This window comes from Paenibacillus sp. CH40, assembly GCF_024213605.1.
GTDB lineage: Bacteria > Bacillota > Bacilli > Paenibacillales > Paenibacillaceae > Paenibacillus > Paenibacillus polymyxa_B.
In genome coordinates, this window is record NZ_JANAVQ010000011.1 from 57,672 (window position 1) to 115,342 (window position 57,671).

The following is a 57,671-nucleotide window of genomic DNA, read 5'->3' on the forward strand; positions in this document are numbered from 1 at the left end:
TAGGAAACTCCAGACTGAATCAAATTTTTTCTCATATCGTTCTGAATTAGCTGCTACAAAATCCTGACCAAGCTCCGTTAAGCTATCCGCCGATTTCTGGAGCGCATTTCGTGTATCTGCAACAGGAACTGCGCAAGTATTCGGTGGAGGCGGCAAGCAACCTGGGTCTAGATTCCCGTCCTCCACCATATCTGCTAATCTAAACTTATTTGCATGCTGCCGTAGTTCTCTAGCAATCGAATCTGTTAGTGTAACAAAGTCAGCCATATTCTTCTGAGATGTTTGGAATCTATAATAGAATTGCTCCTTTGTTATCCCCTCCCAAAATCGTTCCATAAACGAAATTTGCTGCGATAACTGACTATTCATTTGCATCGCCGTTTGCTGCGCAAGCTCAAATTTCTTAGAGACAGTTATAAGTTGTTCAGGTGTCACTTTAATTGTTGTCATAATTTACCTCGGTTGAGTTCATTAAGACATGATAACATTATTCAAATTTATGGAAAACCATCTTTATTACTAATTGTTATATGAATTAGAAGACTTAATCCCTACGACCTATGACTTATATATTATTAGACGTTGATGCCCCTTAATCATATTATAAAGCCTTTTAACTATACATTTTTTTAACTTTAAAGTAGTAGGATCTATCTTAATTTAAATAATTTTTCTATCAAATATTTCAACCATCGTCAAAGCACCAGCTTTGTATCCAGAAATATAATCTGAGGCGGATAATATAGAAAACAAAACATCATTTAAATCGGATAGTTCTTCAATTAATTCGTAATCTTGTTCCGACAATCTTGCTTTTAGTGCTTTCATAGAAGCGGATATTTTCTGATGGACTAGTTCAAGCTCAGGGTTTTTAGGTTTGGTTCGTTCGCTTGGGTACCATTTTCCGTAATATAAATCCTCTAAGATACTCATATTCATCTTCTCCTTTTTGATATAGATAAGGTTTTGAGTTCGAACACAGAGTGCATTTTGTTCCTCAAAACAAGGATATCTCAGAAAAAAATCAATACTGATTTTTAGCGAATATTTCACTAAGGTAATTGAGGACTAATGCCGAGTATCTGAAATGTGACCAGAGGATTTACACCCATTCTGAACGCAGTGAAAAAGAATCACGTCCACATCGAGGATAATACTGTATGGATGGCCGGATTCGGTCCGGTTGCCTGAGTAAGTGCTGGACGAAGTCAGGACTTCATATCTTCTACTCATTAACGTTAGAAGTCATAACAAGCTAATTTTTTTCAAAAAGCCTCACTAATTACCAGATTACTGTGGAGGGAACGAATACTTTTTGCCACCCCAAGCCACGAGAAGCGCAAGGAATAAGAGTATGAATAATGCCCATGAAAATGATCCCGCACCAAAGGTTTCAAGCAAAATACCCCCAGTCATCCCGCCGCCAGCGATAGCCAGATTCCATACGGTCGTGTTAATCGGCATCACCATATCCACTTTGCTCTCCCCTGCAGCCTGAGCAAGCGCCGTTTGCAATAGCGTTGCTGCGCCGCCGAAAGTTAAACCCCATACCGTAACAATGATATAGATTATAAGGACATTGGAGTTGCTAAAGCTCATGGCAATAGAAATTAAGACGAAGGAAATAAGACTAATAAGGACAAGCTTACGCAGCCAACGGTCGATGAATACGCCAGTTATCCATATACCTACAAGAGCAGCAATGCCAAAGAAAGCCAGCGCCAGACCCACTCTCTCCCCTATCCCATTGGCCGCAAGAAATGAAGCAATATAAGTGTAAAGAATATTATGTGCTGTCATCCAGGTCAGTACAACCAATAGTATGGGCCGAATCCCCGGTGTAAGGAAGACTGCATAGATCGAAGCTTGCTTATCGGAGGACTGTCCCGGATAGTCAGGCACCTTCCAAAGCACCCACGCGATCAGTATAACAGTCAGTAGCGACATGATTCCAAAAACAGAACGCCAACCCATCAGGTTCCCCAGAAACGTTCCCGCCGGGACACCAATAGCCAAGGCGATGGGCGTTCCAACCATGGCAACCGCCATCCCCCTCCCCTTCAATGTAGCAGAGACCATGCGGAGAGCGTAACCGCCGATCATCCCCCATAGAACTCCAGCCGAAACTCCTGCCAGCAGACGGGCAGCCAGCGTCAGTATGTAGCTGGAGGAAATTGCGGTGACACTGTTAAAAACCAGAAACCCGCAGATAGCCAGAAGTAACAGCGGACGCCTCCGCCATTGGCGGGTAACTATAGCTACAGGGATGGCAGCCACTAAAGAACCGATGGCATAGACAGTGACCAGTTGGCCAGCCATTGCCTCTGAAATATAAAGTCCCTTGCTTATTTGCGGAAGCAAACCAGCCGGAATCGTTTCCGTCATAATACAGATGAATCCTGTCATAGCCAAAGCGAGCAGGCCAAGCCAGGGAAAGCGCTCAGATGAGACGGAAGAAGCAATCTTTACAGTAGTAGAAGAATTATTGCTGGACATTAGCGCAGCTCCTTAATATCGATTTCAAAACAAGTTCAAGCGAAAAATCAAGCACATATACCAATGATTTGCCCTCCTTTTATTTCAATTATGGATCAATCATTCCATATTTTAAAGATGCCTCTCAGTCTTGTCAATTACTTTTGGATCGATTAGTATATAAGTACAAGATAAAAGGAGGCGACTCCATGGTTAGAACCGGAAGACCACGTAAATTCAGTCGCGACGAAGCGATCTCCCAAGCTATGATGTTGTTTTGGGAGCATGGATTTGAATCAACCTCTTTGGCTCAGCTCAAAAAGGCGATGGGCGGCATCTCCTCAGCCAGCTTTTATGCAGCTTTTGAATCAAAAGACGCATTATTCAAAGAAGCGCTGGACCAGTATTTGGCTACATACGGACAAGTATCGACAAGCCTTACAAACTATTCACTTTCATCGCGCACAGCTATTGAATTAGCCTTAAGATGTTCAGCAATCATGCAGACTGAGCAGACCCATCCCTTGGGTTGTTTAGTCATATTCTCTGCAAATACTTGTTCGCCGGAAAACACTCATATTCGAGAACTATTGACCAGGCAAAGAGCAGTGACTAGGAACAAGTTCCATGCTCGTATTGAGCGAGCTACCAAGAACGGAGAACTTCAAGAATCCACAAATGTTAGCATGTTAACCACACTATTCGTTACCTTTCTAGAAGGTATATCTACGGAAGCCAGAGATGGTGTGCCCCTAGACAACATTGATGCAGCCATAACCAAATTGATGGAGCTTTGGGATACTTGTGCCTGAGACTGGCTCAGTTTTCATGAAATAAGGGCATACAAATAGAAAAGGCAATCCTCCTAAAAAAGGAGATTGCCTTTTTATTCAGTAAGATTGCTTCTCTCAAAAACGGCTTTATTCAGCCTATCCTACACATCAGTTTGACTTAATTGGGTATCGAAGTGTGATTTGAAATAGAATCGATTATTAAATCCCAATCGTCGTAGTGAAGTTCATGTCCAGTTCCTTCCAATGTAAGTAAAACCGCACCCGGAATTTCGTTAGCAAGATTTATTCCGTGTTCATAAGGGATAATCGGATCTTCAGTACCGTGTATAACCAGAGCAGGGACGGTTATTTCCCTTGTCCTAGCCAGATAGGATTCTCCACCTGACAGCATTGCGTGATTGTTCATGCTGGCTATATTGTTGCTTCTTTTCCATTCTTCTTTTACTAATTTATAAACTTTTTTCTCATCGAAAGCGTGTTTTGAACCTACTAGAATTCTTGATCTACCTATCACAAAATCGACCACCGATTGTTCGTTCGTCCAATCTATTGCTCCCATATTCGAGAAATAGTCCATAACCTTTTCCTCCATCGGTGGAAGATCGGGAGCAAAATTGGACGTTGATACGAGGGTAACGGTTAGAACTCTGCCTGGATGTCGCAGAGCTATCATTTGAGTCAGCATGCCGCCCATGGACATGCCCACAATATGCGCTTGCTCAATCTTATACGCATCCAATACTCGAATAGCATCATCTGCCATGTCTTCGAAAGTATAGTCCGGTTGCCCAGGTTCATAGGTTGTAGAACGTCCAACATCTCGGTTATCATAGCGAACGACAAAGCGACCTGTCTCTGCTAAACGCTGGCAGAATTCTTCCTCCCACCAGACCAGTGAGGATTGAGCCCCCATAATCAGTAATATTGCCGGGTTAACTTGCTTTCCAAAACTGTCAGTAAAAATTACTATTCCATCGCTTTTTATCAGTTGTTCGTTCATGTAGAATTCCTCCCCTCAATGATATATAAAACAAAAAAACACAGAATATTAGTCTATGTTTACAGTAATCGAAAAATAATTTAGAAATGAATGCGAATTATCTTCATCACTTACCTCCATAAAGTACTTTCAGTTCCTCTTCCTTCATCGTAAATGTATGTTTTTCTTCAGGAAACGTTTATTCTTCACATCAGCAGTATAAGCTTGAATGGACTCTAATATAAACGGATTCAATGCCCTCCTCCTCAATTTAAATGGGACATATATTCAAATGCTGTTGTTCCATATACACTTCTACTAGTCCTGACTAGGCCCAGCTATGGAATTTAGAGTTTTTCGTAGTCAAACGGATGTTTTAAGCACACAATTGGTTTCTTTCACGCTGTTTGCTATATCAAAATTTCCCTTATCCAAGAGTTTCTTGTTGTCCGCAGCTGTCTTTTAAAAATTACTTAGCCCGAATCCTCCACCATTAAGATGTCATTGACCTTACCGACAACAAACGCAATTATGGATTATTGTGGTATTATTTCGGATTATTGTTAATACTACGTATCTGAGGAGGGTGAAAATGAAGTTACATACCAAATTTTCAAGACAATTATGCCGGAATATCGATCTCATTTGTGACTTCATGGGAAACAGTTCGGATTTTATTGTTCGTGAAATCACAGCTGGCCATAAACACGCCGCACTTTTTTATTTGGACGGAATGACTGACATGCAAAAGGTACAGGACAATGTGATCCGTCCGTTGCATGATCGTGTCTCCTCTGACGAGATCACTTTACCATTATTGAAAAACGCAATTTTGGACATTGGTGAAGCAAGCTTTACTCAAAACTTTGAAGATGCTTTGGAACAGATCCTCTCAGGTGGTCTTCTCCTACTCCTGGACGATATGGATGAAGGATTGATCATTTCTTTGCCTGGATGGGAAGAACGCAGCATTACAGATTCGAAGTCACAGCCTGTGGTCAGAGGTCCGCAAGAGTCGTTTACAGAAACTTTACGTACGAATACGACTATGGTTCGTCGAAGGGTGAAGGATACAAGAGTACGTCTAACTACCATAAAAGTTGGCGAAAAAACCAAGACCGATATATCGGTCATGTATTTACATGGGGTCGCTGACCCAAAAAAGGTGCAGGACATGATATCCAAGTTAAAGAACATGCATGTAGAAGGCGTGCTTGAAAGCGAATATTTGGAAGAATGTCTCCATGAAGATAAACAACTCACGATATTTCCTATCTTTTATAATTCTGATCGCCCAGACTCTATTGCAGCAGGAATTATGGAGGGGAAAATTGCGATATTTGTGGATGGATCTCCCTTCGCCATCCTTGCACCTGCGGTGTTTGTAGATTTTCTTCAATCCGCAGAAGATTATTATCAATCCTTTATTTACAGTAGTATCATTCGAATATTAAGGTACATATGCCTGGCAATCTGTATGTTGGCTCCGGCCATTTATGTCGCATTAACGACATTCCATCAGGATATGATTCCAACAGTTTTGTTATTAAGCTTATCCGCGCAACGTGAAGGAGTTCCGTTTCCAGCATTTATTGAGGCGATGATCATGGAAGTGGTTTTTGAAATTCTGAGGGAGGCAGGTCTTCGTATGCCACGGACGGTCGGTCAAGCCGTTTCTATTGTCGGGTCAATAGTGATCGGCCAGGCTGCTGTAGAAGCAAACATCGTTTCGGCTGTTATGGTCATTGTTGTTGCAATAACTGCCATTTCGAGCTTTGTCATTCCCTCGTACACCTTTGCCATTCCAATCCGGATATTACGTTTCGCTTTCATAGGCATAGCCGCTATGTTTGGTGTGTACGGATTGACTGTTGGTATTCTCATGCTCTTTGTGCATCTCAATGGGCTTCATTCATTCGGTGTACCGTATTTAAGCCCCTTTGCCAATTACAAATCGTCTGAGCAGAGGGACGCCATATTGCGTTTTCCATATAGAACTAACAAAAAACATCGCAAAAACTAAAGGAGTAGACCATCATGAACTCGTATCGATCCACCATTTTATTACTGATTATGTCCATCTGGCTAATGGTGTTTCTTACGGGTTGCTGGAACAGTAAGGAATTGAGTGCAATTTCCGTCGTGATGGCTCTGGGCATTGATGCAGTTGATGACCAATATGAAGTCAGTTTACAAGTGGTTGACCCATCGCAAATGTCTCAGAATTCCCCCATGGAACGGACGCCAACGATCGTTTTTTCCAAACGCGCCGATACCATATTTGAAGCTATTCGAAAATTAACAACGGAATCGTCCCGAAAAATGTATATGTCTCACTTAAAGTTTGTCATTTTTGATGAAAAAACGGCAAAAAAAGGAATCAAGGAGCCGCTGGACTTTCTGTTCCGTGATCATGAAGTTCGGCCTGATTTCTATTTGGCCGTTGTCAGAGGAAACACGGCAAAGGAGGCCGTTACTTTTGTAGCTCCAACCGAGGTCTTGCCTGCTATGGATATGTATAAGGCATTAAGGCTTTCTGAAAAAGCATGGGCTCCAACTTCCGCGGTTAATGTGAAAGATATTTTACATAATTTCACAGATGATGGCATTGAACCGGTTCTCACCGGTATTCGACTGACAAACCTAGAAAAAGGTCTAACTATTGATAATGTGACAAAGTCGCCCCAACATGTTAAATATTTTTTTACTGGAATTGGTGTTTTCAAGGGCGACCGACTTATCAATTGGATGGATGATTCACAAAGTAAAGCCTTTACCTATATATCCAATCGTGTTTCCAGCACCGTTGCTTCCATCGATTGTCCGAATTCCAAAGGAAAATTTGTTGTTGAAGTAATCCGTTCCAAAGTAAAGATGCGTCCAAAAATAATAGACCATGAGCCGCACATTTCTCTTATTGTGGATACAGAATCCAATATCGGAACGGTCTCGTGCAATGCCAACCTTAAGAATGAAGAGACATTTAGAGATCTTCAAGAATCAGCTAAAGAGCATCTGGAACAGTCTTTGAAGGAAGGCATTTCGTACGCACAACAAATCGGTTCCGATATATTCGGGTTTGGAGAAGCTTTTCACCGCAAGTTCCCACGTGAATGGCATAAATGGAAAGCGGATTGGCCACAAAAATTTCAAACGCTTAAAGTGGATATTCAGCTCAATTATCGTTTAGTCCGGTTCGGAGACATTACCAGTCCAATCGATATGGGAATACACAATCAGGAGTGAATGCAATGCTTTATGTGATTCTCGTAACTTCCATTTTAACATCTTTGTATGAGTTTAAAAAATTCAAGGAGAAACAATATGTGCGTGAAATTGTATTCAGCTCGATATTGTTGATTATAGGCGTTATATTGATTATCCTACGGATCGCCAACATTAAACTGCCGACTCCACTGACGGTCATTCAAATCCTATTCCAACCAATAAGTCGGTTACTTACAGAAATGTTATCTTAAGGGGGCATTGGAATGAATTCCAATTTGACGGTTCGACAAGCTATTTTGTGGTTTGCATTGTATCAAATAGGAAGCGCATATCTGGTGCTCCCAGCGGTAATTACCGCTGTCGCTAAACAAGATGCCTGGCTCTCCATCCCAGTCTCCTTAGGTTTCCATCTGTTATTGATACCTTTATATGCCTCCATCGCTAGGCAAATGCAGGGGAAATCTTTCGTAGAGCATCTCCGTTGCCTCTTCGGTCCCTTGGGCGGGACGATCAGCATCGTTTTCATTTTTTTCTTTCCCTTTCTTGTGTTCATTATGACACTTCGAAATCTGGGCGACTTTATCACGATAGCTATTATGCCGGAAACTCCCTCCGACGCGATATATTTTATCATGCTTATAGTCACTTATTTTGCCGTTCGATCAGGCCCTGCTGTAATTGGCCGTTGTGCGGAAATCCTATTTTTTTTCCTTCTGGTTCTGTATCTGTTGGTCAGGATTACCCTTCTTTCTGATACCACCATAGATAATGTGCTCCCTATTTTTGAGTATGGTTTGAACCCTATCGTTCTCGCTTCGTTCAATCTGTTTGCCTTTCCCTACCTTGAGGCAATTCTGTATCTTTTTTTTGCACAGTACATCCCCGATCCAAAAAAGTGGAGAAAGACAGTGATAACTTGTGCTTTGATTAGCGGCGGCATGTATTTTTTCATGGTTCTACAAATAATCGCCGTGATGAGTGAAGGTGTTGTATCTAATTTGACATTTCCTACTTTTTTTATTAACCGAACAATCAGTAACGGAGAGTTTCTTCAACGGTTTGAAATTTTCGTTGCAGTGTTCTGGTTTGTCACCATTTTTTTCCGACTCGCACTGCTTTTATATGTTTCAGCGCAAGGGCTTGCAGATGCTTTTCGTCTTCGAAGCGCTAACTCTCTCTTAGTTCCTCTGATCCTAATCGCATTGGCAATGGTTCATTCTATTTGGCCAAATATGCAATTTTTAATCAAGTTTTTTTCAGTATGGCCTTTTTACGCCATGATTTTCGGTATCGTGTTTCCTATTGTGCTATGGCTGGTGGGTAAGGTATCGTTGAATTTACGTAAAAAGTATCACTAACGTTGCGTTGGCTGTATGAACATACTGTTCTCAAATAAACTTTTGTTGTACTCATTATTGCAATTTAGCAAAAAGTAGCTCCAGTTCCTCCCTCTCAAGATGTCTCCATTGTCCAAGTTCCAGATGATCCAAGGTAATATTCATAATTCGAACACGTTCCAGCTTTAGCACCCTGTACCCCAAGGCCTTGCACATTCTGCGAATTTGCAAGTTCAGACCCTGCGTCAAAATAATGCGGAACTCGTATTCGCTCGTACGATCAACCTTGCACGGTTTGGTAATGACGTTCAATATTTCAACGCCACAAGACATGGCCTGCGTAAACTCGTTTGTAACAGGTTGGTCTACAGTCACTACATACTCCTTCTCATGACCATGTTCGGAACGCATCATTTGATTGACAATGCTTCCATCGTTGGTTAATAGAATGAGTCCCTCTGACGCTTTATCCAGCCTGCCGATGGCAAAAATCCGCGAAGGATAATTGACATAACTAATAATATTGCCAGCCACTTGCTCCGCTGCGGTACAAACAATGCCTATAGGCTTATTCAGAGCCAAATATACAGGTTCACTGGAATTAAGCGGAATAGCTTCTCCATCAATCAGCACGATATCCTTTGGCTCTACTTCCGCGCCCGCTTCACAAACATTTCCATTAATCGTAATTCGTCCTGCTGCAATCAGCCTGTTGGTTTCCCGACGTGAGCAAAATCCTGTCTCACTGATGTACTTGTTAATTCTCACGATTCACCTGCTTCTGATTATAATATGCGAGTTTAAGTAAAATAATTAAAAAACACCTGATTGTTCTTGCTTAATCAGATGTTCGACGTTTACGACAACTTATACTTTCCCGGCTTATTTGCTACTGTTGCCGCCGCTTTTATTCCTTGTTGGTTTGGCTGTGCCGCCTTTTGTGCCACCTGCCGCTTTGCTTCCCGGTGCGCTTGTAGAAGCGCTTTTTGTCCTTACTGGCTTCGCAGTTTTGTTCCAGCGTGTCCAGCCCTTACTACCTGTACCTCTGCCGGTTCCGCCGCCCTTGCTTTTTCCACCCATATGATCACTCCATTACTAGTCGTTCAGATTTAACTAAGCTATCATACCATTACTTTGATCATCATGCCCATTTCTTTTAAAAATTGAACATGTTAAGCCGCAAATACTTTCGCAAAGCGGATCTTGTTGTATTTTTGTTTGTTTGCAAGTAAATAATGATTCTTGAAGGAGTGAAACACATGTCTGTTGATGTTTATCTTAACTTTAATGGAAATTGTCGTGAAGCAGCGGAGTTTTACGCAGAGGCATTTGGGACTGAGAAACCACAAATCATGACGTTCGGTGAAGCACCACCCAACCCCGATTATCCTCTCCCTGAAGAAGCCAAAAATTTGGTCATGCATACGCGGCTTCAAATTGATGGTAGTAATGTCATGTTCTCAGACGTTTTTCCTGGTATGCCTTTCGTAGCCGGAAACAACATCAGCCTCGCTATCGTCAATAAAGACGAAGAGAAAATTCGATCGTACTTTCATAAGTTAAAAGAAGGAGGAACCGTAAGCATGGAACTTCAAGAAACATTCTGGAGTAAATGTTACGGTAGCCTTAAAGATAAGTTCGGAATTGAATGGCAATTAAGTTATGATAACGGAATGACCGACAGTTAGTCTGTTATATTACCCTGCGATAGTTAAGCCCTCGCAAGCCATTCTGATTGAATACTTTGTAAGGGCTTAATATCAGCTTAAAGTTACTCTATACAGCAGCCTTAGAATTCTTCCAAAACCTTGAATTTGTCTCCATGAATCTTATCCAGGTGATCCTCTCCCCAGTAGCATAAATGGTCTAGCGCGGGTTTTAATCCCCAGCCGTAGTCCGTTAACTCATACTCTACTTTAGGAGGGATTTCATTATAAACCTTTCGTGTAACGATCTCATCCTTTTCTAGGCTTCTGAGCTGAGTGGTCAGCATTTTTTGTGTAATGCCGGGTATTAACCGACGAAACTCAGACGTTCGTTTCCGTCCTGTCATCAGATGGTAGATAATTAAAGGCTTCCATTTCCCTCCCATCACCTCTAAAGCCGCTTCCACTCCAACTTGATACTTCTTTTGAACCCTATTTTTTGTCTGTTCAGTCATTTCTTAATCCTCCTTTAGAAGGCTTCGTTTGCTCAGAACAACCCATCACTTCAATTCATTACTCAGATCAGTTTCTAGGGAATCTACCTAGGGCACTTCCATGTTCCTATGGCACCTGTATCATCCTATAGAACTTAGAAGTGCGTACTTCCAGATTATTTTCCTACTGTATATAATAGCATCAAGCATTGAGCATTCCTAGAAGTAAGCTATTGAGAAAGGTAGTGAAGAAGCATGAAAGTATTAACCGTTGTTTCACACCCGAGAAAAGATTCCTTGACCTTTAAGGTTGCTGATCGTTTCGTACAGGGTCTTGCCGATGCAGGCCACGATTATGAGATATTGGATTTGCATGGGATTAGTTTTGATCCTATTTTAAAAGGAGTAGATGAACCGGATTTGACAGTTGCGGAACAGTCCTTTTCCCCTGAAGTAGAAATGGAAATGAGGCGGATGAAGGAGCATGATGCAGTGGCATTTATTTTTCCTCTTTGGTGGTGGAATTTGCCAGCTATGCTGAAGGGTTATATTGACCGCGTATGGAACAATGGGTTTGCGTACGGTTCGAATTACCTGCATCATCAGCATGTCTTGTGGATTGGCTTGGCCGGAGTTTCGAAGGAACAGATGAAAAAGCGTAAGTATGATGAAATGATTACTCATTTGCTGAATGTGGGAATTGCAGATTATTGCGGGGTTTCCAATTCCAAGGTTGAATTCTTATATGAGACCCTGAGTTCAAATTCCGGTCATTTTGAAATGCTGCTGGGCCAAGCTTATCACTTGGGTTTGAATTATGCCAAGGATTAGGCTTTAAGTAGGCTGAGTTTGAACAATCGTGACAACTTATTGGCCCAACGTATCAAAACTCCTACAATGATAATGGTTTCCTACAATAATTGTTCAGCTTTATAGCAAATCAATTTTTTACAATCCCCACCTTCAACAAGAAGGCCGGAAATCCTAACAGAATGTGAGAAAGAATTGTTTTTCCACAAGGAGACCTAAGTAGTAACAAAAAAAGATACTAACCTAGCCATTTTTTCTATGGACATGGGTTAGCGTCTTTTCATTTATCTGCATTTAACTGGCTTTCGACAGCAAGTAAAGGAAATAAGGGGTGACCAGTATGGTGATAATAATTCCGGTTGGAATATCTGCCCCAAAACTAATTGTCCGAGTAAGTGTGTCAGCAATCAAAATGACGAGTGCACCAACGAATGCCGTCGTAGGTAGCAATAGCTTATGATTGGGCCCTACTAGCTTGCGCGCTAGATGGGGGCTGACCATGCCTACAAAAAAGAAATTTCCGCCAAGTGCCACGCTACCAGAAGCAAGCGCAACGGCAGCAATCGTCAAGCCGATAAACTCCCTTTTAATTGCTACGCCGAGGCCCGATGCTGTCTGATTCCCCAAATTCAACGTATTGAGTGTGTTAGACCTGTAAAAAACGTAAAAACAGATGATAAGCACCCACGGGAGCAGCACCATAATATAGCTCCAGTCGTCCCCCCACAGGTCTCCAGCCTGCCATCTCAAAGCAAAGTCATACTGTTGCTTGTCGAGCCGGAGTGTCAACATCAGAGATAATGCGCTGTAGCCACTGCCCATAGCGACACCAGTTAAAATTAAGCCTGTAGGCGAGATGTCTCTTCCCCGCCTGAAAGCAAACATAAAAATCATAAATGCTGCCGTAAGGCCGCCTGCAAAAGCCAGCCCAGGAAGAAGAATAGGCGATAGCAATCCTTCACTAGCGAACAACGTAATATACATAAGTACAAATAACCCTGAGCCTGAGCTGATGCCGAGTGTTCCCGGACTGGCCATGTCGTTTTTGAGCAAGCTTTGCATAATACAGCCTGATATCCCCATGCCAATACCTACCAATATAGAAAGCACAATACGTGGCAGTCGAAAGTCAAACACGATTAGGTTCTGTTTGCTCGTTCCTTCGCCAATGATAACCTTGAAAACTTCGAATGGAGTTAGGTTCATTTTCCCAACATTCATACTAAGTACAGCCACTAGCAGCGTCAGCACTACTAACAGTAGAATAATGCTAATCCCCCTGGTATTACGGGACAGTTTCAACTAAACTCCCTCCTCTGCTTGCGCACAAGGTAGAGAAAATAGGGTACGCCCACCAAGGCAAAAATAATGCCAAGGGGTGTTTCGTGGGGACGATTGATCAGACGTCCGAGTAAATCCGCCGCCAACAGAAAGACTGCTCCATACAAAGCTGAGGCCGGGATAATATACCGATAATCCGTTCCGACCAGATGGCGCATAATGTGTGGCACGATCAAACCAACAAAGCCAACAGGGCCGACCACAATAACCGATAACCCCGTTAGAATTAATACAATTAAGGTTGAAAACAGCTTAATCCTGTTTGCACGAATACCCAAGCCTGATGCCACATCCTCCCCGAAGCTCAGAATCGTAATCGAGGGAGAAAGCGCGATGGCACAGACCAAACCCACTACAAACAGTGGCGCAATGAAAGCTAATTCACCCCACTTGGCACTGGCTGTACCACCAGCAGACCAATAATCAAGGGCTTGGCCAATCTCATACTTAATAGCGATAAACGTACTAAATGCACCAAAAAGCATAGAAATAGACATTCCTGCCAGCACCAGTCGCTGAGGCGTCATTCCTCGCTTGCCTATAGAGGCGATGTAATACGTAATGCCTGTAGTGATTGCTGCACCTAGGCAAGAATACAACATGGTTTCCCCGTAGGTGCGACCAGGCAAAAAGGCCATACATAACGCAATAGCAAATGTCGAGCCTGAACTTATACCAATGAGTCCCGAATCCGCTAGTGGATTGCGAGTGGTTCCCTGCATAATCGCCCCACACACAGCCAAGCTACACCCTACAATGATATCTGCCACGGTGCGTGGAAACCGCAAGGTGTGAATAATCTGATGTTCCGTAATGTTGGGATCAAACTGAAATATAGCCCCCCACGCCAGCTTCAAGCTCATTTCCGCAGCACCAAAGGTAATAGATGCTGCGGTAACCACCAGGAGCAGGAACACGCCCACGATCATGTAGCTTACAAAATGAAATATTCCTTTTTTATTTGGTTCTTTGTGAGTAGACATCGATTACACCCTTAGTTGGTCAATTATGCATCGTTACTTAGTCTGTTCCAGCAATTTGCTAATAATATAATCTAGCTGTCCCGTCATACTTGCAACGTCCGAATAATAGAACAGTCCTGCATATTTCGCTGGAATTTCGATGATATGTCCGTTTTTCACGGCTGGAATACTGCTCCAGATTTTTGTCTTCGCATATTCAGATTCCTTGCCTTCCTGCTTAAACCAAAGGACATAATCTCCAAAGTATTCAGCAGCTACCTCGTAGGATAAAGAACCCCGACTCTCTCCGGAATTTTTAACCAATGTGTTGAGCTTTTCCGGTTTGTGAAGTCCCAGATAATTGTAAAGCAACGTTCCTCCACGTGAGCCTGTTTCATAATATATTCCGTAAGAGCCACTGCCCCAATCCTCGAAAATGCTAAACGTTTTGTCCTTGAATATGTCGGAATTTAGTTTTTCTTTGGCCTGACTCAGCTTGCTTTCAAACAGTGAAATCACTTTGTCTGCTTCTGCTTCATGTCCCGTGGCCTGACCAAGAAATTTCAAACGTTCTAGGGAGGTCATTTTATCCTCAGGTATCACAAGAACAGGCGCAATTTTAGACAGCTTATCATAATCCTTTGTATCATATGTAATAATGAGATCAGGATCATACTTCATAATTTCCTCAGTTTCCCACTTTTCAATATTGGGAATGTCGTTAAACTTATCGTAAAAAGGCATTGTTTCTTGTTTCCAGCCCATTACTGCCGCTGGCTTAATCCCTAGTGTAAATACATCGCCAACATACCAGTTCACGACTACCCGTTGAGGATTAGCGGGCACCTTCACGTCTCCTTTTACCGTAGAGACTGTACGCGTATCAGAATCACTGCTTACCTCTTCCTTCGCGGACGACGCGGGTTTAGCAGATGAATCAGAGGAACTGCCAGCATTCCCACAACCTGAAATAACGAAAATCATTACAAACAGTGCACATAAAATCATGTGAAACCTCTTGTTCATCATACGATGCATGTTGAAAATCTCCTTTGAAATATAGTAAGTGCAAAACATACTTAAAATTAGTGATATTGATAATCATTATCAATAATATAAAAGTGTAAATTTTACCTCACTGATTGTCAACTGTTTCTTTAAGTTTTTTGTTTTACTTTAATGGGTTCTCCAGTGCTCCCCTTCGATTCGCATCATGCCATTCCTGATAGATTCCTCCAATTTCATAAAATGCTTTGTTCATTACAGTTGTCAGCTCCTTCGTGATCTCCTTGGTATATTTTAAATGAGTATTTATGTTATCCACTTTATATTTGCGAAGCAGATTTAGATGAGCAATGATGTAAATCGTATCTTCGATGATCCAATAAATCACATCCTCTACATCTTTCGTAAGCTTGTTTAGCATCTGCATGCCTCTTTCGTACATCTGGAGCGTATACCCCCGCTTGCCAACTTGCACATACGGACTAAGATCATCATAAAAATCCGTACGGAAGGGTCGTCTTACGTATTGCTCATACTGCTCTTCATATATCGAAGTTTGTTCAAGCAGTTTAATAGTCATATCTATGATTTCTTGTTCGCTATATATATTTTTCATCAGATTTTCCCTTCCCTTTCTTTACTAAATAAATTCATGTCATAGTCAGTTTAGATCACAAGTGATGCAATAAGAAGCCAAACTCTCTTTTTACCAACCATTAACAATTTTGTTTGAAGCAAACGATAATTAGAATAGAGGGTTTACCCTCAATATATCCAACTGAAGGAGACAGGCGAATGAATAGAGTATGGACGAAAGCATCGGCTATTCTATTGGTAGTGATATCCCTGATGTTCAATGGAACGTACGCGCTCGCAGCTTCAGCAACATCAACGTATATCGTTACGTTTCAACAAGCAACCTTGGTATCCAACGATCACGTAGGCAACAAATGGGCCATTGCTGCCCAGGTGGCGGGCCAATCCATTAGTGAAGGCAACAGCGTAAAGGTAAAGGTCAAATCAGGGGGCAGCATTAAGCTGTATGCGTATGCCGAGGAACAAGACAAAATTCCTGATGAAGGTGAAGCCACCAAGAATGTAAAGGTCTCCTCTGTTTCTGCCAAAGGTTCTACCGTTAAGCTAAGAGTGACGGTTACTGAAAACCGTGGACGTTACTCAGGTCATCAAGCCGTTTGGGAATTTACGTATAAGATTAAGAAACAATAATAGAAAAAATAGACCGTCACTCCTAGGAGGGCCCGGTCTTCACTTTTACAAGTCGCGGTAACTGGGCACATACCATTTCGGTATATAGGTTTGAAAGTAATCATACGCTTCCAAAACCTCTTCAGCTCGTTGCACCATATCGTCTACCTCTTTTTTGCCAAATGGAATGGCCCAGTGAACCGATGAAAGCTGATTGCTTGCAATATACAGAGCCATTAATCTAAAAAATAAATCAGGTACATGGTTATTAAAATAACCGTGGATACGGCCCGAAGCGAATAAAGGACTTAACGCTGCACACCAGGTAATTCTATTGAATTCCTCCCAAGGATCACCATAATCCACTCTATTAAAATCGATGATACCCAGTTCACCGGATGGGGTAATCACCATATTGCCCACATGATAATCCCCATGCTGAAAAGTCTGGGGACGATTTTCTAATAGCTGACGATTTTGCTCAATAAAGCTTATGGCTTGATCTGCTCCCTTTAGAGGAATACCGCATGACTTATAGTTTGTAATATATCTGTTTATTTTGCCATTATAATGTTCAGCCCATGGAACTCGATCTTGCTCCGCATGAATCTCATGCATTTTTTTCAATGCATCTCCTGCTTGAACCCCGAGTTGATACTGTTGTGCTGCGGTCAACGTAGGGATACTCTCTTCAGCATCTTTCCCTTCGATCCAGGTGAACAGGGAATATACAGATTGACCATCATGACAAATCCCAAATTCAAGCGGCCGGGACATGAACAGATTCTCCACGTGGTTCAGCTTTGTTACAGCTTCAAACTCGCGTTTCTTTTTATCATAATGAACCATATCCGCTATTCTTAGCAGCAAGTCCCTACCGTCAGTGGTTTGAATATAATATTTTTTGTCACTGGACCAGCCTCTATGAATTTCTTCCACGTGGCTCCACCTGCTGGCACCCGGTATTTCACTAAAGAGTTGATTCACGCTCATCCCCCCACGTTAAAATAGCCTTACTTACTATATATGCTTTCCATAGTTTACCTTTGAAATGACAGAGGAATCAATCTCCTTCTAGGAAAAACTCAAATAAAAAAGGCTGAAAAGACAAGCCGTCTCTTCAACCTCAATATTCACTGAGTTGCCATCGTGAACACCCATCACTTGTATTGTCAAATCAGCAAGAATAAGAAAACTCATGTTTAAATTCGTCTACCCGTTGAATGGTTTTCAGAATATTTCGACCTTCACGTGTGCCATCAATAATACGACGAGCTTGTTTACTATCCCCGATATTAATAACTTCTACTTGATGTTCTTTACCATATTCGAGCAAGCTGTCCATCAGTGGACTGTGTGAACGCATACCCAAGCATACGAATCCAAGATCAAAAGGAATTTCAAACTCCTGTTTTCCATGCTTTACTTTGAAGCGGTCGCTACACACTTCTGTCAATGCTGTTTCCGTATGGACGTTCACTTCCCGCTCCTCTACCATTTTCATCATGGAAATCCGAGTAATCATATCCAGATCTTTACCCAGTAACGGCATCATCTCAATAATAGTAACCTCTTGTGCTCCACGCTCTGCATAATATTCGACGACATCCAGTCCCACGGCTCCGCCGCCAACTACAGCAATGCGTTTACCTTCAAATTCCTGGAATTTCTCCATGTTGTGCAAAAGATCAAAGATGGAGAACACTTTTGTACCTGGTTTACCCAGTTGCTCATGTAAACCTGCAATGGGCGGAAGAAGTGGTGTGGCCCCCGTCGCATTGACAATAATATCAGGATTCAGAGCACTAATCATCGCCAAATCGGCTCGGGCCCCTGTTACAATGTTCAGATTGGTTAACTGTTTGGTGCGCTGAATCAGATAATCAGGGAAATCATTGATGCGTGTTTTGTCTGGCAGGCGGGCAATATCACGAGCCAAGCCGCCCAACCCTGGTTTTTCCTCAAAGAGGGTTACTTTACAGCCTACTTCGGCTGCCGTACATGCAGCTTCCATACCAGCGGTTCCACCACCAATAACAACAACCTGAACATTGTTCTTAACTCGTTGTTTCCGGTATTCAGCTTCTTTGAACAGATCCGGATTTACCGTACAGCAAATTGGTTTACTTTTGGAGATACGATGATCCGCACAACCAATGTTGCAAGAGATACATTTTCTAAGCAAATGTTCGTAGCCGTTCTGCACTTTAAGCACCCAGTTCGGTTCTGCAATCAAGCCTCTACCCATTGCCAGAAGATCAGCGTCACCTCTCTCCAAAATATCCTGCGCAACCTGTGGGCTCCGAATATTACCTGAGGTCATCGTGACCTTCCCGAATTTTTCTTTGACCGCTTTGGCCATATAAGAGCGCCAACCATCTGGCAAGTTCATCCCGTCAATCTGGAACTGGATGGAATCATTCAGAGCAGCAGAAACGTTCAGAATATCTACCTCATCATTAAGATACTCCAATAACTCGAGTGTATCTTCCAGTGTGTTCCCACCTTCTGTGAACTCTTCCGCGCTAAATCGTAAGCAAATAGGGAAAAATGGGCCCACCACTGAACGAATTTCATCAATGACTAATCTGGCAAAACGGGTACGGTTTTCTGCGCTGCCGCCAAATTCATCCGTGCGTTTATTATACATCGGCGAAAGAAACTGACTCAGCAAGTAGGAGTGTCCCGCATGAATTTCAACACAGTCAAATCCTGCTCGTTGCGCTCTTCCCGCTGCTTCTCCGTATTTGCGCACAATGGCGTAAATTTCTTCTTTTTGCAAAGGTCTTGGAATCACTCCGCCCTTTTTAGAAGGAATATTCGAAGAAGATACAGGCTGAACTCCGTTCAGTCGTCCCGCATAAGCTGAAGCACCCGCATGGTTAATTTGTACAGAAACACAAGCTCCATAAGAGTGCAGGGCTTCTGTTAATCTAAATAGTCCGGGAATAAACTGATCGTTATCCATACGCAACTGGGTTGTTCCGTTCGTACCCATCGGGAAATCCAGACAAACATTTTCTACTGTTATCAAGCCGGTACCACCTTTGGCCCGTTGCACGTAATAGTCAATATGATCCTGAACAAAGCTTCCGTCCATGGCAGCAAAGTTAGTTCCCATCGGGGGCATAACAATCCGATTTTTCAAGGTCATTCGTCGTATGGTTAGAGGTTCAAAGATAGCAGGATAGTGGTTCATTGTTCTTCCTCCTTGCGAGTTTACAAATTTCATGTTCAAGCTTCCATTAAAGCATTCTCATATGTGATTTTTTTCACTTTTGGGAATATCGAGATATTATTGAGTACGATCATTCCTTATGGTTTGATTTTATATCATCTAATTCATAAATTCTAATGCTATTTTATGTAGTGAATCATAGTTTCAGTCTATAGATTAACTGGATTAAGACATAAAAAAGGAACAAACCTGTGAGGAATGTCCCTTTTGTGTGAAAAAAATCATGCTAATATTCCGAACCGCCTACCGATCTGTTCTTTTGAAATCGTTGGGTACACGCTCCAAAATCCCCTGCCCGAAAAGCCGGGTGAGTCCAATGAAAGGAAACACCTCAGCTTGACGTCAAGGGAGACTTGTCTATCCGTATACAGATTATACTTTTAAATCACCATCATAGGTGGCAATCATATTGTACAGTTCAGGACGACGGTCACGGAAAATGCCCCATTCAATCCGTCCTACTTCCAGCTCATCCAGATCAAATTCAGCAGTAAGCACTTCCTCATCGGTACGACCCGCTTCTGCGATCTTGTTACCTTGATGTCCGGCAATAAAGGAAGAACCGTAGAATGTAATACTGGAGTCCTCGTCCGTTTCAGTTCCGATCCGATTGGAAGCAATGACTGGAATCAGATTGGAAGCCGCATGACCCAGCATGCAGGTCTGCCAGTGATCTTTGGAATCAATGGCAGAGTCCTGCGGTTCCGAGCCAATAGCTGTCGGATAGAACAAAAGTTCTGCGCCCATGAGCGCCATACAGCGGGCCGCCTCAGGGTACCATTGATCCCAGCACACGCCTACCCCGATTTTGGCATAACGTGTATTCCATACTTTAAAACCGGTATCGCCCGGATTAAAATAAAATTTTTCCTCATACCCAGGACCGTCAGGAATATGGCTTTTGCGGTATTTACCCAACACTTCACCGTCTGCGTCAATGACAGCAAGACTGTTGTAGCGCGCGTAGTTTTTCTTTTCATAAAAACTGATGGGCAGCACAACCTGTAATTCTTTGGCGATCTTCTTAAAATGGTTAACCGCCTTGTTGTGCTCCAGCTCAGTTGCATATGAATAATAATCAGACTTTTCCTTCTGACAGAAATATGGAGTCTCGAACAACTCCTGCAGCAAAATAATTTGTGCGCCCTGCGCAGCCGCTTCACGTACTAGCTTCTCTGCTTTACTAATATTTTCTTCGATATTGGTAGAGCAGCTCATTTGAGTTGCTGCCACTTTTACTTTTCTCACGTTAGTCCTCCTTTTAGATGTTGTATCGTTCAACGATTTACAGCAGGCATCTGCTGGGTCGTACAGTGTACGTTACCGCCTTCACGGATGACCGCCATACCGTCTACAGTACGAATGGTGCGATCTGGAAATACATTTGCCAGCACTTGCTCAGCTGCAAGATCGCTCTTAGCGGCAGTACCGCCAAACACCGGCAAAATAATGCCGCCATTCACAAAGTAGAAGTTAATATAGCTCAGTGTCAATCGGCTATCTTCATAATCCACGCGCGGTGGCTGACCGATCCGAATCACTTCCAGCTTACGGCCTTGGGCATCCGTTGCTTGCTCCAAAATACGCAGATTTTCCTGCGTGATTTCGTAATTTTCATCCTCAGGATCATCACATACTTGCATAATGACCTTGCCAGGAGCTGCAAAGCAAGCAATATTGTCCACATGACCATCTGTTTCGTCGCCACTAAGACCACGTTTTAGCCATATTATTTTCTCGACACCTGTATACTCACATACATACCGTTCAATTTCTTCTCTGCTTAATTCCGGATTTCGGTTGGGATTGAGCAAACACTCTTCGGTTGTAATCAGTGTGCCTTCGCCGTCTACGTGCAATGAGCCGCCTTCCATCACCAGCGGTGCATCAAACCGTGGAACTCCAAGTTGGTCCAAAATTTGCGGCGCAACCTGGTCATCTAGATCCCATGGAGCGTATTTGCCGCCCCAGGCGTTAAACTTCCAGTTTACACCTGCCAATTGACCATGCTCGTCTGTGAGAAAAGTAGGGCCGTTGTCACGCAGCCACGCATCGCTGTGCTCAATCGGCAGCAGTTCTACCCGTTCCCCAAGTTCAAGCGCCTTAACGCTCTCCAGATCATCCGGATTTACGACCACAGTAACTGGTTCAAATTCCGCCATTGCGCGTACAATTCCGGCATACCCCTTGCATACATCGCCATGCATATCTGGGTAAACCATTGAAGATTTTACAGGCCAAGAAATATACGTGCGTTCATGTGGCGCCCATTCAGGTGGCATCTTATAATGTGAATCCTTAATTTGCATGTATTGAAGCTCTCTTTCTTTTTCATAATGTAGACTCCGCTCCTATCATACAATAATATGATCTTTGTCTCAATCGAAGCGGAAAAGTTTTAATAATTTACATTTACATTGGAATAAATTACTTTGAAAACGTGATTGCTTTCACCGTATTCCCATCAAAATCCTTCACAGTGAATTGTGCTCCCTCCAGCACACCGTAAGAGGATGAATAGTTTTCTTTTGGCAGCGAGATCGAACCGGGGTTCAGTATAAAGACCCCATTTTCCACATCCGCTACCGGAATATGAGTATGTCCCTGGATGAACACATCTCCCGCTTCCAGTGGTGGTAAATTTCCGATACTAAAGCCATGTCCGTGCGTGACATAGATTCGCCGTCCTTCATGGTGCAACAAAGCATAATCACCCATCATAGGAAACTCCAGTAGCATCTGGTCCACCTCTGCATCACAATTTCCGCGCACAGAAACCGCAATATGGGACTTGTACTTATTCAGCAGAGCTGCCACTTCTGCCGGATTATACCCTTCTGGTAACGGATTACGTGGTCCGTGGTACATATAATCTCCGAGCAGAATAAGACGATCGGCTTTCTCCTTCCTGTACTTTTCCAGTGCCAATTGCAACCAGTGTAATGAGCCGTGAATATCTGATATAAACATCAATTTCATGATTGTTCTTTCCTTTCTGAATAGGCTAAAAATATTCCACTTAAGCACATTATTGCATTATTCCCTGAACAAATCTGTGCAAAAATGTTCTTTTATTTGGTAACATTCTTTTAAGACAATAAACTACAGCTCCGAGTGAGCTGTAGTTTATTATTAGTTCCCTTTTGTACTTGGTCTTATCACCTTCGGTGATTTTACGGATTACCTTGCATGGGTTTCCAGCAGCGATCACACCAGAAGGTATATCTTTGGTAACAACACTTCCTGCACCGATAATGGAGTTATCGCCTATAGTAACACCAGGCAGAACGCTGACATTACCACCGATCCACACATTATTGCCAACTGTAATAGGAAAAGCAATCTCCAAACCCTCATTATGTTGTTCTACATCAAGAGGATGACCCGCAGTATAAAATCCGCAGTTAGGAGCAATAAACACATGATCACCGAAAACGATTTTTGCCCCATCAAGCATGATCGTATTATGGTTACTATAGAAATTTTCACCTATTTCAATGTTATAGCCATAGTCACACACGAAAGGTTGCTCAATCAAAAATCTATCAGTTGTTTTCCCAAGTAAAGTTTTGATGAGTGTTTCTCGTTCTTCGATATTTCTAGGATGAAGCTGATTATATTCGTGGCAGAGACTTTTGGCGTATAAACGTTCTTCAATCAACTCTTCAGAACTGGAAAGCTACTCACATTGAAATTTCCACCAAATTACCTTCTGGATCTTTAATTACGCTTTCATAATAGCCGTCACCTGTCAATCTTGGCTGACCCACAACTTCATATCCTGCATGCATGAGCTGCTCTGTCTTTTCATTCACCAGTGCTTTACTTCCAACGGAAAATGCCACATGAGCCCAGCCCGTAATATTTATCTGTGGTGAATGATCTACTCCCGTTTTACGCATAACCTCTAACCTTGCTCCATCCTCAAAGGTGATAAAATAGGACTCAAATCCTTTTGTAGCGTTATAATATTTATCGTTAGATTTTCCATCAAAATATTGCTCGTAAAAGCTTTTCATCTTTTCTAAGTCCCTCACCCAGATCGCTACATGCTCAATCTTCATTATTTTCCTCCTTCTACAGCTCTCATCATTAAAAAATCATTAATTTATACTGGACTCAATTTTTAGCACAGTTATTATTAATGTTTTAATAAGTCTCAATATATCTCAGTAATTCATTTTTGTCCAATCTATTTATCATCAATTATCAATAAATAACGCTTTCGTCTTCAGCTTGTAACTCGGTTGCTAATACCCCTAAAAAATTAGCGACCGCTTCGTAAAAGAGAAGAAGCGGTCGCTATCTATAAGCCTTCATTGTATATTTAATACTTAATCACTGGTTTATTTATAAATTAACGTTTCAAGCTTTCACCGTTCGTAGCAATAACTTCTTTGTACCAATGGAACGATTTCTTCGGATATCTTTCAAGTGTACCGCTGCCATCATCATGACGGTCTACGTAAATGTAGCCATAACGTTTTTTAAGCTGAGCGGTCGATGCGCTGACAAGGTCAATACATCCCCAAGACGTATATCCCAAAACCTCTACTCCGTCCTCAATAGCTTCTCCAACTTGAACCAAATGATCATTCAGGTAGTTGATTCGGTAGTCATCCTCAACCGTTTTTTCGCCTTTTTCATTCGTGATTAGTTCATCAACGGCGCCCAGGCCATTTTCAACGATGAACAGTGGTTTTTGGAAGCGATCATAGAACGTATTCAGTACATAACGCAGACCTTGCGGATCAATTTGCCAGCCCCACTCACTTGCCTCGAGATGCGGATTGCTGACACCACCAAGGATGTTACCTTCACCTTTGACTTTTTTAGCTTCGTCAGCTGTCTCACAAGTACTCATATAATAGCTGAACGAGATAAAATCAACGGTATGCTTCAAATCTTCGGCATCACCTGGTTCAAAGTGAATAGAAATTCCGTTTTCTTTAAAGAAACGTTTCATGTAACCTGGGTATTGACCTCTTGCGTGAATATCGGCAAATGCCATGTTTCTGTGATCAAATTCCATCGCAGCAATCACATCGTCTGGATTAGGTGTTAGCGGATAAGTAGGCATACTCAGCACCATACAGCCAATTTTGAAATCAGGGTTGATCTGATGACCGATTTTTACCGCTCTTGCACTCGCTACAAGCTCATGGTGAATAGCTTGATAAAGATCTTGCTCACTAAGTTGATCTTTTGGTGTGCTAATTCCTCCACTCATGAATGGTGCTTCAAGAATGGAGTTGATTTCATTGAAAGTCAACCAGTATTTAACTTTATCTTTGTAGCGATTAAATACAGTTGTAGCATAGCGCTCATAAAAATCAACAAGCTTACGGTTTACCCAACCATCGTATTCTCTGGACAAATGTAAAGGTGTTTCATAGTGAGATAATGTAACGAGTGGCTCAATTCCATATTTGTGAAGTTCATCAAACAAATCATCATAAAATTGCAAGCCCTTTTCGTTAGGCTCCAGTTCGTCACCTTTAGGGAAGATACGTGACCATGCAATAGAAGTACGGAATACTTTGAAGCCCATTTCCGCAAAAAGTTTGATATCTTCTTTATAATGATGATAAAAATCAATACCGATCAACTTCATGTTATCTTCTGTTGGTACATCCGTAACGGGCCCCCAGCCACCACGAGGAGTTACATCCTGAATGGACCAGCCTTTTCCATCTTCTTGATAAGCGCCTTCGAGCTGATTAGCAGCAACTGCTCCGCCCCACAGGAAATCTTTTGGAAACTGTGTACTCATATTTTCTCCGCCTTTGCTGATGTTTTTCATTAACTAGATAGAAATACGTTACCTCTATGCTAATGTGTTATAAGTACTTCTAAATGAATCTTAAGGTTTGTAACGCGTTTCATGTCAAGTATTATTTTAAAAACTTCTAGAGCTTATAACTGTATTATCTCCAATAAGTACTCCCATATTTATAACTCTTCTATTATTGAGTAAAATGACTATTCTTTAATTGGCGGATCTACATGAATATCTCTATCTGGTTCAGTGCTTACCCAACGTGTAAAAATAACCTGAAAGCCGGCTCGAGTCGGCGCGCAGGCAAAAGGACCCGCCTGTTGTCCCGTTTCATAAGGAAAACGTGCTACACGTACGGTGCGCCAGCTTTGATTTTCGGTTCGAGCTCTAATGATAACTGCATCCTGTAGCTGTGAAGCACGAATCGTGACATTTTTCCCTACCCACTCAGGTACAGGAGCTAATGACCAATCGGAATAGCCATCTGTGACTACGACAGCTAATTGAGGAATTCCGTCATTTAATTCAATCCCAGCTTTAATCCACTTTTGCTGTCCTTGATACAGCATTATACCGGCCTGATCATAGAGCTCCGTAAATGAGCCTAATTGAAACGTGACTTCGATGGCTGAGCCTTCTTCCCAGTCTGTAAGCAGGGAATGTCCGCTACTGCGTTCAAATCCATACAAAGTTTTTTCCCAGTAGTCGCTTCCTTCTCTGGTTTCAACTTTAAGAAACTGGTCTTCTTCTATGGATGATACAGGGTGATTAGTCCATGTTCCTGTAGTCCATGCAATTGATTTTTGAGTCATTGATCTCATCCTCTCATGCTTTATTGAACGATGTCCTATTTCCTTTTCTCCACCAATTGCAAATTGTACGTCAGACTTTCAAGGGTCACCGAAATCAACCCATACATATATTCATCATGCGTATCGTTTTTCACAAATATCTCGGGCATATGTTCTTTGGGTACATCTTTTAGACAGCCGTTATAAATATCGTCCAACAGAGTCGGCTTGGATAACTCTCCAGTCAAAGCGATAGATACAGGGTCTATAATTGCAATAATGGAAGTAATCGTTTTGATCGCCAGAGGAACAAATCCCTCTGTGCTATTTAACTGTTTAAGCTGTTCCTCTCTTGTTAAATCAAAGGGTAAGAAGGACACCTCCCCCGCAAACTTGGTATTTCCTTTTAACAAATGTCCGTCGACAATAAAACCCGCTCCGGGGAAATTGTCTTTGGGAAACGAAACAATAGCAAAGGTTTTATCCTCATCATAATTCTGCATGTTATAAAATCCGTAGACTGTCAAATGCATATCATTTTCAATGGTAACTTCTAATCCGTATTTATCTTGAAGCCGTGGACCTACAGGGACTCCTATGAGCAGGTCGAGATCGCAAACATCGATAATCCCTTGATGAACAACCCCAGGAATGCCAATCCCAATGGCTTTGACGTTTCCATAGTTATTAATCAGCTCTCCAATTTGGGTTTCTATGACCTCATAATCAATATGGGGCACTATGGAAGTATTCTCGATGATGATATCACCAAGCAAATTGGCAACAGCATAAGTAAGAGAATGTATACCGCCTTCCGTTTTCACATTTAAACAGATAATATATGAATAATCAGCGTTATATTTGTACCGTCTAGCCGGACGTCCGCCGTTCGATTCTTCCAATTCCGTCTCTAATACTTCCCCGGTTTGAAGAAGCTCATTCAGAATATTTCCGCAGGTTGCCACACTAAGACCTGTGATACTGGCTATGGATGACTTGGTTGCATATTCCTTGGATTTCAGTGTGTTTTTAACTAACTCTACATTAATTTGTTTAACCCGAATAGTATTATTGGAGACTGGTTGTATTTGAATACACTCCTTTTCCAGTATTTATTAAAAGGTTTATAATAAGTTGTAATATACCGCTCTGCCTGCAAAAAGTCAATTTGAACGCGTATTCCTCTTCTCCTCTATCATCATGCTATACTATAAATAAGAAACAAATTTTTAGTGCGGCATCTTTGCGATGAAACTAAGTGAAATAGGAGGGATTCTGTTGTCAGCTATTGAGTATATAGCAATAATCGCGTTGCTCCTCTCCGTCATACTTTTAATTAAGGTCTATAGACTTCAATCGCGTCTTAATGACCTGAAATCCGACGTGGAGCGTCTTGAAAATCGTTCAGGAATACAAGGAACATCGCTGTCAGGTACCATCGCTGCCACTCCTTCACATGTTCTAGATGCAGGAGCTTCAGAAGATATCAATGAAAAGTTGCTCCTGCTAATTAGGGAAGGAAAAAAGATTCAAGCCATAAAAGAGCTGAGAACCGCTAAGGATCTTTCCCTTAAGGATGCAAAGGATTATGTCGATCAATTGGAAAAACTCTAAAGAAAGGAAGAAATAAGATGAGTGCCAGCAAAACAAACGCCATGCGCATATTGGATGGGCAACACATACAATACAATATTTTGAGTTATGATCATCAAGACGGAAAAATAGACGGGATGAATGTGGCTGAGAAAATAGAGAGAGCCCCAGAAATGGTTTTCAAAACTTTGATTGCACACAGCAAACAAAATCTGTTTGTTTTTGTAATCCCTGTACATAAAGAGCTTGATCTCAAAAAAGCAGCCAAATGCGCGGGAGAGAAAAAAATTGAAATGCTTCCAGTTAAGGATTTGCAAAAGTATACGGGATATATTCGCGGTGGCTGTTCCCCCATAGGAATGAAAAAGCTCTACCCCACTTTTATCGACCAGCCTGCATTGGAACTGGAAGCCATCGTTGTGAGCGGTGGGAAAATTGGGACCCAACTGGAGTTGAGTCCACACGATTTAGCTCAAATCATTCAAGCACAGTTTGCAGATCTGACGCATACAGCATAAAACTCACCACATGATCATAAAATCTTTATGCAGATTTTCTCTAATCCCTTGCTTCATCAAGCTTTAACTTGGAGAGGAAGATCTAATGATGCATAATGATTGCCCGAAAAATGTAAGAATCCCCCAACCCATCAGAAGCGATGGTGCTGGGGGCATCGACAAGGGTCCACGCGATGTGATGAGGGATCTACAAAATCCCGATATGCTGGTTCCCCCCGTAACGGACAATGGTCTCATTCCAAATATGAGATTTTCTTTTTCTGACGCCCATATGCAGCTTAATCATGGTGGGTGGTCAAGAGAAGTAACGGTAAGAGAATTACCTATTGCTACAACCCTTGCCGGGGTGAATATGAGTTTGACGCCGGGAGGTGTACGTGAGCTTCACTGGCATCAGCAGGCGGAATGGTCTTATATGCTGTTGGGAAGTGCTCGTATTACGGCAGTTGACCAAAATGGACGTAATTTTATTGCTGATGTGGGTCGCGGGGATCTCTGGTATTTTCCTCCTGGCATTCCCCACTCTATACAGGGGCTTGAGGATGGCTGTGAATTTCTGCTGGTTTTTGATGATGGCAGCTTTTCCGATCTGAACACCCTATCCATCTCGGATTGGTTCGCACATACTCCCAAAGACGTACTTTCTGCAAATTTTGGTGTACCAGAAGCTGATTTTGCAGCAATTCCTCAAGACCAAGTATATATCTATCAGGATTCCGTTCCCGGTTCAATTCAAAGCCAAGCGGTTCCCTCTCCTTACGGGACGTTGCCCCAATCCTTCAAGCATAAATTACTAGCCCAGCCCCCAATCAAAACACCGGGCGGAAGCGTACGAATCGTTGACTCCTCTAGTTTTCCGATTTCCAAAACCATCGCAGCCGCCCTTGTTGAGATTGAGCCCGGAGCCATGCGAGAAATGCACTGGCACCCCAATAATGACGAATGGCAATACTATCTTACAGGGCAAGGACGGATGACTGTCTTTGGTGGTAATGGCGCTGCCCGCACATTTGATTTTAGAGCCGGAGATGTCGGATATGTGCCTTTTGCTTACGGTCATTACATTCAAAATACTGGCTCTAGCTCATTATGGTTTCTTGAAATGTTTAAGAGTGACCGTTTTGCGGATGTTTCACTAAATCAATGGATGGCTCTTACCCCCACAGAACTGATTCAGAGTAATTTACATGTAGGTGTTGATGTAATCTCTAATTTACGAAAGGTAAAATGGCCCGTCGTCAAATGTCCTGGTTATTCTTATGACCCTAAAAAGAAATAACGGGAACAACTTTGTCATGATTATTTCCAGCTATCCCCATGGCTCAGAACAAACTGCTCGAATGATATCGGACGGCGTCCAGTGACACGCTCTACGGTATGAGTAACTTGATCTTCACTTCCATTTTCACGTATCCTTCTATCCAATCCCGCCAGCATATCTGCATATTCTTCAGGCATTCCAGCTCGACCCATGCCCGCTTTTAGCTCTTCATCAGGCAACGAGATATGCTGGATCGCTTGGCCTGTTAAATTCCCAATAATCTTACCGACTTCGCCATAGGTTAGTGACTGAGGTCCAGTGATGACATGAGCTGTGTTATGTGGTTTATCGTCAATCAGAGCTCGTACTCCCACTTCTGCAATGTCATCTGCACTGACAAAACCTACTCTCCCATCTCCTGTCGCACTATAAATCGTGCTGGTGTTTTTGATGGTACTTACATGCTGACCTTCTGTAAAATTCTCCATAAAGTAGGATGGCTGCAATACAGCCCACTCTGGAGCTAATCTACGTAGTGCTTGATGTACAGGTCCAAATACTGGTCCGTCCTCAGGCACAGATGCGCTCCCTAACAGCACAAACCTTTGCACTCCTTCTCTCAAGGCCCTCTCAATAAAAGGAATCATCACTTTGGCGGGATTGACATCCAGCACAGGTACTACCAAATAAATTTTATCTACATTCATCAGCGCCTGTGCATGTGTTGATTCATCATACCAATCAAAATATACATAATCTTTCCCTTCCCATTCGGCAGGATGAGCACGTCCTGCCAAACGTACCGGATGCTGAAGTTGCGTAAGTCTGGCGGCTACACGGCTACCTGTTTTGCCGTTTGCTCCTGTAATCAACGCTATATTTCTGTCTTTCATGAAATTCAACTCCTATTTAAATTTTTTGTTTTCGCCTAGATATCCATATCCCTATGAGGCTTGAACTCTTTCATTTATGATTCCAGGGCTTCAAGAGCTACTAAAGGGTTCCAGTAATCTTTGTAGTGAATAATTTTTCCGTTCTTCAGCTTAATAACAGAAATGTAGGTTTGATTATACGGTTTACCTGTGCTCACAGCCTGCGCCTCACAGGCGAACTCGGCCACGAATAAATCCGGGTCTGTTGTCGTATGGATAATTGGTGAAGAGAAATGCTGAATCCGAAGTATATTAGGAAACTCCTTAATGTACTCGTAAATTGCTGCTTTGCCCTGAAGCATTTGTGCAAAATGCTTAGGTGCATAAGGGAACTCGAAAACAGCGTTATCATCAAATAATGAAATCCATTGCTCCATATTTTCTTCTAACAGGTTGCTCGTAAATTTATGCATGACTGCTTGCGCTTGCTGTTTTACTTCGTCAGTATTCGGATTGATTGTCATGGTAGACACCTCGCAAATATATTTTTAGTTCCTGCTTAAAAAACGAATTCAAGACGCTAAAATAAACATAAGCATTCTAGATTGAACAGTCTATAATACTTAAAAAAATTTGACCAATCAGTCTGGAATGTTCAAAAAATAAACGCTATTAAGCGTTCATAAAGATCAATCTAAAATCGACAGCGTTGTACGCACAATATCTCTAAGCACCTCAGTGCTCGCGCCTGTCTTCGCGGTAAATGTCAACGATAGTCGGGCATGATTTAGAAATCTGGCGATTGACAATAGCTCAGATTCCGTAGCATGAATCTCCCCCTCTTTTTGGGCGCGGACTAGGGCGTCGTAAAAAGCAAGTTCAAGCTTTTCAGTGTTTTCAGAAATAAAAGCTTTGATCTCATGATGATGCGGAGCCTGTTCAATAGCACTGTTCATAATAAAGCATTCCTTGGACAGCCTCTTATCCGTCAACACTCTAACAGATTCATTAAAAATCATCGCTATTGCATCCTTAATGCTCCCAGGTTGACTGAGCAGATGAACTACGGCTTCGGTCTTGTCACGTATATAAAGCTGAATAGCCGAAAAAAACAAATCATATTTCGTTCCGTAGGTATCATAAAGACTCTGCCGCGCTATACCCAGCTGATCCAGTAAAATTGTCAGAGAAGTTCCCTCATAGCCATGCTCTCCAAATACAGCCATAGCTTTTCGTAGAACACTTTCAGTATCAAATTCTTTTGCTCTTCCCAAACCTTATGTTCACCTCCTTGCCTATGATTATAATTTTTACAGACTGATCAGTCAAGAAAATAAAATTGATTTTTTATAAGTTTATTTACAAAAAAACCATCGTACCGAAATACGATGGTTTAGGAATGTTTATTTTATACAAAATGCTCAGATGTAAATGATGCAATCCGACTATTCGTCAGAGTCTACATTGTGGTAAACCTGCTGAACATCCTCCAAATCTTCTAATGCATCAATCAATTTATCGAATTGAACTTGTGCATCTTCTGGAAGTGAAATATCATTTTGGGCAAGCATGGTGAGCTCCGCAACGGTAAACTCAGTCACTCCTGCTTGTTTGAAAGCTTCCTGCACAGCATGGAATTGATCAGGCTCTGCATATACGATGACGGCTTCATCTTCTTCAATGATGTCACGCACCTCTACATCTGCCTCCATCAGCAGCTCCAGCACTTCATCTGCGGTTTTACCCACCAGACCAATAACTGCTGTTGAATCAAACATATAGGCTACAGATCCGCTCACGCCCAGGCTACCGCCATTTTTAGTAAAAGCAGAACGCACATCCGATGCTGTACGATTAACGTTATTGGTCAGTGCATCTACAATGACCATGGAACCGTTCGGTCCGAAACCTTCATAACGAAGCTCTACGTAGTTTTCATCGCCAGCACCTTTTGCTTTTTCAATAGCACGGTCAATGATTGCTTTGGGTACATTGTACGTTTTTGCACGTTCTAAAACGACTCTTAATACCCGATTGGATTCAGGATCAGGTTCGCCCTGTTTGGCTGCCACATAAATTTCCACGCCAAATTTAGCATATATACGACTCGTATTAGCATCCTTGGATGCCTTCTTTTCTTTAATGTTATTCCACTTACGTCCCATAATATCCCGCTCTCTTCCTGTATGAATATACACAACGAACTTCATTATATCCTTATATATTATATCTCCTAAAGGACATACGAACAAGTTCAAACAACTCCGTTATGGAAAAATAAACAATTATACCTGATTAGGGATGCTTGGAAATATGAACTTTCAATTCTCCTCATCTATGGACAATCCCCCTATCCATGTCTAAGATGAGGAGGAAGTCTGACTTGAAGGAGATCATTTAATTGGATGTCTTGTACAAAAAGTTGAGCCATAATCATGAAATCACAGTATACGAAACCACCGAGCTGTACGGTGAAAAGGGATTATTTCGGGTGATGCAGTTTTCAAATACAGCCATCCAAGGCGCGGTGGACTTGAATCATCCGCAACGCATTTTGTTCGAATATCCTAGAGCAATCATCCATCTCATGGAACTGAACGATCCGACATTTGAAGACGTATTTGTTATTGGGCACGGTATAGGTACAATAGCGAGTCATTTTACAGATAAACGCTTTAAGATTGCCGAACTGGATGCACAAGTCGTAGAGTTCAGCCGAACATTCTTTGGATACGATCAGGATAATGTAACTGTTGGCGATGGACGACGCATTCTGGAGAAGGAAGCGCCTGATGCTTATGACTATATTATTCTGGACGCCTTCACAGAGCAGGGTACACCCTTGCATTTAGTATCCTGGGAATTTTTCAAGGTGGCCAAAGAAAAGCTGGATTCCGAAGGCTCCCTGATCATGAATTTAATGGGCAAAAGTGAACACGACCATCTGATTAATGCCATTCACACAACGTTGCGTGAAGAATTCGCCTATGTCACAACTTTCTCACTCCCCTCGGATGGTGCTGCCGACATTCAAAATATCATTATGGTAGGTCGGGACAAGCCAATCCGGTTTCAGGCACGTCAGATGGCGGACTTTCATGAGATTACACTTGGAGAAGGCCATATTCTACGGGATACAGATGCTTAACGTAGTTCCAATATTCGTCTCTCTACATCTTCGATATGAATCGTCTCTTTGTTGCAGCTTTTTCGTTCCACTAACTCTACTTTCCCGTGTTCGGCATCTTTACCAACGACAATGCGCACGGGAATACCTACTAAATCAGAGTCTTTGAATTTAACCCCGGGCCGTTCCTCCCGATCGTCCAGCAGCACCTCCACACCGTGATCCTGCAGTTGGTTGTATAATTTCTCGGCTAATTGCATCTGAAGCCTGTCTTTCACAGAAATCGGAATGATATGAACTTGAAACGGGGCCAGCGCATGAGGCCATATCATTCCGTTCTGATCATGATTTTGCTCTACAATGGCAGAAAGGATTCGGGATACGCCAATGCCATAGCAGCCCATAATCATCGCTTGCTCCGTTCCAGAAGCATCCAGAAAAGTCGCACCCAGCTTCTCACTATATTTGGTACCCAGTTTAAACACGTGTCCGATCTCAATCCCACGATAAAGTTTCAATTCCCCTTCGTCACATCGAGGACATCTATCCCCTTCTATGACATTCCGCAAGTCAGCCACATGCCGAAGATCTATATCGCGCCTTGGATTCACATGTCGATAATGATAATCCAGCTCATTCGCGCCTGCGATACCGCTGGACATTTGGACAACGGCGTAATCTACCCACACAGGGATCGTCAATCCGCATGGGCCTATGAACCCCGAGGGGGTTCCAGTCGCCTTTGACACGGTGTCTGCACTTGCTATTTCGAATTTTTCACTACCTAAAATATGTTTAACTTTCACTTCGTTAACCTCATGATCACCCCTGACAACTACAGCAACAGGTTGATCGTCAGCCATATAAATCAGTGTTTTGATGATTTCTTCAGGTTCTATGTGAAGCGATTCAACCAGTTGATCTATTGTACGTAGGCCTGGAGTATGGAATTTTTCCATTTTAGCTGTATCAAAAGAAGGATAGCTGACATGTTCATTTTCATCTGAGACTGGAGCTATTTCTATTTTCTCCGTCGACCGCGCCACGGCTTTTTCAAGATTAGCTGCATATTCACAGCAGGTACATGCTACAATGGTGTCCTCTCCAATATCAGCTAGAGCCATAAATTCATGGGTTTCACCTTCGCCACCAATGGCACCCGCATCTGCTTCTACTGCACGAAAATTCAGACCACAGCGGGTAAAAATGCGCTGATATGTCTGGAACATAGTCCAATAGGTATGATCTAGTCCTTCCCAATGTGCATCAAACGAATAGGCATCCTTCATCAAGAATTCTCTGCTGCGAAGCAGGCCAAATCGAGGACGTCGTTCATCCCGAAATTTGGTTTGAATTTGATACAGGGTTACAGGCAATTTGCGATAAGAATTCACTTCATTTCGTATTAAAGACGTAATGACCTCTTCATGTGTAGGCCCCAATGCAAACTCTCGACCATGTCGATCTTGCAGACGCATCAGCTCAGGACCGTAAACATCGTATCTCCCTGATTCTTGCCATAGCTCCATTGGCTGCAATACAGGCATCAGCAGCTCCCCAGCCCCTGCGCGATCCATTTCATCTCGTATGATTTGCTCTACTTTTCTGAGCACCCGTCTGCCCAATGGCATGTAGGTGTACATTCCAGCCGCCAGTTGGCGGATAAATCCTCCCCGCAGCATAAGCTGATGACTGATCACTTCGGCATCTGCGGGTGCTTCACGCAAGGTTGTCAGTAATAATTGGCTTTGGCGCATGTGTAGCTACCTCCTTGTATGGACGATAAAATGTACGCAAAAAGACACATCCGTCAGGGACGAATGTGTCGTGGTACCACCCTTAATTTGACCGTAGCCATACACGGAACGGTCCTTCATCAGATAACGGCGTCTAGCCGGTAACGGTTTATCTTACAAACCGCTACAGCTCGCAAGGCAGGGAAACGTTCATTCGCGGCGAGAAACCTTTCAGCCCATGAGTTTCTTCTCTGTACAGCGGGTATTGAACCTTTGATCCTTGGTCTACACTATTCCTATATATTACAATTTTCACCACTTTACACGAAATGTAATTTCTAGTCAAGGAGATAATCGTCTATCTGAGATCAGCCAGGGACATGAACGATATTTAATTTTCAAGATAATTAAATTCCGTTGGTTACCCTATTGCATAATGAGTGGCCAGACTTTAGAACGGATACACCTGCGAAAACCCAGAACAAAGCGGACACTACCAAAGAACCTCCCTTTAAAGGCAAATAAAGGAGGCACTGTGGCAGAAAAACAATTACGTATTTCACGCTGTCCATCAGACAACATGCTCCTTTTACCAATTATTACTTATGTATCTTCCTTTTTAAAATACACACCCTTGAAAAACACAAAATTTTGCGAATGTGTGCCATACAGCTCCTGAAACCTAGAATGGAGTTTATTCATAGAAAGGGTCTCTGAAACCGTCCGATCCGTTTGCAGGGTCAAGTCGACACAGCTAATTCCAAATTGGCACACTTGCTCCATAGGATAACCTTGGGTGATTCCATAAATCATCCCGGCAATAAAAGCATCATCTGCGCCTGTGACATCAATGACCTCTTGAACGGGATGCATAGGAATTTGTCCATGAGTTCCATCCTGAGAGGCGTACAAAACTCGATCAGCACCGCAGATAAAAATGACATTTTGAACCCCAAGTTTGTGAAAAATCCGGGTGGCATCCAACATATGCTGATCATCTGTAAGTTCTAGCCCCAAATAAGCTTCAGCCTCCACCGGTTTACATACCAGCCATTCCACCCCATGCAAATTCCGGGGAAGCTTTCTCATCTTGGAGGCCGATACCGAAGAAACGACAATCGGAACCCGATGTTCATGGCAGACATGTATGGTGGCTGCAATTACGTTCATAGAGAAATTAGTGTCCAGCAGAACGAGTCGGGACGAGGCGATTAAAGGAGTATTTTCATAAATTACTGAAGGACGAATCTGATCATAAATCTCCATTTCTGCTGTCGCTACAATCAATTCACCACGCTCATTCAGCAAGGCAGTATAAACCCCAGTTGACGGCTCACCTTTGACTTGCAGAGGAACCACGTGCATGTAACGGCCGGACTGTTCAATAATAAATTCACCTTCCGCATCGTCCCCAACCGCAGTTAGCAGGCTGACCCGTTGGCTCAACCTCCCTAAATTTTCGGCTACATTTCGTGCTACCCCACCGCAAGATTGCAGCCTTGTACTGCTTGGATTGGAGGTATGAAGCTGAAATGTACCTTTAATCATGATTTTACGATCCAGATTGGCCCCCCCGATACATAGTATTGGTTTGCTAGAGGGCCAAGGCTCGTCCTGTTCATTTTTGTGGATTTTTTTTAATTTCATGATTTGACTCCTTTCTCGAGTCTATTCGCTAGAATGATTTAAATTTGTACAGAAATAGGCACCCTATAAAATTAACACGTTCCAAATGTCAAATTCCCAAGAATAATGTCGAGTCCGTTAAAATATCCAAAAGTTACCCATGCAAAAAAATCACCCTATCGTAAAGTTTACCTTCCACTTTTACGATAGGGTGATTGGGTTGGAATTGCAGCATAGTTCTTCCTTACATTATGTTATTCAGGATTTTTGCAAAATCCTCTATTTCAAAATAAATAGAGCTGCTCCGTGAGGAGGTAAATCTGCGGACAGTTCTTGTGTTAAAACACCTAAATCTACATGATTCCATAAATCTCTGGCATTTGCCTGTCCTTCAATACCAAGGTCTTTTAAGGATACACGCACCTTTGAAGCTTCATCTCCAGCATTAAACAAAGCTGTATATACATGACCTCCCCCGTTAAGTGAAGTCCAAACGATATGTTCATCCTTTCTGTACACCTGCCGCGCATTCAAACCGTTGCGATGAGCATTTAACACTTCTTCATTCGTTAGCAAGGAAAGGGTCCATGCATCATTATCCCGCAGTTCTCCCCCGAACATCAGTGGAGACCGGAAAATGCTCCACAAGGTCATCATCGTTAGCTGCTCATCCTTCGTAAAGCGTGTCCATCGGTCATGGCTGCCGGAATCCACCGAATCTACCGAACGAATACCCAGATGACCTAGTGGCAGCATGTCGCAATCCGGCCAGTGACCCGGACCTACATGTTCCGCCCACTTCTCGCAGCGCTCAAACATACCATACAGTAAAGGCCATACATCCCAGAAGTCATCAGTCATACGCCACATATTCGCGTTTGCAATTAAATCAGATGCTTGCTCCAGTGGTGCAGGACCAGGTGATAGACTCAGCACCATCGGACGTCCGCATTGGGCGATAGCCCGCCTAATCAATTCAATTTCCGCCAAATGAATACCATAGAGACGTGATGCAGCAATGTCATCTACTTTGACAAAATCCACACCCCATTCCGCATACAGGTCAAACAACGAATTATAGTACTCCTGTGCGCCTTCCTTGGATGCATCTACCCCATACATATCTGTGTTCCAGGGACAAATAGAGTTGGGATGCGCAATTTGTCTCGCCGTGGCTGTGGTTCCCAAAATCGGGGTATCCTGGTGCACCGCCTGACGGGAGATGCCTCTCATAATATGTATACCAAATTTCAATCCCAGACTGTGTACATATTCCGCAAGAGCTTGGAAGCCTCGTCCATCTGCTGCCGAAGGAAAACGATTCACCGCTGGAATAAGACGTGAAAATGAATCCATTTCCAAGGGGACGAACGGGCGATACTGTGAAGAAACTGCTCCTGACTCATACCACTGAATATCCACCACGACATATTCCCAACCATATTCCTTCAGATGCTCCGCCATATATTGAGCATTTCCCCGTACTTCCTCTTCCCGTACTGCTGCACCGTAGCAATCCCAGCTATTCCACCCCATAGGTGGTGTATGCGCTGTCAAATGATGTTTCATTTCATTCATCCTTTCACCTAGTAAAACTCATCCTGCTACCAGATATCCCCTCATTACTACGTTACTATTATAATGTAAACCCTTACTTTTGTCGCTCGTCATCTTTTCCATTTCCACTTTTTATACATTTAAGTTGACTAACTTAAAGAATGTGGTACATTTAAAATTGCTTGTTAAAAAACTTTGACTTGAATCAGAGGGTGATTTTACGTGTGTGAACATGCTTATCGAATTTTGTTGTTTTACAAATATGTCAACATTGAAGATCCTGCCACCTTTACGGCAGAGCATCTGGCTTACTGCAAGGAGCTGGGCGTCAAGGGAAGAATCTTGATTGCTGCAGAAGGAATCAACGGAACACTGTCTGGTACAGTAGAGCAAACGGAGCAATATATGCGTGATTTGCGCGCCAATCCGAAATTCCACGATATTGTTATTAAAATAGATGAGTCTGACGGTCATGCGTTCAAGAAAATATTTGTACGCCATCGTCAGGAGCTAGTTACGCTGCGTCATGAGGATGAACTGGACCCTAATGTAATTAGCGGTAAGCGGCTGTCACCAAAGGAGTTTTATGAACAGCTTCAAGATGAAGATGTAGTTGTTCTGGACGGACGTAATGATTATGAATATGACATCGGTCATTTCCGCGGGGCTATTCGCCCTGAAGTCGAATCGTTCCGTGAATTTCCACAATGGATTCGCGACAATATGACTCAGTTCAAAGACAAAAAAATCCTGACGTACTGCACCGGAGGTATCCGTTGCGAAAAGTTGTCCGGTCTTCTGATCAAAGAAGGGTTTAACGATGTAGGCCAGTTGGATGGCGGCATTGTGACTTACAGCAAGGACCCGGAAGTACAAGGACGTTTGTTTGACGGTAAATGCTACGTATTTGACGAACGAATCTCCATTCCAATCAATCATACGGATGAAGACGTCATTGTCGGCAAGTGCTTCCATTGTGAAACGCCAAGCGATCATTATATCAACTGCCCGGTGTGCAATCTCCAGCATATCGTATGTCCGGATTGCGAAGAACAGCATCAGCACTATTGCTCTGATGATTGCCGAACCAAAGCGGAAACCGTCGCTACTGCATAAATCGGCAGTATCATTGGTTCATTATAATAAAAGGGATGCCCCACAGCCATGATAAACGGCTAATAGGGCATCCCTTTTATTGTTTTCACAATAAGTGTCGAAGGCTTCATAGTATATACCTATGACCTTGATTGTGTTTTTATCTTGGACGGGCTCAAAAGTAGCGCCTTATAATGGAAAATGTCATTACAGAAAGGATGGGTGGAATTCATGATACAAATCGTACTTTCAACTCTATTATCCGTTATCGTTCCGCTGTCCATTCCAGTGATCGCCGGATTTTTACTCGGAAAATTCATGAAGCTGGAAACGAAACCGCTCTCGACTTTGTATTTATATTTTTTAAGCCCCGCCATGATTCTGGACACGCTACTCAAAGCACAGCTTTCTTGGCATGATGTAGCGCAGACTGCCGCTTTTTCAATACTGAACCTGCTGCTGTTGTGGGGAATTGCACAATTAGCGGGGAAAATCTTTAGACTGAGCACTCCGGAAACGGCTGGACTTACTTTAATCTCCACGCTGACCAATAGTGCAAATTATGGCCTGCCCCTTATTTTACTTGCCTTTGGGCAGCTCGGTCTGGATAAAGCCTCCGTGTATGTCGTCATCCAAATGATTATGGTCAATACCATTGGCGTTTACTTTGCAGCCCGCTCTGAATTTTCTGTTCAAAGTGCTGTTAAGTCGGTGTTTTCACTTCCTGCGATCTATGCAGCTCTACTCGCCATGGGACTGCGGCTGCTGGACTGGCATCTTCCCTCAGGGATTCAGTCAGGCGTCTCGATGATTGCTGCCGCCTATTCTCCAGTCGTGCTGGCGATCCTTGGTACCCAGATGGCTTATGTGAAAATATTCAAACTGGAGTCGTCTATTAAAAAAGCCAGCTACGCCGGACTAACAATTCGCCTTTTGCTCTCTCCGCTTGCGGCTTGTCTTGCTATGCTGATACTGGGAATTTCAGGCCTTTTGTTCTCCGTTCTCTTCATTTTGGCCTCGATGCCGGTTGCTGTGAATGCTGTCATTTTAGCAGAAAAATTTAATGCATCGCCAAAACTGGTTTCCACCTGCATCCTGTGGAGCACGCTTGCCTCATTCCTGATATTGCCTATTCTGATTATGTTGGTAGCAGGTTAGCGAGAAAAAAAGACTCTCTACACCATAGAGAGCCATGCACGATCCTGTCTCCATTCTACTTGTACAGGCGTTTCAAAAAAAGCACTAAGTGTGTCACTACTCAGAATATCAGTCGTTTTACCTTTGGCAAATACCGTGCCCCGGCGGATTAAAATCGTATGCGTGTACATCGGTAGAATTTCTTCGATATGATGTGTAACATACAGTAAATTCGGCGAAGTCGGCGACTCCGATAACTGGCGAATGCTATCCAGCAATGCTTCCCGGGAGAAAAAGTCCAAACCATTACACGCCTCGTCCAAAATCAGTAGCTTGGGCGAGGCCATTAATGCGCGGGCGATAAGCACTTTTTGCTTTTCTCCCTGTGAGCATCCCTGATACAACCGATCCACGAGATGAGCACACCCTAGTTGCGTCATAAGCTGAACGGCCTGTTCATACTCTGTATCCGTCGTCTGGTCATAAAGTCCAATGGAGGCAAATTTGCCGCTAATGACAACATCCTGCGTACGCTGACTCCCATTAATTCTTTCCTGTAAAGAGGAACTGACCCAACCAATAGATTTGCGCAACTCCCTCAGATCCACATCTCCAAAGGTATGCCCCAATACACCGACACTACCTGTGGTTGGCCATATGTAACCGTTAATCATATTGAGCATCGTTGTTTTACCTGATCCATTCAAGCCGAGTACAGCCCAGTGCTCCCCCTCAGCTACCTGCCAATTGATTTGGTCCAGTATGGTACGGTTATCTCTCTTCCAGCTTACATTATTAAGTTCAATGACAGAATTCATGGCTGTACACCCTTTCTATTCGTCGTATCATCAGATGTTTATACGCATAGTAAAGATCATCGTTAGTACGGCTAGCTCCTCTTTTATGTAAGCATAGCACAGGGTCACAGGTTGTTCAATTTTAAATAACCCACTCCATTGTTCCTATAGGAGTGGGCTCAACATGTACTGCTCATGTAAATTCTCTTGCTCCATCTACTTTTTCTTACGCTCGCGAAAACGGCGTACCTTCATCAAATTACCACACATCTTATCGTCGCAAAATCGCTTTGACCGATTTCGGGTATCATCGTAAAATACCCATCGGCAATCGGTATTATCGCAAATACGAATTCTGGAGCCGCCGCTATTGACAAGTGCCTGGGCAAAATCGGCTACAACCTCTGCCAGCACTTTTTTCCAACCATTTGCCACGGGTTCCAGCACAATGCTGAAATGCTCATCCTGTTGCTTTAATAAGCGAGTGACCGGCCCCCCTTCCATCATCTTTCGGTTAATCATATCCACCAGATCAGTTGTCATTTGTCCGCCAGAAGTCAGGTGCTCAGCGAAGCTACGTAATTCCCGCCGGAGAATTTGCATTTCTTCGATATCTTCCGCACTGGCTGGGACCGAAGCGGTAAATTGCCACCGCATAAGAAATTCATTTTGCCATTCGGGCTTCAACAAACGATCTTCTGAACGTCCGCTCCCCCTCCAATCGTGCCATTCGCTGTTTACAAAATCAGTCCAAAGTGTATTCAAAAGAGTTCCTCCACCGTCTGTAACCATTAAAATCATTTTAACTGGTTGCAAATCTTAATTTGTCATGCTACATTGTTAATTGTAACGATTTATCCTATGTTTAGCTAGTTACATCCCTACAAAAGGAGTTGGGTTAGGTGAGCCGAGATCGAGTAAATATGCTGGTATTGCAAAGAGAAAATTCATGGGATAAGGAAGAATGGATTGTTCCTCTTGCCGCAGCACTTCACGGTGTGAATACACAGGAAGCCACTTGGACACCACCAGGTGGAGGAAACACGATTTGGCAAACGGTTCGTCACATTAATTATTACAATGAGCGTATTTTGAGACGTTTAACTGACCGACCTATAAGTTCAACTGGAATAAGCAACGATGAAACATTCGGGCCGCCAGGGGATGCTGAAGACCATGAAGGATGGCAGGAGACGCTGAAAGAAGCGGAAGCTCTTGTAAACCAACTGCTTGTCGCCATTACTGCTCTAAATGATGCTGATCTGGATAAGCCTTTCGGCTCCGACACTCTCGGTACTGAATTATCGCGGTGGACGCTGCACGATGCATATCATAGCGGACAAATCGTACTTATACGCAAACAACTGGGGACTTGGCGAGTTTAAAATGTAATCCTAAATAAAAAGGATGAATTATGAAAGATTCATCCTTTTTTTTGTATTAGCTGCTGGCAATGAAGCAATCTACTGGTCAAGATATTTTTTGTTTTTTAGAATCTTTAATTACATTCTTATCTTTATTTTCACCTTTATTCTTGTCTTTATTTTTATCTTTATTTGTATCTTTGCTTGGGACGGTGACCTTCCTTTTTTCATTAGCTAGTCGCCAATAGCTTAACACTTTACGGTACATGGACTTATCTGTTAATTGTTTAAAAATATATGGGTCCGGCTTCGTATTCACCTCAATAATCCACGGGATAAAGCGATGATCCAGTCCAATGTCCACACCAATTTGCCGGAATTTCGGATATGTTTTTTGCAGTTGTTTGGCGATAGTAAGACCCAGTTCATTTAGTTTCTTAACCAGCTCCGCCTGCTTGCTTTGCGATAAATGGGATTTTAGTAACTGCTCCAAGGCCATCGGCTTACCACCACTATGATAGTTGGTCACGATTTTACGGGGATGACCAAGACGTCCAATAATTCCGGTAGACTCCCATAGCCCTTCTTCATTACGCTGCACCATGACCCGAATATCAAAATAACGCATTTGATGGCGTAGTAAATGGATTCCCTTTTGAATGAGATAACTTTTCTTCCCCGTATGTTTCGATAGGCTGATATATAGTGCATCCAAATGTTTGAATTCTTGACGCGTTTCCTCATATTGATAGGCGAAACGCTGGCCGGCCTCCTGCTCTACTCTCATTACACCTTTACCAAAGGTACCTCGCTCGGGTTTTACATAGACCATACCGCACTTCTCCAGCATTGATTTCAAATTCGCTTTATTATATTTGCGAGTTTCTGGTACATAAGGTTTGATGCTGCCGTGCTGGAGCAACAATTGGGTTTTATGCCATTTGCTGCGCAACGCCTGCGCTTGTGAAGAATTCACTTGCCCCTCTCCTCTCTACTCTCAGGTAGAACGCTCCTGTTAAAAAAGATCAATCTATCGTATGCGCTAACTCCCCTTTCGAAGCTTCATCAGCCCTGTCCTGCATAGAAATGGACGTTTGACCTTGCCCGGTCGAAAGCGCCTGTCCAAGCATACGATATGGAGAGACGCTGGGAGCGTATATTTGCACATATAGGGAGTGAATAACATGTCAGCGCAATCGGATGGGCCACGGAAGGGTTCCCTTACAATCGATGTTCTGATTCCAGCAATTGATAAAGATATTGCCACACTACCGCTGGTGATTGACAGTCTGCGCCGTCACGTGCAGCACCGAATTGGAACTATTTATATCGTCTCACCACAAAGCACCGGGATTCGCCGTCTGTGCGCAAACAAGAAATGTTCATTTATTGACGAAAAAACGGTGCTGCCCATCACCAAAAAACATATTCATTACGGGACAACGCGCTGGGACCGCTCAGGCTGGCTGTATCAACAATTACTCAAAATGAATGGCGACAAAATCAGTAAAGCCTCTTTTTTTCTCGTCATTGACGCGGACACGATTTTGATTCGTCCACATACGTTCCGTAAAGACGGAAAAACGATTTTTTACTACCGCAGCTGGAGCCAGCCTGAGTATTTTCGCACCTACCACAAGCTGATGGGCGTTAAAGCACCCTCACCAAAATCCTTTGTCACTCACTATATGCTTTTTGAAAAAGCGCGGCTCACCCAGCTCAAGCAAGTTATCGAGGCCCGACATGGGAAACCTTGGTACAACGCAATTATCCACAGTATAGACCGGACAAAACAGTTTGGTTTTTCCGAATATGAAACGTATGCCAACTATTTATACAGCAATAAGCCTTCTCAGATGATTTTGCGCAAGTCATTGAATAAAGCGCTTCATAGTCGGTCTTCTTCCCTGTCACAAAAACAATTGGATGTCTTGGCCAAGAGCTATCGTTCCTTATCTTTTCATCAACGCAAGGTGTACCAGCTTGCTCCAAAAACAAAGATTGAATCATCGCTAAAATAGTTCTTAAAATCCTGCAAAATGATGCAGTCCAAAATGGATCTGCATTGAAGGAGGAAACGTCCGTGCGCATCGTATTGTTATGCGGTGGTGCTGGAAAACGGCTATGGCCACTATCCAACGAAATTCGGTCGAAGCTGTTTCTCCAGTTGTTGCCCGCCCCTGACGGGCGAAAGGAATCTATGCTCGGCCGGGTGTACCGTCAGCTTACCTTAGCCGGGCTGGATTCCTCTGCCCTGCTTCTGGCTCATCGAAGCCAGGTAAATCTAGCCTTTCGCCATACAGAAGGTCGTCTGCCCGTTTTGGGCGAGCCTGCCAAACGGGGAACCTTCACCGCTGCTGCACTGGCGGCTGCTTATTTTCACACCAGAGGCATGGGGCTGGATGAAGTTCTCTGCATTGCTCCAGCGGACATGTTTGCAGGGGAGGATTTCTTCCATAGCATAGCAGCGCTCTCCGGCTTATTGCTTGAGAGCGGAGCCGATTTGGCTATGCTTGGGACAAGGCCCACTCATCCCTCCGACCAATACGGCTATGTCGTTCCGGGTCTGCAAATGATACGGGAAGGGAAACCTTCTTATGCGCAAGTTGCTCGCTTCACAGAAAAGCCGGATCATTCCGGGGCACAGCAGCTTATTCATCAGGGTGCGCTGTGGAACTGTGGTATTTACGCTTTTACATTACGGTATATGCTCTCCTGTATGGAGCGAAGTTATTTGCCGCTGAACGATAAAGCATTATGCGCAATGTATGATGGCCTCCCGGTTCGCAGTTTCGACGAGGAGATTGCAGAGCGTGCCGAACATGCCATCGTCCTGCCATACGATGGCGAATGGCACGACATCGGCAACTGGCAGGCTCTAACAGAGCAGCTAAATAGCCAAGTGATCGGGCGTGGACAGATCAGCGGCCAAACTCATGGCACGTACATCGTCAATGAGTTGCCCTATCCACTTCATGTCATTGGTGTAGAAGATATTATTGCAGCTGCGAGCCCCGACGGCATTCTCATAGCTTCCAAGAGCCATGCTCACGCGATCAAGGACCAGCTAGGCAAACTTCAACTACATCCCAAGCATGGCGAAACCTCTTGGGGCAGTTACCGGGTGTTGGACGAATTTGATCATCGGAGTCTGAACGATATACTGGCCATACGGCTGACGGTACTGCCAGATCACCGCTTGAATGGCCGTATTCACGGCAGTGGACTTAAAGTATGGACGATCGTGTCCGGCCGGGGAGAGGTCATGCTGAACGGAGAACGTTTTGCTGCGGCAAGCGGTTCTGTATTTAGCATTCCGGTCGATACGTATCACACGATCCGTGCCGATCTGGATACATCACTGGAGCTAATTGAGGTACGTCTGGGGAACAGCTTAGTGAACGCCTTCTATAAATCCGAGACCTGACAACACATAGATATAATATCAGCACGCCACGGATTCTGAACGAAGGTCGCACATAAAAAATCGCTCCTGAGCAAGGTGCAAAAATCCTTGCTCCAGAAGCGATTTTATTTTGTAATCCCATATTTCCTTGAGGTAACCGTTCTAACCTTGGCAGATAAATAAACCTCGTTGCCTTTGACTATTCCGGCTTCTTTTAAAAAATGCTGGACGATCTCCAACTGATAGTGTATGCGTACTTTCTTGGGCAGGCTCCAACCCGTTTCCACGGTAACCGCGCGTGCACCTAAAATACGGGCTGCTGCAGTGCGGGAGGAACCTGGAAGCTCATGCAACCGAATGTTGAAATGTCGGTCGCTCATCTGGATGGAGCGATTCATTCGCTTAATAATCCGACGAACCATAGGTACCACCGGATTGGCCTTATTGGAGATTAGCGTTTGACCAAGCACCTTGGCATCCTTTTGTGACAGTCCGTTGGCCTCATGCAAGTCGAGATACCATTCAGGTTGATGCTTTTGTGTTAATTTGAATAGAGCAGCCGAAAGTGGTTGTGTTGCCAGCTGCTTTTTTTTGCGCGGAAAGGTCCGATTAAGATCAGGTATTCCTCTAATCCGTTTGCGGTAAGCCTCTTGATTTACAATCGGTACAATTATAAGCTTACCATGGCTAAATCGCAGTTTTTGCTGATTCAAGAGCTTTACCAATTTCTCAGCAGCTCGTATGCTTGCTATTTCTTTACCATGTATTCCCGCCACTACCATCACACACGGACCTTTCTGTCCCCCTGTAGCTATATAATAAGGAGTTGCCCAAGAGCCCTTTCCGAGCATATATCGTTTGACCTGCATCTCCTTCACCTCCGTATAGGCTGCCGTTGTCCTCTCTTCTGTTCTCGCCGACGGATGATTTCACGGTATAGTCTCAAGTAGTTACTGGTCATTTGTTTGTTGGTAAATCTTTGAGTCACATACAAACGCAGCTGCGCTGGTGACGGGTAATTTTTTTGCTGTGCTTTTCGTGCCATTTGGCTAACCGATTTGCAGATCAACTGTGGAAAGCCCGAAAGTACCTCGGGAACGGAGCCATTTTTTAATGCCAGCACCGGTGTTCCACAAGCCATGGCCTCAACCATGACAAGTCCGAATGGCTCTTCCCACAGTGTCGGAAACAACAGACACTCTGCATGTTTCAGCAACTTCTGTTTCTGATCGCCTCCAACTGCGCCTACATAGCGTATATTCGGATTGCGCTGAATTCGTTTCTGAATCTCTTTACGGAAAAATTCTGGTGCTTTGATAGGACCTGCAATAAGCAGTCTTTTTCCTGTTCGTTCTGCAACCTGAATGGCCTCCAATACACCTTTATCTCGTATGATTCTGCCCATGAATAGCAAATAGCCGCGCTTCTCACTACTGAACTCGTATTCATGTGTGTTGATACCGTTATAGATATAAAATCCTCTACCCCCGCCCATCAGCTGACGTGCTCGTTTACTGACATATACCGGGTTTTTTCCGTGTCTCTTCACTGGAAGATGCACCGTGCATACCGATGGACAAGGCAGCTTCCTACGCCCCACAGCAGAACGAAAGGTATGATCATGAATGATATGTGTGTCGGAAGGCATATGCCGGAGTACATATTGGGGGATCTGACTATGTTTCAACCCCTTGGGATAGGGAATCAACCGCGCGCTGCTCCTGCTCCCACGGGCGGCAAAAAGAGATACATGATGCCCTCGTCTCACCAATTCCTCCGTTAATTCATACACGACCTTTTCCGTTCCGCCCTTGTTGGAGGGTACCGGCTGTGCATCGGGATAGTTGGAAATGACCTGAACAATGGTTAGACGCCGTTTTTTGAGTGCTTTATTCTGTTTTGAAGCCATACGAATTCCCCTTCCTGACCGGAAATACGGTGTGATCCTTACAATGTCAACGGGAATAAGAGCATACTCCCGTACAGGTTATAAATGTAGTATATAGGTATGTATATTTTGCGTGATTGCTTGTGCCAATCGACTGCAAGTCGATTTTTGTCATACGAGCCTATCTATAAGTGGAATCTATACATTTTGTCAAGCCAAAATTAAGGAGGAAATTCTCATCGTTTTCTAATAAATGAGGACAAAGCGTTGGGGTAACAGGTTTGTAACCACGAGTGGTAAATTCCGGACATTTTATTTGTGTTATTGTCATTTCAGGACATCAACACAATACGAATAACGGAGGAATTTATATATGAAACGTACTTCTAAAAAATTGTGGATGGGTATTTGCTTTACTATGACTTTGGCATTGAGCGTAGGGAGCATCGTCGTTGGACCAGCCACCACTCATGCCGCTTCGGCAAGTAAAGCTGATCGGATTATTTCTAAAGGCTCCCAGTATATGGGCGTGCGTTATCAACATGGAGCCCCAGCTGGCAGTACAAGCTCTTTTGACTGCTCTTCATTCACTCAATATGTATTTGCACAAAATGGCATCAAGCTTCCGCGATCTTCCAGACAGCAATCAACTGTTGGCACTTTCGTACCGCGTAGCCAGCTGAAAAAAGGCGATTTGGTCTTTTTCTATGCGCCAATTCATCATGTAGCCATTTACATGGGGAACGGCAAAATTCTGCATACGTATGGTAAAGGCGGCGTAACGGTTACAGATCTAAATTCGGGATGGTGGAGTCGCAATTACACAACAGCACGTCGTGTCCTTTAGCATAAATTTTAGATGATTTCTATCTACCGAATGCTTAACTTACAAGTAACAATAAAAAGGCTGTTCCGCGAGTAGATATTCTACTGGAGGGACAGCCTTTCCTGTTGTCTTTGGGGCAGCGTGACGATGACTACCGTTCCTTCTCCTTCTACGCTCTCCATACGTATCGTACCCTGATGGGCGTCTGTAATTGCCTTGGCAATCGGCAACCCCAGCCCGGTTCCTCCGGTTTTACGATGTCTGGAGCTATCTACCCGATAAAATCGTTCAAAGACCCGCTTGATCTCGCCCTCAGGTATTCCGATCCCATAATCCTTAACCTGGATATAGACATCCTTTTCATCTGTAGATAACCCTATTTCGATCTCATCCGAGCTGTATTTTAATGCATTATCCAGCAGGATGACTAGCAACTGCTTCATTTTTGTCAGGTTGGCATCCAGCCAAATTTCTTTCTCTTCTGTTAAAATAGAAATTTGACGATCATGTACAGGCTTGAGATGCGCTACTACCTGTTGACAACAACCGATCATTTCGATCCGCTCATGCGGCTCAGGGTCTTTCTGCTGTGAGGAGGCAAGAGTCAGCAACTGCTGTGTCATCGTACGCATTCGCTGAGTTTCTTCATAGATCGATTCAATGGATTCCTTACGAATCTCCTCGTCACGCGTACCCCACCGCCGCAGCATGTTGGCATAGCCCTCAATAATCATAAGTGTCGTATTCAGCTCATGTGAGGCATCTGAAACAAACTGCTGCTGACTCTGAAAGCTTTCTTCTAATCTCTCCATCATTCGGTTAAAAGTAGCGGTCATTTGGGACAATTCATCTTGATTGTGACCACCAACGGGGATTTTTTTGAATTTCAAGCTTCTTTCAATTTCCTGCATCGTTTGAATACTATTTGAAATCGGCAGCAATATCGCATTCGCCAAAATCGTGCTCCCTACCAAACTTAGCAACATAGCCCCTATAGTGGATGTGATGAGGATCGTATTTAAAATATCGAGATTGGTTTCGAGTGCATCCCATTTTTCTACAATCTCCAGGGTCCCCTTCTGATTACCCTCTGGAGAAAGCACAGGGAGATGGATTACCAGAATTTTATGACCCTGTACATCTGTCAGTTGAGAACTTTGTGAAGTGTTAAAACGTATATCGCCCAGCTTAAAGCGGGACTGGCGACTTACTTCATACAGAAGTCGGGATTGCTGATCAAACACTCTCAGAGTGGTGTCTCCAGAAAGCTCATCTTTCAGTTTGGGGCCCCATGCATTCTTTAGAATCATCGTGGGTCCTGTTTCGGCAATGATTTCAGTCCATTTATTTTGCAGCACTTCTCTTTCATTTCGCGTAGCGATTTTGACGAACAATAGGTGCACTGTAACATCCACAAACAGGAGTATCGACATCACTAAAATAGAACTGAGCAGGGTTATTTTGGTCCGAAGCTTCACTAGTCTTCCTCCCGAATGCAGTACCCAACGCCGCGCACGGTTTTTATCAATTTCTTTTTGTATCCATGATCAATTTTTTTGCGAACATACCGGATATACACATCTACGACATTCGTATCACCGACAAAATCAAATCCCCACACGTCCTGAATCATTTGATCCCGCTGCAATACCTGATTTTTGTGCTCCATCAGATAAAGAAGCAGATCATATTCTTTTGGCGTCAGTTCGATTCGATTGCCCTCCCGCAGCACTAACCGTGTCTTGCGTTCCAACACCAAGCTGTCCACTTGGAGCCTAGACGGCGGTTTATCTTCTTCCTGTAAAGCGGTAGCTGTTGGCTCCATTTGATGCCTCATACTGGCCCGCATCCGCGCTAATAACTCCTCGATCTCAAAAGGCTTCGTAATGTAATCATTGGCACCTTCATCCAGACCTGAAACCTTATCAGGAGTCGTGTTACGTGCAGTGACCATAATTACTGGTGTATGATTGTCCACTTTTCGAATCTGCTTTAGCACCTCGACCCCGTTCATCTCCGGCAGCATTACATCCAGAATGATGATATCCCATTTACCAGCTAGAGCTTTTTCCAATCCTTTTCTGCCCGTCTGTGCGATTTCAACTGCATATCCTTCATGGGATAACTCCAACTGAAGCAATCTGGATATCTTCTCTTCATCATCAATAACCAGCACCGACTTTTCCATCGCAAAACCACCTATTTTCTATAGAAAAAACAAATGAGTAATGGAAATGACATTCATTTTTTATTTGATTTTAAGCTTTTATCCGTGTAGTCGCTCTATAATATAACTTTGTTATTCAATTTTTTGATGTTAAGGAGTAATTTATTCATGTTAATTAATGTAGACTATGCTTTATTTCACTGGATCAATGAACTGGCTAATTCCCTCGCCTTTTTGAATGGAACCATGCTTTTCTTGGCGCAATATGCACCGTATTTTTTCGGAGTGGCTTTGCTGATTTACTGGTTCACTTTTAAAATGCCGCATCGGATGATGGTTTTAGAAGCCATCATAACGGTTTGTATCGGCTTTGTAATTAGTTGGGGCCTTGGACATTTGTTTTACAGAGATCGGCCTTTTGTCGGACATTCAGTCATTCAGCTTATTCATCATGATCCTAATGCTTCATTCCCGAGTAACCATGCCCTTGGATCGTTTGCTCTGGCTACAATTTTATGGCTTCATCATCAAAAATTTCGTGTCCTCTGGGTTATCTTGGCTGTACTCATCGCAGTATCCCGCGTGTGGACCGGAGTGCATTATCCCTCGGATATTTTGGCAGGTGCGCTTATTGGTGCAGTTTGTGCCGTCGGCGTTCATCAATTCATTCGAAGCCGGAAGCTTCCTGGCATCTTCATGCAGGCGGCTATTATATTTTATGAAAAATGGGAGCATAAGCTGGGGCTTAAGCCTGGTGAACAGGCCAGAACTAAGATGACTGAGCACACTTCCTCTGTCCAAATGAAAAGCAGACGCTAAAGCGTCTGCTTTTTTATAAGCTTTATTATTTATGCTACCCGTTATGCTGTCGATTTGGAGCGAAGTGGCAGCATTCGTCGTTCTTCGTACCGCTGATAAAACCAAATACAAGCCGCCATCCAGCAGCCACTCATAAAATAGCCACCCACAACGTCGCTCGGATAATGTACGCCCAAATAAATGCGGCTCGTCCCGATTGCTACAATCAGCAGGCTGCTGAGTACAATAAGAAGGATACGCCCCAGCCTAGAAGGAACATGCTTCCACACTAAAAATGTCAGCGCCGCATACATGCTGAAAGCTGTCATGGAATGTCCGCTTGGAAAGCTGTATCCATTCTCTTCAATAATACGGTTAATCTCCGGTCTCGCACGCTGAAAAAGCAATTTTAGTATCGTATTCAGCATTACCGATCCCAATACACCAGCCGCCAAAAAAAGCAGTTCTCTGCGATGTCCCAATACTCTATAGAGCACGAACATGGCAATTAAAATGATGATCACAACTGGAATCCCACTTCCGATCATGGTAAAAAATTTCATTAGACTTGTCATGGCGGGCGACTCTAGTTGTCCAATAGCCGAAATAATTTCCTGGTCAAAATGCCGAACTTGATGGTCACTCACCCATAATGCGACCAAGCCAAAACCGAATGCACATACTATACATGTGAGCAGAGCCAAGGAAATGGGCAGCTTTGTTGATGTTTGCTTCATTTTCTATAGTTCCTCCATAATATTCATTGCGTGATAAAACAAAGTTCAGCATTAGCTTACATATAGGTCTTACTTTGCCCACTTTTCTCTTATCATTTCATTAAAAGAATTAGATGCCTCCCTGTTGGTAACCACTGCCACTCCCTTTTTACCAACGTAACAGCGTCTTCGATGCAACGTTGAATGAGTTGAGAGCCTAATCTTCTCATACTAGCCTCTCCCAACTTTAGTATCACTTTATAATATAAGGATTTCATATTGACTACAAAATCGCAAGCGGAATGTAGCGAAAAAAGCAGCATCAAAAAAGGACGCCATTCAAGCCTTATAAACGGCTCGAATGGCATCCTATGATTACACGTGGCATACTACAAGTGCAATTCCCAAGTTAAACAGACGTCATCTTCTATTTAGGTTGGTGTGACTTCTCCAAGTTTAACCTTACTCTCTGCTTCCTCTATTGGATAGCGTCTGCGGAACCACAGCGACTGAAGCAGCAAAAAGGTGCCGCTTACTGTCCAATATAATGGCATGGCAGAAGGAGCATTAAAGGAAAAGACCGCCATCATAATCGGTGAAAGATAGCCCATGATCGCAAATTGCTTGCGCTGGTCAGGCGTCATCTGAAGCTGAGAAAGCTTGGCCTGTGCCAAGTATACAACTGCGACGACGATTGCCAAAATCCAGTCCGGCTGTCCGAGCCGGAACCATAGGAAGGAGTGAGACGCCAGCTCCGGGGTTAAGCGGATTGCAGTGTACATACCGCTCAAGATCGGGAGCTGAATGAGAATAGGCAGACAACCGATATTAAGCGGATTGAATTGATGCTCTTTGTAAAGCGACATCATTTCCTGCTGCATACTCTGCTGGCTGGCGGCATCTTTTTTGTTTTCATACTTCTTCTTAATTCGGTCCAAATCGGGCTGCATGGCGCTCATCTTGCGCTTCATCCCCTGCTGGGCACGCGTTTGACGCATCATAAGAGGAAGTAATGCCAGCCGAACAATAAATGTCAAAGTCATAATCGCCAGCCCAAAGCTTCCACCAAACCATTGCGCCAATTGCTGAATAAGCCAAGAAAGCGGGAACACCACGTAATGATTAAAAAATCCCGGTGTCTGTGCATTTATCTCCGCAGCATTCGCACCACAACCAGACAGCAGCATGACCACCGCCAACACTACCATTAATCCAAATATCCGTTCTTTTTTACCCCAAAAGGTGAATCCCTTGAATCGTTTCATATGTTCCTCCTCGTTGATTGGCTGTGCCATCGTTCAACGAGGGAAAACAATCGGATGCATCTTCATCCGGTGCTTCCTTACGCCGGATATGTCGGGCCAGCCGGACAGGCATGTCCTGTCCACGGGCAGACATCGGCATCTGTGGAGAAGCATGAGACCTTACGGGCCCGCCTTCGACCCAGCATTCGGGTACATTGCCGTGCAAATGAGCGAGATACGTATAAGTCACTGTGCACAGTAAGCCGATTGTAAATAAATAAGGGAGTAGGTCCTGAAGCTCAAACAAGGGATTCACCTCCTTCGGTTGGTTGCTACAATTATAGCACGAAAACCGGACAAGCGACTAATCTTTAATTAGAGATACAGGTTGGATCACAAGCAACTGAATTTAAGTATTTATGCTCAAAACAACCAAAATGCAAATACAACATGAAACTTTTGGTTTTTTTTACAGTCTAATCAAAGGTGACTTTCTGAAATCCTTACTCCCCTATTAACCATTAAAGGAGCCAGCGTATGAGAAAAACGATACATAACACTTTGTTTACAGGATTGGCGGTAGCCAGCATTGGGTTGCCCTTGATCAGCGGTGGATTCGCTGAAAAGGCAAGTGCAGAGCCGTCTGCGGTCTCTATGAGTAACGGCGCTTATAGCACCTCAATCCAAGCACCTGTGATCAAACCTTCCTGGTCTTTTCCCGTTATCCCAATCGATAGAAACCGATATCCAGATCAGGCGGTAACAATAGCGGAAAACGGTAAGGTATTCGCGGTTGACTCGAACCATAGACTGGTTGCCCTTGAGGCCAGTTCGGGTCGGAAATTGTGGCAATATGGTGATCAGCTTACCCCTGTTTTAACGTACAACAAAGGCATCATTTACGGGATGACACAAAGCGGCTCTATCTATGCTGTTACAGAAGCTGGCAAGAAAGTGTGGTCTACTCCGCTGGGATTTACTGAAGCATATCGTATTCAGCGCATTGGTCCAACTATATATATTATGCAATCGGTGCAAACGGCAGCCATTGATGCTGTCAGTGGCAAGGTGAAGTGGAAAATCAGTGAGGATAAGAACTCATACAGTGGTTTGGGCGAAATAATGGAAACTGACGGTGTGCTTATCCGCAACTATAATGTACAAGGCAGCCTGACCTTTGAACAGATTAATGCCTATGACGCTAAAACCGGCAAAAAGCTTTGGGACAGCTTTAGAACTTCCTTTCCACTGGCGGTTAAAGACGGAATCGTATACTCTGTAGCCAACACGTTTATGATTGATGATGACCCGGTAAACCATAAAGTTACGATCGCACAGTACGACCTCAAGACAGGTAAATCCAAAGGAGATCGTCAGTATCGCTGGACCGAGCCTGAAAATAAAGACGGTGTCTACCGATCTGGAGGTGTATATGGTTCTGCTTTTTTGTACGGCAAAGATCTTTATGTCTTTCAGGGAGAGACACTAGCTTCCTATGATTTTTGGAACTACAAGCCAGACAGCAAACCTGCTCGCAAGTGGGCGCAAAATGGCTATGATCAACTTGTTCCTTTATTGTCTATTCATGAAGGTCGCATGTTCTACCAAGATTTTAGTACATCCAGACTGACTGCTATGAAGCTGTCCTCAGGTCAATTCATTCATTACGACGGCGATAATCCGACCGTTCAAGCTGACGTATTCGGTAAAGGAGTCTATGTCGGGCAATCAGATGGCGTATTTCATGGCTATGATTTGATGAGCTTAAAGCCCGTGTTTGCTGTCAACACAGGCTCACGCTCCTTCGGTCCAACGCTCAAATCCGGTGGAATGATATTTATTCAAAGCGGAAACCGTCTGCTTGGCGTCAAGCTCCCTGCTTCTTTAAAATAAGGCCAAAGATTTCAAGCAGCATTCTCGCTGGAACAGCAAAAGGTTAACGGATAGCAAGCATACGATTCAATGCTAGTACAGCATCCTGTCTGATCTGAGCATCCACACGAATCACACCCACAGGCTCACCCCGATCAAACTGCTCCATTGCCCACAGCAAATGGGGAAGATCGATCCGGTTCATGGTCAGACAGGGACACATATCGGGATTGAGCGATTCAATCTGCTGTTCAGGGTACTGCTGCTTGATTCGTTGCACGAGATTCATTTCTGTGCCAACAGCCCATTGGGTTCCCGGCTCTGCCGCGCGAATGGTATCGATGATGAATTTTGTGGAGCCCGCGCAATCTGCGAGCTGTACGACCTCATAAGAGCATTCGGGGTGAACGATGACCCGGATGTTCTTATCACGCTCGCGGACATTACGAATGTGATCTACTGTAAACTTTTCATGAACAGAGCAGTGTCCTTTCCATAAAATAATTTTTACAGTTGCCGGGTCCTGTTCAGTCTCAAGCTGATCGGTCATTGGATTCCACACGGCCATTTCATTTAGCGGAATTCCAAGATCGTAAGCTGTATTGCGACCTAAATGCTGATCCGGCAGAAACAAAATACGTTCCTTTTGCTTCAGCGCCCACTCCAGCACTTGCTTAGCATTCGAAGAAGTCACGGTAGCCCCGCCATGCCGTCCTACAAAGGCTTTGATCTCTGCTGTGGAATTTACATACGTTAACGGAATGATCGTATCTCCTACCAACTCCTGTAAATTCTTCCATGCTCGTTCTGTCTGCTCCACATTCGCCATATCTGCCATCGAGCAGCCTGCACGCATATCCGGCAGGACAACAGTCTGTCGATCAGTAGTCAGCATATCCGCTGTCTCCGCCATAAAATGTACCCCACAAAATACAATAAACTCCGCTTCCTGATTTTGTGCAGCCAATTGAGCAAGCTGTAGAGAATCTCCTGTTATATCAGCAAACTGAATAACCTCGTCCTTCTGATAGTGATGGCCCGGTATGAGCAGCTTGGGTCCCCATTTTTGTTTCAGCTCGGCCACTCGCTGCTCCATGTCAGCAACCGTCAGTGTCTTATAATGCTCTGGCATAAGCCCTCGATTTCCTTGTAAAACGTCAAGCATAGACATTAGAATCCCTCCATATCGATGCGGCTGATCGTTCCCGCTCTCACGAACAGATAACCGCTCTGTGTACATACATGTTTACAAGTGTCTTGACACTTATATTTACACATGCCTACAATAATCTCAAGAGTTTTTGAATGGAATTATTTTTAAGCAGGGAGGATTTGGTGTGATTTATCTGGACTATGCCGCTTCCACACCTATGTGTGGCGAAGCTTTAAATATGTATAACGTATTAAATAAGGAAATGTTCGGAAATGCCAGCAGTCTCCATGATGCGGGCGGTCAAGCAGCCTACACGCTAGATTACAGCAGGCAACGAATAGCAAATATGATTGGCGGTCAAAAGGAAGGCATCTATTTTACAACAGGGGGAACAGAATCCAATATGTTGGTTGTGCAATCGATCCTGAACGGGTTGCCGCAGCATAAAAAGCATTGGATCATGAGCGCTTTGGAACACCACTCGATGTACAACCTTGCTACTTTGCTGGAACGTCAGGGCTATGAACTGACCATTGTGCAACCGGATCGGGAAGGACGAATGACTCGCGAAACTCTTTTACCTCACCTGAGAGAAGACACCGGACTTGTCTCCGTACAACACGCTAATTCGGAAACGGGACTGGTTCAGGACCTTGCTGCCTTATCTCTCCTGCTACGCGAACGGGGTATTTTGTTGCATAGTGATGCGGTACAGACATTTGGGAATATTCGCGTAGATGTAGAATCCATGGGTGTAGATGCACTCTCTGTATCAAGCCATAAAGTGTATGGCCCCAAAGGTGTCGGTGCTGCATATCTCAAACCCGGAACCC

General features: G+C 43.5%; 60 protein-coding genes and 1 pseudogene (2 of these 61 cut by a window edge). 21 read left to right on the forward strand and 40 right to left on the reverse strand.

Features of this window, described 5'->3' with window-relative positions; genetic code table 11:
- The 3 genes from NLX73_RS22860 to NLX73_RS22870 all read right to left on the reverse strand — a co-directional run.
- Window positions 1-450, reverse strand: partial view of a WXG100 family type VII secretion target gene (locus NLX73_RS22860; RefSeq protein WP_254327440.1) — the 5' portion only. It extends 753 nt beyond the left edge of the window; only the first 450 of its 1,203 coding nucleotides appear in the window; it begins with the start codon at window positions 448-450; the stop codon falls past the left edge of the window.
- 210 nt (window positions 451-660) lie between these two features.
- Entirely contained in the window at window positions 661-933 is a 273-nt protein-coding gene (locus NLX73_RS22865) for a DUF6809 family protein (RefSeq protein ID WP_069291877.1), read from the reverse strand.
- 357 nt (window positions 934-1,290) lie between these two features.
- Entirely contained in the window at window positions 1,291-2,496 is a 1,206-nt protein-coding gene (locus NLX73_RS22870) for an MFS transporter (RefSeq protein ID WP_254327441.1), read from the reverse strand.
- Between the two features lie 188 nt (window positions 2,497-2,684).
- Here NLX73_RS22870 and NLX73_RS22875 point away from each other — a divergent pair, with 188 nt between their 5' ends.
- The gene (locus NLX73_RS22875) at window positions 2,685-3,287 is read left to right on the forward strand and encodes a TetR/AcrR family transcriptional regulator (RefSeq protein ID WP_254327442.1); all 603 of its coding nucleotides are present in this window, start codon (window positions 2,685-2,687) and stop codon (window positions 3,285-3,287) included.
- A 139-nt stretch (window positions 3,288-3,426) separates the two neighbouring features.
- On the opposite strand, the gene mle is transcribed toward NLX73_RS22875, so the two are convergent.
- Both mle and NLX73_RS22885 read right to left on the reverse strand, forming a co-directional pair.
- A complete protein-coding gene (gene mle, locus NLX73_RS22880) occupies window positions 3,427-4,269 on the reverse strand; it encodes an alpha/beta fold macrolide esterase (RefSeq protein ID WP_254327443.1) in 843 nt (280 codons plus the stop codon).
- A gap of 106 nt (window positions 4,270-4,375) precedes the next feature.
- Window positions 4,376-4,473, reverse strand: a pseudogene (locus NLX73_RS22885) (3-methyl-2-oxobutanoate hydroxymethyltransferase); the annotation flags it as partial.
- A gap of 367 nt (window positions 4,474-4,840) precedes the next feature.
- Here NLX73_RS22885 and NLX73_RS22890 point away from each other — a divergent pair.
- Genes NLX73_RS22890 through NLX73_RS22905 form a run of 4 tightly spaced genes read left to right on the forward strand, consistent with a single transcriptional unit; the run spans window position 4,841 to window position 8,834 of the window.
- Entirely contained in the window at window positions 4,841-6,271 is a 1,431-nt protein-coding gene (locus NLX73_RS22890; protein ID WP_254327444.1) for a spore germination protein, read from the forward strand.
- Window positions 6,272-6,285: 14 nt separating this feature from the next.
- The gene (locus tag NLX73_RS22895) at window positions 6,286-7,494 is read left to right on the forward strand and encodes a Ger(x)C family spore germination protein (RefSeq protein WP_302055532.1); all 1,209 of its coding nucleotides are present in this window, start codon (window positions 6,286-6,288) and stop codon (window positions 7,492-7,494) included.
- Window positions 7,495-7,499: 5 nt separating this feature from the next.
- Window positions 7,500-7,727, forward strand: a complete 228-nt coding sequence (locus NLX73_RS22900) for a hypothetical protein (protein ID WP_254327445.1) — start codon at window positions 7,500-7,502, stop codon at window positions 7,725-7,727.
- 12 nt (window positions 7,728-7,739) lie between these two features.
- Window positions 7,740-8,834: a GerAB/ArcD/ProY family transporter gene (locus NLX73_RS22905; RefSeq protein WP_254327446.1), complete on the forward strand. Its 1,095-nt coding sequence runs from the start codon at window positions 7,740-7,742 to the stop codon at window positions 8,832-8,834.
- A 54-nt stretch (window positions 8,835-8,888) separates the two neighbouring features.
- Here the strand turns inward: NLX73_RS22905 and NLX73_RS22910 are convergent, their stop codons facing one another.
- Together NLX73_RS22910 and NLX73_RS22915 are read right to left on the reverse strand one after the other, a co-directional pair.
- A complete protein-coding gene (locus NLX73_RS22910; RefSeq protein ID WP_254327447.1) occupies window positions 8,889-9,581 on the reverse strand; it encodes a pseudouridine synthase in 693 nt (230 codons plus the stop codon).
- A gap of 114 nt (window positions 9,582-9,695) precedes the next feature.
- Window positions 9,696-9,893, reverse strand: a complete 198-nt coding sequence (locus NLX73_RS22915; RefSeq protein WP_013310240.1) for a DUF3934 family protein — start codon at window positions 9,891-9,893, stop codon at window positions 9,696-9,698.
- A 179-nt stretch (window positions 9,894-10,072) separates the two neighbouring features.
- On the opposite strand from NLX73_RS22915, the gene NLX73_RS22920 reads away from it, so the two are divergent.
- On the forward strand, window positions 10,073-10,501 hold the full coding sequence (locus tag NLX73_RS22920) for a VOC family protein (protein WP_061830173.1): 429 nt from the start codon (window positions 10,073-10,075) through the stop codon (window positions 10,499-10,501).
- Window positions 10,502-10,602: 101 nt separating this feature from the next.
- Here NLX73_RS22920 and NLX73_RS22925 read toward each other — a convergent pair whose 3' ends face one another.
- On the reverse strand, window positions 10,603-10,974 hold the full coding sequence (locus NLX73_RS22925) for a winged helix-turn-helix transcriptional regulator (RefSeq protein WP_165179698.1): 372 nt from the start codon (window positions 10,972-10,974) through the stop codon (window positions 10,603-10,605).
- Between the two features lie 234 nt (window positions 10,975-11,208).
- On the opposite strand from NLX73_RS22925, the gene NLX73_RS22930 reads away from it, so the two are divergent.
- Complete coding sequence (locus tag NLX73_RS22930; RefSeq protein WP_254327448.1) at window positions 11,209-11,784, forward strand: NAD(P)H oxidoreductase; 576 nt, start codon at window positions 11,209-11,211, stop codon at window positions 11,782-11,784.
- 273 nt (window positions 11,785-12,057) lie between these two features.
- Here NLX73_RS22930 and NLX73_RS22935 read toward each other — a convergent pair whose 3' ends face one another.
- The 4 genes from NLX73_RS22935 to NLX73_RS22950 form a co-directional block, all read right to left on the reverse strand.
- On the reverse strand, window positions 12,058-13,065 hold the full coding sequence (locus NLX73_RS22935; RefSeq protein ID WP_254327449.1) for a FecCD family ABC transporter permease: 1,008 nt from the start codon (window positions 13,063-13,065) through the stop codon (window positions 12,058-12,060).
- On the reverse strand, window positions 13,062-14,087 hold the full coding sequence (locus NLX73_RS22940) for a FecCD family ABC transporter permease (protein ID WP_190299240.1): 1,026 nt from the start codon (window positions 14,085-14,087) through the stop codon (window positions 13,062-13,064). The genes NLX73_RS22935 and NLX73_RS22940 overlap by 4 nt, the downstream gene beginning before the upstream one ends.
- A 33-nt stretch (window positions 14,088-14,120) precedes the next feature.
- Window positions 14,121-15,104, reverse strand: a complete 984-nt coding sequence (locus NLX73_RS22945; RefSeq protein ID WP_254327450.1) for an ABC transporter substrate-binding protein — start codon at window positions 15,102-15,104, stop codon at window positions 14,121-14,123.
- A 133-nt stretch (window positions 15,105-15,237) separates the two neighbouring features.
- Complete coding sequence (locus tag NLX73_RS22950; RefSeq protein WP_190299238.1) at window positions 15,238-15,687, reverse strand: Imm63 family immunity protein; 450 nt, start codon at window positions 15,685-15,687, stop codon at window positions 15,238-15,240.
- A 179-nt stretch (window positions 15,688-15,866) separates the two neighbouring features.
- Between NLX73_RS22950 and NLX73_RS22955 the strand changes: the two genes are divergently transcribed.
- Window positions 15,867-16,298 carry a hypothetical protein gene (locus NLX73_RS22955; protein WP_254327451.1) on the forward strand — a complete coding sequence of 144 codons (432 nt, stop codon included), beginning with the start codon at window positions 15,867-15,869 and terminating at the stop codon, window positions 16,296-16,298.
- A gap of 45 nt (window positions 16,299-16,343) precedes the next feature.
- On the opposite strand, the gene NLX73_RS22960 is transcribed toward NLX73_RS22955, so the two are convergent.
- The 10 genes from NLX73_RS22960 to NLX73_RS23005 all read right to left on the reverse strand — a co-directional run bounded on the left by NLX73_RS22960 (window position 16,344) and on the right by NLX73_RS23005 (window position 27,050).
- Window positions 16,344-17,264, reverse strand: a complete 921-nt coding sequence (locus NLX73_RS22960; protein ID WP_254327452.1) for an aminoglycoside phosphotransferase family protein — start codon at window positions 17,262-17,264, stop codon at window positions 16,344-16,346.
- A 190-nt stretch (window positions 17,265-17,454) separates the two neighbouring features.
- Complete coding sequence (locus tag NLX73_RS22965; protein WP_254327453.1) at window positions 17,455-19,476, reverse strand: NAD(P)/FAD-dependent oxidoreductase; 2,022 nt, start codon at window positions 19,474-19,476, stop codon at window positions 17,455-17,457.
- Window positions 19,477-19,887: 411 nt separating this feature from the next.
- The gene (aguB, locus tag NLX73_RS22970; protein WP_025721082.1) at window positions 19,888-20,763 is read right to left on the reverse strand and encodes an N-carbamoylputrescine amidase; all 876 of its coding nucleotides are present in this window, start codon (window positions 20,761-20,763) and stop codon (window positions 19,888-19,890) included.
- Window positions 20,764-20,792: 29 nt separating this feature from the next.
- On the reverse strand, window positions 20,793-21,824 hold the full coding sequence (locus NLX73_RS22975; protein ID WP_250261441.1) for an agmatine deiminase family protein: 1,032 nt from the start codon (window positions 21,822-21,824) through the stop codon (window positions 20,793-20,795).
- Between the two features lie 118 nt (window positions 21,825-21,942).
- On the reverse strand, window positions 21,943-22,494 hold the full coding sequence (yfcE, locus tag NLX73_RS22980; RefSeq protein WP_254327454.1) for a phosphodiesterase: 552 nt from the start codon (window positions 22,492-22,494) through the stop codon (window positions 21,943-21,945).
- Between the two features lie 49 nt (window positions 22,495-22,543).
- Window positions 22,544-23,176 carry a sugar O-acetyltransferase gene (locus NLX73_RS22985; protein ID WP_302055535.1) on the reverse strand — a complete coding sequence of 211 codons (633 nt, stop codon included), beginning with the start codon at window positions 23,174-23,176 and terminating at the stop codon, window positions 22,544-22,546.
- Window positions 23,177-23,198: 22 nt separating this feature from the next.
- Window positions 23,199-23,579 carry a VOC family protein gene (locus NLX73_RS22990; RefSeq protein ID WP_029515106.1) on the reverse strand — a complete coding sequence of 127 codons (381 nt, stop codon included), beginning with the start codon at window positions 23,577-23,579 and terminating at the stop codon, window positions 23,199-23,201.
- A gap of 293 nt (window positions 23,580-23,872) precedes the next feature.
- Window positions 23,873-25,288 (reverse strand): glycoside hydrolase family 1 protein, encoded by a 1,416-nt coding sequence (locus NLX73_RS22995; protein WP_025721091.1) that lies wholly within the window; start codon window positions 25,286-25,288, stop codon window positions 23,873-23,875.
- A gap of 209 nt (window positions 25,289-25,497) precedes the next feature.
- On the reverse strand, window positions 25,498-26,106 hold the full coding sequence (locus NLX73_RS23000; protein ID WP_103047531.1) for a DUF1349 domain-containing protein: 609 nt from the start codon (window positions 26,104-26,106) through the stop codon (window positions 25,498-25,500).
- 35 nt (window positions 26,107-26,141) lie between these two features.
- Entirely contained in the window at window positions 26,142-27,050 is a 909-nt protein-coding gene (locus NLX73_RS23005; RefSeq protein WP_254327455.1) for an ROK family protein, read from the reverse strand.
- Between the two features lie 283 nt (window positions 27,051-27,333).
- On the opposite strand from NLX73_RS23005, the gene NLX73_RS23010 reads away from it, so the two are divergent.
- From NLX73_RS23010 to NLX73_RS23020, 3 genes are all read left to right on the forward strand, one after another.
- Entirely contained in the window at window positions 27,334-27,699 is a 366-nt protein-coding gene (locus tag NLX73_RS23010; protein ID WP_419538108.1) for a ribosomal protein L7/L12, read from the forward strand.
- Between the two features lie 17 nt (window positions 27,700-27,716).
- A complete protein-coding gene (gene ybaK, locus NLX73_RS23015; protein ID WP_250268915.1) occupies window positions 27,717-28,196 on the forward strand; it encodes a Cys-tRNA(Pro) deacylase in 480 nt (159 codons plus the stop codon).
- Window positions 28,197-28,284: 88 nt separating this feature from the next.
- Complete coding sequence (locus NLX73_RS23020; RefSeq protein ID WP_254327480.1) at window positions 28,285-29,475, forward strand: oxalate decarboxylase family bicupin; 1,191 nt, start codon at window positions 28,285-28,287, stop codon at window positions 29,473-29,475.
- Window positions 29,476-29,495: 20 nt separating this feature from the next.
- Here NLX73_RS23020 and NLX73_RS23025 read toward each other — a convergent pair whose 3' ends face one another.
- The 4 genes from NLX73_RS23025 to NLX73_RS23040 all read right to left on the reverse strand — a co-directional run bounded on the left by NLX73_RS23025 (window position 29,496) and on the right by NLX73_RS23040 (window position 32,494).
- The gene (locus NLX73_RS23025) at window positions 29,496-30,350 is read right to left on the reverse strand and encodes an NmrA family NAD(P)-binding protein (protein ID WP_254327456.1); all 855 of its coding nucleotides are present in this window, start codon (window positions 30,348-30,350) and stop codon (window positions 29,496-29,498) included.
- Between the two features lie 74 nt (window positions 30,351-30,424).
- On the reverse strand, window positions 30,425-30,853 hold the full coding sequence (locus NLX73_RS23030) for a nuclear transport factor 2 family protein (RefSeq protein WP_250261447.1): 429 nt from the start codon (window positions 30,851-30,853) through the stop codon (window positions 30,425-30,427).
- A 165-nt stretch (window positions 30,854-31,018) separates the two neighbouring features.
- Window positions 31,019-31,603, reverse strand: coding sequence for a TetR/AcrR family transcriptional regulator (locus tag NLX73_RS23035; protein WP_061830154.1), 585 nt, complete (start codon window positions 31,601-31,603; stop codon window positions 31,019-31,021).
- Between the two features lie 171 nt (window positions 31,604-31,774).
- Window positions 31,775-32,494, reverse strand: coding sequence for a YebC/PmpR family DNA-binding transcriptional regulator (locus NLX73_RS23040; protein WP_250245220.1), 720 nt, complete (start codon window positions 32,492-32,494; stop codon window positions 31,775-31,777).
- A gap of 236 nt (window positions 32,495-32,730) precedes the next feature.
- Between NLX73_RS23040 and NLX73_RS23045 the strand changes: the two genes are divergently transcribed.
- On the forward strand, window positions 32,731-33,477 hold the full coding sequence (locus NLX73_RS23045; RefSeq protein ID WP_254327457.1) for a spermidine synthase: 747 nt from the start codon (window positions 32,731-32,733) through the stop codon (window positions 33,475-33,477).
- Here NLX73_RS23045 and NLX73_RS23050 read toward each other — a convergent pair.
- The 3 genes from NLX73_RS23050 to NLX73_RS23060 form a co-directional block, all read right to left on the reverse strand.
- Entirely contained in the window at window positions 33,474-35,213 is a 1,740-nt protein-coding gene (locus NLX73_RS23050) for a proline--tRNA ligase (RefSeq protein WP_254327458.1), read from the reverse strand. The genes NLX73_RS23045 and NLX73_RS23050 overlap by 4 nt on opposite strands.
- Window positions 35,214-35,795: 582 nt before the next feature.
- Window positions 35,796-36,839 carry a carbohydrate kinase family protein gene (locus NLX73_RS23055; protein ID WP_254327459.1) on the reverse strand — a complete coding sequence of 348 codons (1,044 nt, stop codon included), beginning with the start codon at window positions 36,837-36,839 and terminating at the stop codon, window positions 35,796-35,798.
- Window positions 36,840-37,097: 258 nt separating this feature from the next.
- Window positions 37,098-38,387: a glycoside hydrolase family 27 protein gene (locus tag NLX73_RS23060; RefSeq protein WP_254327460.1), complete on the reverse strand. Its 1,290-nt coding sequence runs from the start codon at window positions 38,385-38,387 to the stop codon at window positions 37,098-37,100.
- A 210-nt stretch (window positions 38,388-38,597) separates the two neighbouring features.
- On the opposite strand from NLX73_RS23060, the gene trhO reads away from it, so the two are divergent.
- Entirely contained in the window at window positions 38,598-39,491 is an 894-nt protein-coding gene (trhO, locus tag NLX73_RS23065) for an oxygen-dependent tRNA uridine(34) hydroxylase TrhO (RefSeq protein WP_250261451.1), read from the forward strand.
- Between the two features lie 210 nt (window positions 39,492-39,701).
- Entirely contained in the window at window positions 39,702-40,628 is a 927-nt protein-coding gene (locus NLX73_RS23070; protein ID WP_053325370.1) for an AEC family transporter, read from the forward strand.
- A gap of 17 nt (window positions 40,629-40,645) precedes the next feature.
- Here NLX73_RS23070 and NLX73_RS23075 read toward each other — a convergent pair whose 3' ends face one another.
- Together NLX73_RS23075 and NLX73_RS23080 are read right to left on the reverse strand one after the other, a co-directional pair.
- Complete coding sequence (locus NLX73_RS23075; RefSeq protein ID WP_061830148.1) at window positions 40,646-41,425, reverse strand: ABC transporter ATP-binding protein; 780 nt, start codon at window positions 41,423-41,425, stop codon at window positions 40,646-40,648.
- A gap of 195 nt (window positions 41,426-41,620) precedes the next feature.
- The gene (locus NLX73_RS23080) at window positions 41,621-42,169 is read right to left on the reverse strand and encodes a CGNR zinc finger domain-containing protein (protein WP_025721115.1); all 549 of its coding nucleotides are present in this window, start codon (window positions 42,167-42,169) and stop codon (window positions 41,621-41,623) included.
- 137 nt (window positions 42,170-42,306) lie between these two features.
- Here NLX73_RS23080 and NLX73_RS23085 point away from each other — a divergent pair, with 137 nt between their 5' ends.
- A complete protein-coding gene (locus tag NLX73_RS23085; RefSeq protein WP_254327461.1) occupies window positions 42,307-42,789 on the forward strand; it encodes a DinB family protein in 483 nt (160 codons plus the stop codon).
- Between the two features lie 85 nt (window positions 42,790-42,874).
- On the opposite strand, the gene NLX73_RS23090 is transcribed toward NLX73_RS23085, so the two are convergent.
- Window positions 42,875-43,744, reverse strand: a complete 870-nt coding sequence (locus NLX73_RS23090) for a YheC/YheD family protein (RefSeq protein WP_254327462.1) — start codon at window positions 43,742-43,744, stop codon at window positions 42,875-42,877.
- A 208-nt stretch (window positions 43,745-43,952) separates the two neighbouring features.
- Between NLX73_RS23090 and NLX73_RS23095 the strand changes: the two genes are divergently transcribed.
- On the forward strand, window positions 43,953-44,789 hold the full coding sequence (locus NLX73_RS23095) for a DUF6492 family protein (protein WP_254327463.1): 837 nt from the start codon (window positions 43,953-43,955) through the stop codon (window positions 44,787-44,789).
- Between the two features lie 62 nt (window positions 44,790-44,851).
- On the forward strand, window positions 44,852-46,195 hold the full coding sequence (locus tag NLX73_RS23100; protein WP_254327464.1) for a sugar phosphate nucleotidyltransferase: 1,344 nt from the start codon (window positions 44,852-44,854) through the stop codon (window positions 46,193-46,195).
- A gap of 104 nt (window positions 46,196-46,299) precedes the next feature.
- Here NLX73_RS23100 and NLX73_RS23105 read toward each other — a convergent pair whose 3' ends face one another.
- Together NLX73_RS23105 and NLX73_RS23110 are read right to left on the reverse strand one after the other, a co-directional pair.
- Window positions 46,300-47,043 carry a succinylglutamate desuccinylase/aspartoacylase family protein gene (locus tag NLX73_RS23105; protein WP_254327465.1) on the reverse strand — a complete coding sequence of 248 codons (744 nt, stop codon included), beginning with the start codon at window positions 47,041-47,043 and terminating at the stop codon, window positions 46,300-46,302.
- A 5-nt stretch (window positions 47,044-47,048) separates the two neighbouring features.
- On the reverse strand, window positions 47,049-48,083 hold the full coding sequence (locus NLX73_RS23110; protein WP_254327466.1) for a glycosyltransferase family 4 protein: 1,035 nt from the start codon (window positions 48,081-48,083) through the stop codon (window positions 47,049-47,051).
- Window positions 48,084-48,435: 352 nt separating this feature from the next.
- Here NLX73_RS23110 and NLX73_RS23115 point away from each other — a divergent pair, with 352 nt between their 5' ends.
- The gene (locus NLX73_RS23115; protein ID WP_254327467.1) at window positions 48,436-48,909 is read left to right on the forward strand and encodes a C40 family peptidase; all 474 of its coding nucleotides are present in this window, start codon (window positions 48,436-48,438) and stop codon (window positions 48,907-48,909) included.
- A gap of 80 nt (window positions 48,910-48,989) precedes the next feature.
- On the opposite strand, the gene NLX73_RS23120 is transcribed toward NLX73_RS23115, so the two are convergent.
- Together NLX73_RS23120 and NLX73_RS23125 are read right to left on the reverse strand one after the other, a co-directional pair.
- Complete coding sequence (locus tag NLX73_RS23120; protein ID WP_254327468.1) at window positions 48,990-50,366, reverse strand: sensor histidine kinase; 1,377 nt, start codon at window positions 50,364-50,366, stop codon at window positions 48,990-48,992.
- Window positions 50,366-51,076: a response regulator transcription factor gene (locus tag NLX73_RS23125; RefSeq protein ID WP_069291858.1), complete on the reverse strand. Its 711-nt coding sequence runs from the start codon at window positions 51,074-51,076 to the stop codon at window positions 50,366-50,368. The genes NLX73_RS23120 and NLX73_RS23125 overlap by 1 nt, the downstream gene beginning before the upstream one ends.
- 147 nt (window positions 51,077-51,223) lie before the next feature.
- Between NLX73_RS23125 and NLX73_RS23130 the strand changes: the two genes are divergently transcribed.
- Window positions 51,224-51,874: an undecaprenyl-diphosphatase gene (locus NLX73_RS23130; protein ID WP_254327469.1), complete on the forward strand. Its 651-nt coding sequence runs from the start codon at window positions 51,224-51,226 to the stop codon at window positions 51,872-51,874.
- Between the two features lie 41 nt (window positions 51,875-51,915).
- Here the strand turns inward: NLX73_RS23130 and NLX73_RS23135 are convergent, their stop codons facing one another.
- From NLX73_RS23135 to NLX73_RS23145, 3 genes are all read right to left on the reverse strand, one after another.
- Window positions 51,916-52,590: a phosphatase PAP2 family protein gene (locus NLX73_RS23135; protein WP_254327470.1), complete on the reverse strand. Its 675-nt coding sequence runs from the start codon at window positions 52,588-52,590 to the stop codon at window positions 51,916-51,918.
- A gap of 410 nt (window positions 52,591-53,000) precedes the next feature.
- On the reverse strand, window positions 53,001-53,834 hold the full coding sequence (yidC, locus tag NLX73_RS23140) for a membrane protein insertase YidC (protein ID WP_254327471.1): 834 nt from the start codon (window positions 53,832-53,834) through the stop codon (window positions 53,001-53,003).
- Window positions 53,800-54,120, reverse strand: coding sequence for a hypothetical protein (locus tag NLX73_RS23145; RefSeq protein ID WP_254327472.1), 321 nt, complete (start codon window positions 54,118-54,120; stop codon window positions 53,800-53,802). Before NLX73_RS23145 ends, yidC begins: the two co-directional genes overlap by 35 nt.
- Window positions 54,121-54,350: 230 nt before the next feature.
- Here NLX73_RS23145 and NLX73_RS23150 point away from each other — a divergent pair, with 230 nt between their 5' ends.
- Complete coding sequence (locus tag NLX73_RS23150; RefSeq protein ID WP_254327473.1) at window positions 54,351-55,706, forward strand: outer membrane protein assembly factor BamB family protein; 1,356 nt, start codon at window positions 54,351-54,353, stop codon at window positions 55,704-55,706.
- Window positions 55,707-55,749: 43 nt separating this feature from the next.
- On the opposite strand, the gene nadA is transcribed toward NLX73_RS23150, so the two are convergent.
- Window positions 55,750-56,856, reverse strand: a complete 1,107-nt coding sequence (gene nadA / locus NLX73_RS23155) for a quinolinate synthase NadA (protein WP_061830132.1) — start codon at window positions 56,854-56,856, stop codon at window positions 55,750-55,752.
- A gap of 166 nt (window positions 56,857-57,022) precedes the next feature.
- Between nadA and NLX73_RS23160 the strand changes: the two genes are divergently transcribed.
- Window positions 57,023-57,671, forward strand: partial view of an IscS subfamily cysteine desulfurase gene (locus NLX73_RS23160; RefSeq protein WP_254327474.1) — the 5' portion only. Its footprint extends 506 nt past the window's final position; 649 of the gene's 1,155 nt are visible here — the first part of the coding sequence; its start codon is at window positions 57,023-57,025; its stop codon lies off the right edge, out of view.

Bases quoted from the DNA above. Each gene is read 5' to 3' on its own strand.
- NLX73_RS22865 (WP_069291877.1), bottom strand. From the start codon at position 933: ATGAGTATCTTAGAGGATTTATATTACGGAAAATGGTACCCAAGCGAA.
- NLX73_RS22870 (WP_254327441.1), bottom strand. From the start codon at position 2,496: ATGTCCAGCAATAATTCTTCTACTACTGTAAAGATTGCTTCTTCCGTC.
- NLX73_RS22875 (WP_254327442.1), top strand. From the start codon at position 2,685: ATGGTTAGAACCGGAAGACCACGTAAATTCAGTCGCGACGAAGCGATC.
- mle (WP_254327443.1), bottom strand. From the start codon at position 4,269: ATGAACGAACAACTGATAAAAAGCGATGGAATAGTAATTTTTACTGAC.
- NLX73_RS22890 (WP_254327444.1), top strand. From the start codon at position 4,841: ATGAAGTTACATACCAAATTTTCAAGACAATTATGCCGGAATATCGAT.
- NLX73_RS22895 (WP_302055532.1), top strand. From the start codon at position 6,286: ATGAACTCGTATCGATCCACCATTTTATTACTGATTATGTCCATCTGG.
- NLX73_RS22900 (WP_254327445.1), top strand. From the start codon at position 7,500: ATGCTTTATGTGATTCTCGTAACTTCCATTTTAACATCTTTGTATGAG.
- NLX73_RS22905 (WP_254327446.1), top strand. From the start codon at position 7,740: ATGAATTCCAATTTGACGGTTCGACAAGCTATTTTGTGGTTTGCATTG.
- NLX73_RS22915 (WP_013310240.1), bottom strand. From the start codon at position 9,893: ATGGGTGGAAAAAGCAAGGGCGGCGGAACCGGCAGAGGTACAGGTAGT.
- NLX73_RS22920 (WP_061830173.1), top strand. From the start codon at position 10,073: ATGTCTGTTGATGTTTATCTTAACTTTAATGGAAATTGTCGTGAAGCA.
- NLX73_RS22925 (WP_165179698.1), bottom strand. From the start codon at position 10,974: ATGACTGAACAGACAAAAAATAGGGTTCAAAAGAAGTATCAAGTTGGA.
- NLX73_RS22930 (WP_254327448.1), top strand. From the start codon at position 11,209: ATGAAAGTATTAACCGTTGTTTCACACCCGAGAAAAGATTCCTTGACC.
- NLX73_RS22940 (WP_190299240.1), bottom strand. From the start codon at position 14,087: ATGTCTACTCACAAAGAACCAAATAAAAAAGGAATATTTCATTTTGTA.
- NLX73_RS22945 (WP_254327450.1), bottom strand. From the start codon at position 15,104: ATGCATCGTATGATGAACAAGAGGTTTCACATGATTTTATGTGCACTG.
- NLX73_RS22950 (WP_190299238.1), bottom strand. From the start codon at position 15,687: ATGAAAAATATATATAGCGAACAAGAAATCATAGATATGACTATTAAA.
- NLX73_RS22955 (WP_254327451.1), top strand. From the start codon at position 15,867: ATGAATAGAGTATGGACGAAAGCATCGGCTATTCTATTGGTAGTGATA.
- NLX73_RS22965 (WP_254327453.1), bottom strand. From the start codon at position 19,476: ATGAACCACTATCCTGCTATCTTTGAACCTCTAACCATACGACGAATG.
- NLX73_RS22975 (WP_250261441.1), bottom strand. From the start codon at position 21,824: ATGCAAATTAAGGATTCACATTATAAGATGCCACCTGAATGGGCGCCA.
- yfcE (WP_254327454.1), bottom strand. From the start codon at position 22,494: ATGAAATTGATGTTTATATCAGATATTCACGGCTCATTACACTGGTTG.
- NLX73_RS22990 (WP_029515106.1), bottom strand. From the start codon at position 23,579: ATGAAGATTGAGCATGTAGCGATCTGGGTGAGGGACTTAGAAAAGATG.
- NLX73_RS22995 (WP_025721091.1), bottom strand. From the start codon at position 25,288: ATGAGTACACAGTTTCCAAAAGATTTCCTGTGGGGCGGAGCAGTTGCT.
- NLX73_RS23000 (WP_103047531.1), bottom strand. From the start codon at position 26,106: ATGACTCAAAAATCAATTGCATGGACTACAGGAACATGGACTAATCAC.
- NLX73_RS23010 (WP_419538108.1), top strand. From the start codon at position 27,334: ATGAAACTAAGTGAAATAGGAGGGATTCTGTTGTCAGCTATTGAGTAT.
- ybaK (WP_250268915.1), top strand. From the start codon at position 27,717: ATGAGTGCCAGCAAAACAAACGCCATGCGCATATTGGATGGGCAACAC.
- NLX73_RS23020 (WP_254327480.1), top strand. From the start codon at position 28,285: ATGCATAATGATTGCCCGAAAAATGTAAGAATCCCCCAACCCATCAGA.
- NLX73_RS23025 (WP_254327456.1), bottom strand. From the start codon at position 30,350: ATGAAAGACAGAAATATAGCGTTGATTACAGGAGCAAACGGCAAAACA.
- NLX73_RS23030 (WP_250261447.1), bottom strand. From the start codon at position 30,853: ATGACAATCAATCCGAATACTGACGAAGTAAAACAGCAAGCGCAAGCA.
- NLX73_RS23040 (WP_250245220.1), bottom strand. From the start codon at position 32,494: ATGGGACGTAAGTGGAATAACATTAAAGAAAAGAAGGCATCCAAGGAT.
- NLX73_RS23050 (WP_254327458.1), bottom strand. From the start codon at position 35,213: ATGCGCCAAAGCCAATTATTACTGACAACCTTGCGTGAAGCACCCGCA.
- NLX73_RS23055 (WP_254327459.1), bottom strand. From the start codon at position 36,839: ATGAAATTAAAAAAAATCCACAAAAATGAACAGGACGAGCCTTGGCCC.
- NLX73_RS23060 (WP_254327460.1), bottom strand. From the start codon at position 38,387: ATGAAACATCATTTGACAGCGCATACACCACCTATGGGGTGGAATAGC.
- NLX73_RS23070 (WP_053325370.1), top strand. From the start codon at position 39,702: ATGATACAAATCGTACTTTCAACTCTATTATCCGTTATCGTTCCGCTG.
- NLX73_RS23075 (WP_061830148.1), bottom strand. From the start codon at position 41,425: ATGAATTCTGTCATTGAACTTAATAATGTAAGCTGGAAGAGAGATAAC.
- NLX73_RS23095 (WP_254327463.1), top strand. From the start codon at position 43,953: ATGTCAGCGCAATCGGATGGGCCACGGAAGGGTTCCCTTACAATCGAT.
- NLX73_RS23105 (WP_254327465.1), bottom strand. From the start codon at position 47,043: ATGCAGGTCAAACGATATATGCTCGGAAAGGGCTCTTGGGCAACTCCT.
- NLX73_RS23110 (WP_254327466.1), bottom strand. From the start codon at position 48,083: ATGGCTTCAAAACAGAATAAAGCACTCAAAAAACGGCGTCTAACCATT.
- NLX73_RS23115 (WP_254327467.1), top strand. From the start codon at position 48,436: ATGAAACGTACTTCTAAAAAATTGTGGATGGGTATTTGCTTTACTATG.
- NLX73_RS23125 (WP_069291858.1), bottom strand. From the start codon at position 51,076: ATGGAAAAGTCGGTGCTGGTTATTGATGATGAAGAGAAGATATCCAGA.
- NLX73_RS23130 (WP_254327469.1), top strand. From the start codon at position 51,224: ATGTTAATTAATGTAGACTATGCTTTATTTCACTGGATCAATGAACTG.
- NLX73_RS23135 (WP_254327470.1), bottom strand. From the start codon at position 52,590: ATGAAGCAAACATCAACAAAGCTGCCCATTTCCTTGGCTCTGCTCACA.
- yidC (WP_254327471.1), bottom strand. From the start codon at position 53,834: ATGAAACGATTCAAGGGATTCACCTTTTGGGGTAAAAAAGAACGGATA.
- NLX73_RS23150 (WP_254327473.1), top strand. From the start codon at position 54,351: ATGAGAAAAACGATACATAACACTTTGTTTACAGGATTGGCGGTAGCC.
- nadA (WP_061830132.1), bottom strand. From the start codon at position 56,856: ATGTCTATGCTTGACGTTTTACAAGGAAATCGAGGGCTTATGCCAGAG.